Source organism: Pseudomonas inefficax (assembly GCF_900277125.1).
GTDB lineage: Bacteria > Pseudomonadota > Gammaproteobacteria > Pseudomonadales > Pseudomonadaceae > Aquipseudomonas > Aquipseudomonas inefficax.
In genome coordinates this window covers 1-57,443 of the sequence record NZ_OPYN01000175.1, presented here as the reverse complement: position 1 = coordinate 57,443, position 57,443 = coordinate 1, and the positions used below count along the sequence as shown (strand labels likewise).

General features: G+C 63.0%; 48 protein-coding genes (1 of these 48 running past the window's edge). 16 read left to right on the top strand and 32 right to left on the bottom strand.

What is annotated here, in order from left to right:
- A protein-coding gene (locus JV551A3_RS21410) for a sensor histidine kinase (protein WP_133974136.1) crosses the window boundary here: on the top strand, positions 1 to 1,516 show its 3' portion. The gene continues 1,139 nt to the left of window position 1, outside the view; the window shows 1,516 of its 2,655 coding nt (coding positions 1,140-2,655); the start codon falls outside the window, past its left edge; it ends in the stop codon at positions 1,514 to 1,516.
- Positions 1,513 to 2,208 carry a response regulator gene (locus JV551A3_RS21405; RefSeq protein ID WP_025339949.1) on the top strand — a complete coding sequence of 232 codons (696 nt, stop codon included), beginning with the start codon at positions 1,513 to 1,515 and terminating at the stop codon, positions 2,206 to 2,208. Before JV551A3_RS21410 ends, JV551A3_RS21405 begins: the two co-directional genes overlap by 4 nt.
- 179 nt (positions 2,209 to 2,387) lie before the next feature.
- On the opposite strand, the gene JV551A3_RS21395 is transcribed toward JV551A3_RS21405, so the two are convergent.
- The 12 genes from JV551A3_RS21395 to gloB form a co-directional block, all read right to left on the bottom strand.
- Positions 2,388 to 3,041: a DUF6708 domain-containing protein gene (locus JV551A3_RS21395; RefSeq protein ID WP_235874628.1), complete on the bottom strand. Its 654-nt coding sequence runs from the start codon at positions 3,039 to 3,041 to the stop codon at positions 2,388 to 2,390.
- 98 nt (positions 3,042 to 3,139) lie between these two features.
- Complete coding sequence (locus JV551A3_RS21390; protein WP_177421343.1) at positions 3,140 to 5,092, bottom strand: hypothetical protein; 1,953 nt, start codon at positions 5,090 to 5,092, stop codon at positions 3,140 to 3,142.
- On the bottom strand, positions 5,089 to 6,081 hold the full coding sequence (locus tag JV551A3_RS21385; protein ID WP_177421341.1) for a hypothetical protein: 993 nt from the start codon (positions 6,079 to 6,081) through the stop codon (positions 5,089 to 5,091). The genes JV551A3_RS21390 and JV551A3_RS21385 overlap by 4 nt, the downstream gene beginning before the upstream one ends.
- A gap of 122 nt (positions 6,082 to 6,203) precedes the next feature.
- Positions 6,204 to 7,109, bottom strand: a complete 906-nt coding sequence (locus JV551A3_RS21380) for a LysR family transcriptional regulator (RefSeq protein WP_112252951.1) — start codon at positions 7,107 to 7,109, stop codon at positions 6,204 to 6,206.
- A 401-nt stretch (positions 7,110 to 7,510) separates the two neighbouring features.
- Positions 7,511 to 10,441, bottom strand: a complete 2,931-nt coding sequence (locus tag JV551A3_RS21370) for an aminotransferase (protein WP_133974134.1) — start codon at positions 10,439 to 10,441, stop codon at positions 7,511 to 7,513.
- Between the two features lie 661 nt (positions 10,442 to 11,102).
- Positions 11,103 to 12,713: an ABC transporter ATP-binding protein gene (locus JV551A3_RS21365; RefSeq protein ID WP_133974132.1), complete on the bottom strand. Its 1,611-nt coding sequence runs from the start codon at positions 12,711 to 12,713 to the stop codon at positions 11,103 to 11,105.
- A gap of 1 nt (position 12,714) precedes the next feature.
- Positions 12,715 to 13,734, bottom strand: a complete 1,020-nt coding sequence (locus JV551A3_RS21360; RefSeq protein WP_085664605.1) for an ABC transporter permease — start codon at positions 13,732 to 13,734, stop codon at positions 12,715 to 12,717.
- Between the two features lies 1 nt (position 13,735).
- The gene (locus JV551A3_RS21355; protein ID WP_016488245.1) at positions 13,736 to 14,809 is read right to left on the bottom strand and encodes a microcin C ABC transporter permease YejB; all 1,074 of its coding nucleotides are present in this window, start codon (positions 14,807 to 14,809) and stop codon (positions 13,736 to 13,738) included.
- Position 14,810: 1 nt separating this feature from the next.
- Positions 14,811 to 16,646 (bottom strand): extracellular solute-binding protein, encoded by a 1,836-nt coding sequence (locus JV551A3_RS21350; RefSeq protein WP_133974130.1) that lies wholly within the window; start codon positions 16,644 to 16,646, stop codon positions 14,811 to 14,813.
- Complete coding sequence (locus JV551A3_RS21345) at positions 16,643 to 18,472, bottom strand: extracellular solute-binding protein (protein WP_205125966.1); 1,830 nt, start codon at positions 18,470 to 18,472, stop codon at positions 16,643 to 16,645. The genes JV551A3_RS21350 and JV551A3_RS21345 overlap by 4 nt, the downstream gene beginning before the upstream one ends.
- Positions 18,473 to 18,751: 279 nt before the next feature.
- Positions 18,752 to 20,182 carry a lytic transglycosylase domain-containing protein gene (locus JV551A3_RS21340; RefSeq protein ID WP_133974128.1) on the bottom strand — a complete coding sequence of 477 codons (1,431 nt, stop codon included), beginning with the start codon at positions 20,180 to 20,182 and terminating at the stop codon, positions 18,752 to 18,754.
- A 100-nt stretch (positions 20,183 to 20,282) separates the two neighbouring features.
- Positions 20,283 to 21,062: a hydroxyacylglutathione hydrolase gene (gene gloB, locus JV551A3_RS21335; protein WP_133974126.1), complete on the bottom strand. Its 780-nt coding sequence runs from the start codon at positions 21,060 to 21,062 to the stop codon at positions 20,283 to 20,285.
- An 85-nt stretch (positions 21,063 to 21,147) separates the two neighbouring features.
- On the opposite strand from gloB, the gene JV551A3_RS21330 reads away from it, so the two are divergent.
- The 4 genes from JV551A3_RS21330 (at position 21,148) to JV551A3_RS21310 (ending at position 25,618) form a co-directional block, all read left to right on the top strand.
- Positions 21,148 to 21,921 (top strand): class I SAM-dependent methyltransferase, encoded by a 774-nt coding sequence (locus tag JV551A3_RS21330; protein WP_112252944.1) that lies wholly within the window; start codon positions 21,148 to 21,150, stop codon positions 21,919 to 21,921.
- A gap of 15 nt (positions 21,922 to 21,936) precedes the next feature.
- Positions 21,937 to 22,383 carry a ribonuclease HI gene (gene rnhA, locus JV551A3_RS21325; protein WP_112252943.1) on the top strand — a complete coding sequence of 149 codons (447 nt, stop codon included), beginning with the start codon at positions 21,937 to 21,939 and terminating at the stop codon, positions 22,381 to 22,383.
- Positions 22,384 to 22,434: 51 nt separating this feature from the next.
- Entirely contained in the window at positions 22,435 to 23,193 is a 759-nt protein-coding gene (gene dnaQ, locus JV551A3_RS21320) for a DNA polymerase III subunit epsilon (protein WP_133974125.1), read from the top strand.
- A gap of 175 nt (positions 23,194 to 23,368) precedes the next feature.
- On the top strand, positions 23,369 to 25,618 hold the full coding sequence (locus JV551A3_RS21310; RefSeq protein ID WP_133974178.1) for an Orn/Lys/Arg family decarboxylase: 2,250 nt from the start codon (positions 23,369 to 23,371) through the stop codon (positions 25,616 to 25,618).
- Here JV551A3_RS21310 and JV551A3_RS21305 read toward each other — a convergent pair.
- Positions 25,602 to 25,820 (bottom strand): hypothetical protein, encoded by a 219-nt coding sequence (locus JV551A3_RS21305; RefSeq protein ID WP_003261019.1) that lies wholly within the window; start codon positions 25,818 to 25,820, stop codon positions 25,602 to 25,604. The two genes, JV551A3_RS21310 and JV551A3_RS21305, sit on opposite strands and share 17 nt — an antisense overlap.
- Before the next feature lie 156 nt (positions 25,821 to 25,976).
- On the opposite strand from JV551A3_RS21305, the gene chrR reads away from it, so the two are divergent.
- Positions 25,977 to 26,537, top strand: a complete 561-nt coding sequence (gene chrR / locus JV551A3_RS21300) for a class I chromate reductase ChrR (protein WP_112252939.1) — start codon at positions 25,977 to 25,979, stop codon at positions 26,535 to 26,537.
- Between the two features lie 172 nt (positions 26,538 to 26,709).
- On the opposite strand, the gene JV551A3_RS21295 is transcribed toward chrR, so the two are convergent.
- Complete coding sequence (locus JV551A3_RS21295; RefSeq protein ID WP_133979101.1) at positions 26,710 to 28,782, bottom strand: TonB-dependent receptor family protein; 2,073 nt, start codon at positions 28,780 to 28,782, stop codon at positions 26,710 to 26,712.
- A gap of 217 nt (positions 28,783 to 28,999) precedes the next feature.
- Here JV551A3_RS21295 and JV551A3_RS21290 point away from each other — a divergent pair, with 217 nt between their 5' ends.
- The 3 genes from JV551A3_RS21290 to JV551A3_RS21280 are packed head-to-tail and all read left to right on the top strand — an operon-like array spanning position 29,000 to position 29,961.
- Entirely contained in the window at positions 29,000 to 29,248 is a 249-nt protein-coding gene (locus JV551A3_RS21290) for a helix-turn-helix domain-containing protein (protein ID WP_133974121.1), read from the top strand.
- A 10-nt stretch (positions 29,249 to 29,258) separates the two neighbouring features.
- Positions 29,259 to 29,606: a head completion/stabilization protein gene (locus JV551A3_RS21285; protein WP_112252936.1), complete on the top strand. Its 348-nt coding sequence runs from the start codon at positions 29,259 to 29,261 to the stop codon at positions 29,604 to 29,606.
- The gene (locus JV551A3_RS21280; RefSeq protein WP_133974119.1) at positions 29,599 to 29,961 is read left to right on the top strand and encodes a hypothetical protein; all 363 of its coding nucleotides are present in this window, start codon (positions 29,599 to 29,601) and stop codon (positions 29,959 to 29,961) included. Before JV551A3_RS21285 ends, JV551A3_RS21280 begins: the two co-directional genes overlap by 8 nt.
- On the opposite strand, the gene JV551A3_RS21275 is transcribed toward JV551A3_RS21280, so the two are convergent.
- The gene (locus JV551A3_RS21275) at positions 29,958 to 30,338 is read right to left on the bottom strand and encodes a helix-turn-helix domain-containing protein (RefSeq protein ID WP_133974117.1); all 381 of its coding nucleotides are present in this window, start codon (positions 30,336 to 30,338) and stop codon (positions 29,958 to 29,960) included. The two genes, JV551A3_RS21280 and JV551A3_RS21275, sit on opposite strands and share 4 nt — an antisense overlap.
- A gap of 200 nt (positions 30,339 to 30,538) precedes the next feature.
- On the opposite strand from JV551A3_RS21275, the gene JV551A3_RS21270 reads away from it, so the two are divergent.
- On the top strand, positions 30,539 to 30,802 hold the full coding sequence (locus JV551A3_RS21270; RefSeq protein ID WP_133974115.1) for an Ogr/Delta-like zinc finger protein: 264 nt from the start codon (positions 30,539 to 30,541) through the stop codon (positions 30,800 to 30,802).
- Positions 30,803 to 30,881: 79 nt separating this feature from the next.
- Here the strand turns inward: JV551A3_RS21270 and nuoN are convergent, their stop codons facing one another.
- From nuoN to JV551A3_RS21200, 14 genes are all read right to left on the bottom strand, one after another.
- The gene (nuoN, locus tag JV551A3_RS21265) at positions 30,882 to 32,351 is read right to left on the bottom strand and encodes an NADH-quinone oxidoreductase subunit NuoN (RefSeq protein WP_085625354.1); all 1,470 of its coding nucleotides are present in this window, start codon (positions 32,349 to 32,351) and stop codon (positions 30,882 to 30,884) included.
- A 7-nt stretch (positions 32,352 to 32,358) separates the two neighbouring features.
- Positions 32,359 to 33,891 carry an NADH-quinone oxidoreductase subunit M gene (gene nuoM / locus JV551A3_RS21260; RefSeq protein WP_133974113.1) on the bottom strand — a complete coding sequence of 511 codons (1,533 nt, stop codon included), beginning with the start codon at positions 33,889 to 33,891 and terminating at the stop codon, positions 32,359 to 32,361.
- 40 nt (positions 33,892 to 33,931) lie between these two features.
- A complete protein-coding gene (gene nuoL / locus JV551A3_RS21255; RefSeq protein ID WP_114168202.1) occupies positions 33,932 to 35,785 on the bottom strand; it encodes an NADH-quinone oxidoreductase subunit L in 1,854 nt (617 codons plus the stop codon).
- Positions 35,782 to 36,090, bottom strand: a complete 309-nt coding sequence (gene nuoK, locus JV551A3_RS21250) for an NADH-quinone oxidoreductase subunit NuoK (RefSeq protein ID WP_003251446.1) — start codon at positions 36,088 to 36,090, stop codon at positions 35,782 to 35,784. Before nuoK ends, nuoL begins: the two co-directional genes overlap by 4 nt.
- Positions 36,091 to 36,093: 3 nt before the next feature.
- Positions 36,094 to 36,594 carry an NADH-quinone oxidoreductase subunit J gene (nuoJ, locus tag JV551A3_RS21245; RefSeq protein WP_003261007.1) on the bottom strand — a complete coding sequence of 167 codons (501 nt, stop codon included), beginning with the start codon at positions 36,592 to 36,594 and terminating at the stop codon, positions 36,094 to 36,096.
- Between the two features lie 10 nt (positions 36,595 to 36,604).
- The gene (gene nuoI / locus JV551A3_RS21240; protein WP_003251442.1) at positions 36,605 to 37,153 is read right to left on the bottom strand and encodes an NADH-quinone oxidoreductase subunit NuoI; all 549 of its coding nucleotides are present in this window, start codon (positions 37,151 to 37,153) and stop codon (positions 36,605 to 36,607) included.
- 11 nt (positions 37,154 to 37,164) lie between these two features.
- Positions 37,165 to 38,172 (bottom strand): NADH-quinone oxidoreductase subunit NuoH, encoded by a 1,008-nt coding sequence (nuoH, locus tag JV551A3_RS21235; RefSeq protein WP_003251440.1) that lies wholly within the window; start codon positions 38,170 to 38,172, stop codon positions 37,165 to 37,167.
- Entirely contained in the window at positions 38,169 to 40,883 is a 2,715-nt protein-coding gene (gene nuoG / locus JV551A3_RS21230; protein ID WP_133974111.1) for an NADH-quinone oxidoreductase subunit NuoG, read from the bottom strand. Before nuoG ends, nuoH begins: the two co-directional genes overlap by 4 nt.
- A gap of 133 nt (positions 40,884 to 41,016) precedes the next feature.
- The gene (gene nuoF, locus JV551A3_RS21225) at positions 41,017 to 42,381 is read right to left on the bottom strand and encodes an NADH-quinone oxidoreductase subunit NuoF (protein ID WP_025339923.1); all 1,365 of its coding nucleotides are present in this window, start codon (positions 42,379 to 42,381) and stop codon (positions 41,017 to 41,019) included.
- Entirely contained in the window at positions 42,378 to 42,875 is a 498-nt protein-coding gene (gene nuoE / locus JV551A3_RS21220) for an NADH-quinone oxidoreductase subunit NuoE (RefSeq protein ID WP_003251433.1), read from the bottom strand. Before nuoE ends, nuoF begins: the two co-directional genes overlap by 4 nt.
- Positions 42,876 to 42,877: 2 nt before the next feature.
- Positions 42,878 to 44,659 carry an NADH-quinone oxidoreductase subunit C/D gene (gene nuoC / locus JV551A3_RS21215; RefSeq protein WP_085625347.1) on the bottom strand — a complete coding sequence of 594 codons (1,782 nt, stop codon included), beginning with the start codon at positions 44,657 to 44,659 and terminating at the stop codon, positions 42,878 to 42,880.
- A 78-nt stretch (positions 44,660 to 44,737) separates the two neighbouring features.
- Complete coding sequence (locus JV551A3_RS21210) at positions 44,738 to 45,415, bottom strand: NuoB/complex I 20 kDa subunit family protein (RefSeq protein ID WP_003251429.1); 678 nt, start codon at positions 45,413 to 45,415, stop codon at positions 44,738 to 44,740.
- A gap of 9 nt (positions 45,416 to 45,424) precedes the next feature.
- A complete protein-coding gene (locus tag JV551A3_RS21205; protein WP_003251427.1) occupies positions 45,425 to 45,838 on the bottom strand; it encodes an NADH-quinone oxidoreductase subunit A in 414 nt (137 codons plus the stop codon).
- A 383-nt stretch (positions 45,839 to 46,221) separates the two neighbouring features.
- Positions 46,222 to 46,884, bottom strand: a complete 663-nt coding sequence (locus tag JV551A3_RS21200) for a lysoplasmalogenase (RefSeq protein ID WP_133974109.1) — start codon at positions 46,882 to 46,884, stop codon at positions 46,222 to 46,224.
- 493 nt (positions 46,885 to 47,377) lie between these two features.
- On the opposite strand from JV551A3_RS21200, the gene JV551A3_RS21190 reads away from it, so the two are divergent.
- Positions 47,378 to 47,620 (top strand): hypothetical protein, encoded by a 243-nt coding sequence (locus tag JV551A3_RS21190; RefSeq protein ID WP_133974105.1) that lies wholly within the window; start codon positions 47,378 to 47,380, stop codon positions 47,618 to 47,620.
- A 218-nt stretch (positions 47,621 to 47,838) separates the two neighbouring features.
- Entirely contained in the window at positions 47,839 to 47,961 is a 123-nt protein-coding gene (locus tag JV551A3_RS21185; protein ID WP_372239056.1) for a DUF3077 domain-containing protein, read from the top strand.
- Positions 47,962 to 48,198: 237 nt separating this feature from the next.
- Here the strand turns inward: JV551A3_RS21185 and aceA are convergent, their stop codons facing one another.
- Positions 48,199 to 49,524: an isocitrate lyase gene (gene aceA, locus JV551A3_RS21180; protein WP_112252927.1), complete on the bottom strand. Its 1,326-nt coding sequence runs from the start codon at positions 49,522 to 49,524 to the stop codon at positions 48,199 to 48,201.
- Positions 49,525 to 50,016: 492 nt separating this feature from the next.
- Positions 50,017 to 50,781 (bottom strand): secretin N-terminal domain-containing protein, encoded by a 765-nt coding sequence (locus JV551A3_RS21175; RefSeq protein ID WP_177421339.1) that lies wholly within the window; start codon positions 50,779 to 50,781, stop codon positions 50,017 to 50,019.
- Positions 50,782 to 50,907: 126 nt separating this feature from the next.
- On the opposite strand from JV551A3_RS21175, the gene JV551A3_RS21170 reads away from it, so the two are divergent.
- The 3 genes from JV551A3_RS21170 (at position 50,908) to JV551A3_RS21160 (ending at position 55,369) form a co-directional block, all read left to right on the top strand.
- A complete protein-coding gene (locus JV551A3_RS21170) occupies positions 50,908 to 52,080 on the top strand; it encodes an ATP-binding protein (RefSeq protein ID WP_133974101.1) in 1,173 nt (390 codons plus the stop codon).
- Positions 52,081 to 52,134: 54 nt separating this feature from the next.
- Complete coding sequence (locus tag JV551A3_RS21165) at positions 52,135 to 53,844, top strand: S8/S53 family peptidase (protein WP_133974099.1); 1,710 nt, start codon at positions 52,135 to 52,137, stop codon at positions 53,842 to 53,844.
- 82 nt (positions 53,845 to 53,926) lie between these two features.
- The gene (locus JV551A3_RS21160; protein WP_133974097.1) at positions 53,927 to 55,369 is read left to right on the top strand and encodes a SulP family inorganic anion transporter; all 1,443 of its coding nucleotides are present in this window, start codon (positions 53,927 to 53,929) and stop codon (positions 55,367 to 55,369) included.
- A 175-nt stretch (positions 55,370 to 55,544) separates the two neighbouring features.
- Here the strand turns inward: JV551A3_RS21160 and fusA are convergent.
- Positions 55,545 to 57,443 (bottom strand): elongation factor G (gene fusA, locus JV551A3_RS21155; protein ID WP_133979099.1); only part of this gene is annotated, 1,899 nt, incomplete at its 5' end.

Genomic DNA, 57,443 nt, shown 5'->3' with positions numbered 1-57,443 from the left:
GGTGCGGCGGGTGTGGGTCTGGCGCCATTACCTGCTGGCGCTGCTGGCCACGGTCATGGCCGCGGGCCTGGCCTGGGCGGTGTCGAGTGTGCTGGCCCTGCCCAATATCTCGCTGGTGTTCCTGGCCGCGGTGTTGCTGGTGGCGGTGCGCAGCAGCCTGGGGCCTGCGCTGGCCTGCGCGGTAATGTCGTTCCTGGCCTACGACTTCCTGTTCATCCCGCCCAACCTGTCGTTCAGGATCCAGCGCGAGGAAGACGTGCTGACCTTGGTGTTCTTTCTGTTGATGGCCGCGCTCACCGGCAACCTGGCCGCCCGCCAGCGTCGCCAGTTGCAGGCGCTGCGCGAGACCCAGGCGCAGACCAGCCAGCTGCTTGACCTGTCGCGCCGGTTGACAGTGGCCACCGACCGCCAGGCGGTGCTTAACGCTGCCGGCCAGCACCTGGACGGTTGGCAGGACATGCAGGTGTGCCTGCTGGAGCGCGATGTCGAAGGCCGATTGCAGGTGGCCAGCGGCGAAGCCCATGCCTTCAGCGATAACGAACGCGCCGCCGCAGAGTGGGCCTGGCAGCACGGCCAGGCCGCCGGTCATGGCAGCGACACCTTGCCCAATGGCCGTTGGTGGTGGTGGCCGTTGGCGGTAGATGAGCAGCCCCTGGCACTGCTCGGTGTGCGCCCGCGTTCGGGCCGGCCGCTTAGCGATCCGCGCCGACGCCTGCTCACCGCCCTTGGTCAACCACTGGCCCAGGCCCTGGCGCGCGCCCGTCTGGCCGAACAGCTGGAGGCCGCGCGCCTGCATGGCGAAACCGAGCAGCTGCGCAGCGCCTTGCTTGCATCCGTTTCCCATGACTTGCGTACCCCACTGACCGCCATGCGCGGCAGCATCGACAGCCTGCTGGCGCTGGGCGAGGCGATCCCCACCGCCGACCGCCGAGAACTGCTGGAGGGCACCCGCAACGAGGCCGAACGCCTCGACCGCTACATTCAGAACCTGCTCGACATGACCCGCCTGGGCCATGGCGGCTTGAAGCTGGCCCGCGACTGGGTGGCCCCGGCCGACATCGTAGGCAGCGCGCTCAACCGCCTGCGCGCTGTGTTGGCGCCGCTGCGGGTGCACACTGACGTGCCGGCCGAGCTGCCGTTGCTGTACGTCCACGCGGCACTGATCGAGCAGGCGTTGGTCAACGTGCTGGAAAATGCCGCGCGCTTCTCGCCAGCCAATGGCCGGTTGGAACTGCAGGTGGCGGTGCAGGACGCCCGGTTGTGTTTCGCCGTCAGCGACCAGGGCCCCGGCATTCCCGTGGCTGACCGCGAGAAGATCTTCGACATGTTCTACACCGCCGCTCGCGGCGACCGCGGCGGGCAGGGCACCGGCCTGGGCCTGGCGATCTGCCAGGGCATGATCGGCGCCCATGGCGGGCAGATTTTGGTCGGCGAAGGCATCGATGGCCAGGGCACCAGCATCACTTTATGCTTGCCGCTGCCTCCTCAACCTGAAACCGAAAGCGAAACCCCATGAGTCAGTCCGCCACCCTCCTGGTCATCGACGATGAACCGCAGATCCGCAAGTTTCTGCGCATCAGCCTGGCCTCGCAAGGCTACAAGGTGCTCGAGGCCGCCACCGGCACGGAAGGGCTGGCCCAGGCGGCCTTGGGCAAGCCGGACCTGGTGGTGCTTGATCTGGGTCTTCCGGACATGGACGGCCAGCAGGTACTGCGTGACCTGCGCGAATGGAGCGCGGTGCCGGTGCTGGTGTTGTCGGTGCGCGCCAGTGAAGTGCAGAAGGTCGATGCGCTGGATGGCGGTGCCAACGACTATGTGACCAAGCCGTTCGGCATCCAGGAGTTTCTGGCGCGGGTGCGCGCCTTGCTGCGTCAGGTGCCGCAGGCCGGTGGCTCGGAAGTGGCGGCCAGCTTTGGGCCGCTGATGGTTGACTTTGCCTTTCGCCGGGTGACCCTGGATGGCGTGGAAGTGGCGCTGACCCGCAAGGAGTATGCGCTGCTGGCGCAACTGGCCGGGCACCCGGGGCGGGTGATTACCCAGCAGCAACTGCTCAAGGATATCTGGGGGCCTACCCATGTGGATGACACCCATTACCTGCGGATTGTGGTTGGGCATTTGCGGCAGAAGCTGGGTGATGACCCTACGGCGCCGCGGTTCATCATCACCGAGCCAGGGGTGGGATACAGGTTGGTGGCGCCGACCATGTAACCCCCGTGGAGCGGGCGTGCCCGCGAAGAATCCAGCGCGATGCATGGCACCGGCTGCGCCGGTGTTCGCGGCTGAAGCCGCTCCCACAGAGTCCCCGCTAATTCAATGAGTTATGTGCAGTTCTATGAGAGCTGGCATGTTGGCGATGGGGCCAGCGCAAGCAGCGCAAGACGGTAAGCTCAGGGGGCGGTTCTCGACTCCAGATCCATTTCCGCTGGCCACTCTACTCGGGGTGCCAGGCGCAGCGCGAACTCACACCAGAGCACATCGTTGTGATCCTTGGGCTCCCCGGGCGGTGGCAGGGCTGAGGGACCTTCCTGCATGTAGGTACAGATGTAGGCCCAGGCATGCTGGTCGGCACCCATGGTGCTCAGGTGAAAACGGTCGATGACGTTGTTCGTGCCCGGCGCGACGATGGACAGCATGACACCCCATTTGAAAATGAGCCCGCCGTTTGGCAGGGCGCCGGTTTGTGACCAGCGCTCGGCGCGGACTTGGGACCAGTCGTAACTGACCGGCACGACCTTGCCTTTGTCGAAGGGGTTCCACCATTGGCGTTTGAAGTTGTAAGCGTAGATTTTCTGGCGCGTACGGTTGAACCTGATGGGTTCGTCGCGAGGTGGAGAAATATCCATGCGAAGTCCTATAGTAACCAGCCAGGTAACCAGGAAGATTTCAGATATTGAGAGCAGCAGCGATTCAAAATTTCGGGGGTCGAGCGTAAGTGTCATCATGTAAAGGCTAAAGGCGAAAAATATGCACAAGAGGAAGGCAAAGGCTGAAATCATCCCTCGTGATGATACGCTTTGTCGCGGAATTTCTAAGTAAGTCATGCACTGATGGTTAGGTATTTGATTGCCCATATATTTTTCTATTGAGTTGACTGTGTAAGGGGCGGGGAGGTCTTCCTTCCAGCCCGGGCAGGCAGGATTTAATATGGGTCGGGCCATTTTGTCAGGGGCTCCAAGCTGTGCATGTAGTTTTCTGTTATTGTTACATGGGCATGCCCAAGTTCGTCCTGCTTGTCTGGCCAGTAATGCAGGCTAAATTCAATGGCGTTGATGTGATGATCTACCAGCAAAGGCAGAGCTCCCTGTATGGTCAACGTACTGCTCTTGTTGTTGAAGCGCACCAAAGGCTTTGGGTTGTCAATGTGGCCGAAGACTCCTTTCCCCTTTGGTAGGCTGATCTGCAATTGGTTAGTGGGAGTGCTGTCACCCGATACGGTAATGATTTCTCTTTGAGCACCAGTACGGTGAATGCTTAAATGCCACTCATGGCGAGATGTGCCCTCGGCGTAATTAGGCAATAGGAAGTAATAGTTAAGCGTGTATTCTGCGGGTATTGCAGGGTCGTTGCCGATGATCATCCCTTTTGGTTCGGAAGTCTGCATGTTCGTATGGCTGGTGAATTGAGTTATTATAGAAATCTCAGCCTGAACGCCAATTGCTGCCGCATTCAAAGCACCAATTGCAATGTCAAGATGCTTCGCTTTGGTCCAGAGACGGTTGTCTTCAGATAATCCCCATCTGCTTTGACGAGCCCAAAGCTCTGTTGGAGAGGATTCGTTTTGTTTTGCCTCGGAAGCTATTGCATAGGCGGCCAATCCTAGAATGATTGCTATACCGATTGGGCCAAATAATGTGGCGGGGCCAAAAGCCCCAAGTACACCTGCAATGGCGGAAGCGCCAGCCATTATGCCCGCAGTCCTGTATCTATCTGCTGACGTTAAATCTCCGCTTTTATGAGTGCGCAGGCTGGCGAACAGGTACTGTGCCCCATCCATCATTCCAGCAATTGCCGCAATGCCGGCGCCGTATCGAGCCATACCGGTTCCCAAAGAAGTCGTTGTCACTGCTCGGGGCCACGGTATCTTCGGTCGTACAAGTGTGACAGCAAGCCCTGCCGCTTCGACACTCACCCCCAACAACCCAAGCGAAGAAGACCAGATCGCCGCAAGCGCCTCCGGATTATTCTGATGCGTCTCTTGCAACGCCCGATAGTTCTTGCCCAGACTATCCTGCTGGAACCATATACCCCCCAAGGCAAGCAGCAGCTTTACGCTTCCGCTACTCGCCGCCGCATCCCGCAGGCTGCGCATCGCATCGCTTGCCACGCTTTGCGCTGCTGTAGAACTGATCTTCAAACCACCCGTAACCTGCGCACGCAGCGTACCCGCACCAATCGCAACATTGCGTACCAGCGCCCCGACGCCGCCGGCTGCACCCTCACGCAACTGCACCAACCGCGCCTGCAAACTCTCGGCGCTTTCCAACGTCCAGAGCATCACCTCGATCATCTGGCTGCGGTTACCCGCTGCCGCAATATTGATCGCGCCACTCAGCACCATGGCCCGCACCTTGCGGCCCAGGGGATCACGGAACTGCTTGTCTACCTGCTGCAGAAACGCATCCGTCCGCGCCTCCAGGGCCTCGTTGAGCAGGCTCATGTACTCGCCCACTGTCAGCGACACTCGCAGCGGCATCACCTTCTGCCCGGCGAACAGGGCAAACGCCGAGCGATGCACATGGCCGATCAGGGTCTTGGTCCGTTCATTCAGGTGCTGGCTGAGCGCATTCCCTGCGCTGTTGGTCGCGGCCAGCAACTGGCCAACGGCATCCTGTATCGGCTTGATCATCAACAGCTGGCCGTCGGCGGTGCCGGCGATGCCCTTGATGATGTCGTACACCTTGCCGAAGTCGTCCCCGGCCAGCGCGCTGGTCACCTGCTGCATCAGCTTCTGATTCTTGGCCAGCAGCGCCTGGTAAAGCAGGCTGCGGTCGTCTTCCAGCAGCTGCTGCCAGATATGCTGGGTGATCCCGAGCGGCTGACCCTCCTGAGGCAGGGTTTCAGTGGGCCCGCCGGCCAGGCAGGCGGCCATCATCTGGATGAAGTACTCGCCCGAAACAGGGGAGGTCGCGTCAAAGTCGTGGTAGCCGATCTGCTGAAACGCCCGTTCGGCAGGCTGGCGACGATGTGCGACCAGGTGCAGTCGTCGTAGCTGGCGAAGCGGTACGCCAGGCGCTGCTCGCCGGCAGCTGCCTTTTCCACCGCGTGCTGGATGGTCGGGTGCTGAAGGAGCAGTGGGTGGACCATGAGCATGTGCAGGCTCATGCACTGGATATCGGCGCGGTCGCGCAGGCCCTGCTTGAACGCCTTGAGGATCAGGTTCATGGCATGGGTGGGGGCGTTTTCCGGCAGGCCTGCATGGGAATGCTGCACGGCACTCAGGCGATGCCAGGCACAGAGCAGCTGAATGATCTGTGGTGCAACATGCTGTGTCGCCCTTACGGCCTCGGGGACGGCCAGTTCGCCTGCCATGGGTTTTCGCTCGAATACCTCGCAACTGCCACAACCATCGGGATGTAGCCAGCTGCGAACAGGTCCGAGGACTTCGCCTGCGTTTTTCAGGGTCGCGCGCAGCAGCGCCAGCCGCACGGGTTCGAACCAGGCGGTGATACCGTGCGGTTTTGGTTGGTGCAGCACCTGGCACTGCTGGCTGATGTGCCGGGCGATGAGGTCGGCGGGTTGATCGCTGATCAGCCAGCCACACACGTAGTGCCAGGTAGCTGCCGATTCACGAGCGGCGCAGGTCGCACTCAATGATGCAAGGGCTGTGGGCGCATCACCGGGTTTGGCAAGCCGCACCAGAGCTGGCCAGCACTCAGGATCCTGCACCCGCCCGCTGCAGTCGACGCGCGTTACGGCATCACTACCCAGCGCTTCACCGAGGGCAGCGATGGCCAGCGGGTGCTCAGGCGGGCAGCCGGCGAATGGGTCCAGTAGAAGGTAGAGGGCCTCGTCTGGTTGGCGCTGCTGGTTGGCGAAGTGATCGACCGACTGCACGTATCCCTGCGCGGACTGGCTCGACATGAGAAGTTCCTTTTCTTCTTGATGGCGAGCAGAAACCTAACGGGGAATCAATGCTGCAGGTAGTTATTGGCTTCCTAACCAGTTGTAGGATTTTTCGCTTTAGGACGAGACAGTCGTATCGCTCAGGACCTCGGGGATTCTGTTTCAAAGCATTGGCGCACCACTTCAAGGTAGCGCCGGGCGCCCAACCCCAACGGGCGCGACTTGACCCAGATGATGTCCACCCACAAGCGCAACCGGCTGGCCATGTTGTCGAAACGCACCTCCGCCAGTGCGCCTGAAGCGATCAACGGTTCCACCAACGGCTGCGGCAGATAGGCCCAACCAAGGCCCGATTGCACCAGGTCCAGCGTGGCCAGGTAGCTGTCGGTCAGCCAGATGCGTCGCGACAGTACCATGCGCGGGTCCGACCCGGTGGCCTTGCCCGAGGCCACGATGATTTGCCGCTGTTCGGCGAAAGCCTCTTCAGGTAATGGCGTGCCGCTGTTCTGCCCGGCCGGATGGCGAGGGGAGGCAACGGCAACCAGCAACTGGCTGCCAGCTTCCAGGAATGACTCGCGCTCGTCGATGCCAGGCCGTTCGAAGACCAGTGCCAGCTGCACGCTGCCGTCATGCAGCAGGCGGATGGCTTCGGCCTGGGTGGCCGAGCGCACCTCGATTTCCAGGCTGGGAAATTCCTGGGCGAGGGTTTCCAGTGGCTGGCTCCAGCGGCCTGTCTGCAGCTCGGGCGCCATGGCGATGGTCAGGCGCTTTTCCAGACCCTTGTGCAGTTGCAGGGCCTGGGCGTCGAGCAGGTTGAGCTGGCAGATCACCTGCCTGGCCTGGGGCTCCAGAGCCAGGGCGGCGCTGGTGGGCAAGGCTTTGCGCGTGGCGCGGTCGAACAGCACCAGGTCCAGCTCCGCCTCCAGTTGGGCGATGGCCATGCTCACGGCCGACGGCACACGCCCCAGCTTGCGCGCGGCGGCAGAGAACGAGCCTGCCTCCAGCACCGCGAGGAAGATTGCCAGGGAGTCGCTGGTAAAGGCCATGTTCATTGAACCTGAGGTGGGGGGTTGTGAGCGAATAGTAATAGATGGGGCGAAGTTTTTAGGCCCCTGTGGGATCGAGCGCCGCTGGTGCGGCGCATTACAGGTCCAACGTGAACCTGAAGCCTGTGCGGTACCTGTGGGAGCGGGTTTACCCGCGAAGAAGCCTGCGCGGTGTAGGGCACCGGCTTCGCCGGTATTCGCGGCTAAAGCCGCTCCCACAGGTACAGCGTCAACTCCAAGCCAGCGCAGCACCTGTGGGAGCGGGCGCGCCCGCGAAACAGACGACGCGGTTGATGGCTCCGGCTTTGCCGGTGTTCGCGGGTGTGCCTGCTCCCACAGACCGCTGGGGCTCACGGGCGATGAATATCCAAAGGCCAACGCCGCCAGCCCCACCCAGTTCCTTACAGCCCTTCGCCCAACACCCGATCAATGCTGTCGACAAAGTAGTCCACGCTCGCCCGGCTGGTGCACATCGGCGGCTTGATCTTGAGGATGTTCAAGTAATCACCGGTCGGCTGCATGAAGATGCCCAGGTCACGCAGGCGATTGCATAGCGTCATGGTTTCCTCGGTAGCCGGTTCCAGGGTTGCGCGGTCGCGCACCAGTTCCAGCCCCAGGTAGAAGCCCGAACCATGCGCGGCGCCGGCCAGCGGGTGCTTGTCGACCAGCGCCTGCAGGCGCGCCTTGAAATAGCGCCCGGTGTCGCGGGCGTTGTCCCACAGGCCTTCCTCCTGCATCACGTCCAGCACGGCCATGCCGATGCGGCAACTGACCGGGCTGCCACCGGCCGAGGAGAAGAAATAGCCCTCGGCCTCCAGCGCTTCGGCGATTTCGCGGCGGGTGATGACTACGCCCAGTGGCTGGCCGTTGCCCATGCCCTTGGCCATGGTGATGATGTCGGGCACCACCCCCTGTTCCTCGAAGCCCCAGAAGTACTCGCCCAGCCGGCCATAACCGACCTGCACCTCGTCGGCAATGCACACGCCGCCGCGGGCACGTACTTTGGCATAGGCCTCGCGCAGGTAACCGGCCGGCAACGAAATACCACCGGCATTGCCGTAAACCGGTTCGCAGATGATGCCCGCCAACTGGCGGCCACGGGCGTCGAGGTCGGCCAATTTGGCGTCGACGTCACGCAGGTAGTCGGTGGCGCTGTCGGCGCCGCGGAAGCGGCCACGGAAGGTGTTCGGCGCCTCGACCGGGTGCACCCAGTCCGGGCGGGTCTCCAGGGCCTGCGGGTTGTCGGCGATGGAGGTGGAAATGGCATCGGTGGCCACCGACCAGCCGTGGTAAGCCTCCAGCACGCTGAGCAGGTCGCGCCCGCCGCTGTAGGCCCAGGCCAGGCGAATCGCCAGGTCGTTGGCTTCGGTGCCGCTGTTGACCATGAACACCCGGTCGAAGCCTGCGGGTGCCAACGCCAGCAGGCGTTCGGAGAACTCGGTGATGGCCGCGTAGTGGAAGCGCGAGTTGGTATTGAGCAGCGACCACTGCCGCGCAGACTCGGCGACCATGCGCGGGTGGCCGTGGCCCAGCACCGCGACATTGTTGAGCATGTCCAGGTACGAGCGGCCCTGCATGTCGATCAGGTAGTTGCGCCAGCCGCGTTCGATGTGAGGCGGCTGCGCGTAGTAGTGCTTCTGCGAACGGGCGAAGCTGGCGTCGCGGCGAGCCAGCAGGGCCTGCGGGTCGGGCAGCGGCTCGGCATTGCAGTCGAAGCCCAGCAGCGCAGCGGGTGACGGGCACAGGGCCAGCCAGCCAGGCGCCTGGGATGGGGTGGCGAAGAACGGCGGTTGGATGCTGCTGTCCAGGCACAGTTGCACACTGAGGAAGCCACAACTGCTGCCCAGCGACTGGCCTTTTTCCACGGCCTGGCCATCTGCAGGCGTGTCTTCCAGGCCTTGCAGCCACAATGCCCAGTGCGCGCTGCGCAGGCAGCCGCGGCCGTCACCATGGCGCTGCCAGGTGCTGGCATCTGGCGCTTGTACCAGGCTGCCGTTGGGTACATGCAACTCGACGCCCAAGGCGCAGGTGGCGGGCTCTTCGGGGCGGTCGATATGGGTTTGCGACAGGCGATACTGCCCGTGCAGGCTGCAGGCCGGGGCCGGTTGCGTGGTCAACAGGTGCTGGTCGAAGCCCGGTTGCTCCCAGTTGCCCGCCTCGCAATGCACGCTGAGCACGCCCAGGTCGACGCGCGCCACTGCCTGCCCATCCAGTTCCGGGAGCAGGGGAGCGCAGCCGCTCAGGTCCGGCGTGGCAGGCTGCAGGCTCGCAGCTTGCAGGATGGCCGCTTCCATCAACGCGAAGGGTACGGCGGTGGCAGTGTCGAAGATTTCCCATTCATGGGCGATGTTGTCGCGGGTGTACTGGTTGCCGGGGTCTACGGCGAGTTGCTGCTCGCTGCTCAGCACCAGCACGGCGGCGCGGTTGAGCACCAGTGGCCACAGTGCGCGCAGTTCGGCTTCGCTCAGTGGGTTGAGCGCCTGGTAGGCACGCACGGCCGGCAGGATGCGCAGCGGGTCGCCCTCGGCATGGTGCAGCAGCGCCGCGCAGGTCACAGACAGGTCGGCGATGCGCCAGGTGCGCAACAGGTCGCCGAAATCGATCACCCCTTGCAGTTGCCATTGGCGCTGGGCATCACGGGCCCACACCGTGTTGTCGTCGGTGATGTCGAGGTGCACGGCCTGGCTTGGCAGGTGAGCAACCAGCGGCGTCAGGCGCTCGCTGGCCTGGCGGGTGGCGTGTTCGATACGGGCGCGCTGCTCGCTGTCCTGCAGCACCGGCAGCAGGTGAGCGATCAGTGCCTGGGCATGCTGCGGGTCCCATTGCAGGGTGCGCGCAAGGCCTGGGTGATCGAAATTGGCAAGTGCCTTGTCCAGCTTCGCACAGAGCCCGCCCAGTTCAGCCATCAGGCGTGGTTCCATGTGCTTGAGGCGGGTCAACGGTTCGCCTTCGATGTAGTCGAGCAGGCGCAGGCGCAGCGGTTGCCCGTCTATTTCCAGCGCCAGCAGCATCTGGCCGTCGCTTGCCGGGCGCACGGAGGGCACTGGCAAGCCCTGTTCGCGCAGGTAGGCCAGGGCCGCGTGTTGGGCTTCCAGTTCGAGCTGGGCGTAGCTGCCGTGGCAGGCCTTGAGCACGAAGCTGCCTTGGGGGGCGTCTACGCGGAAGTTAAGGTCCTGTTGGCTGCCCAGTGGCGACAGGTTGCCGGCAATGCCGTAGTGCGTTTGCAGCACGGCATGTGCCTGGACTTCGCCGAGCGCAGGGCTGGGCAGGCCGGAACGCTGGATCAGCGTGGTCAGGGCAGGGGAGGCGGGCTGGTGTTGTGTGCTGGACATGGGCTCTACCGTTGCTGCTGGGGTTGACGGTGGAGAATTTATGCTCGATCTGGATGATGATGGAAGACGATTGTTGTCAGAAAATTTGATGATGACTTCAAGGTCGTCGACGAGGTACAGCACGCGATCACAACCGAGGACGGCCAACAGATGATGCTGGCGCGGTCTCCCGGAGGCATGCGACTTCTGTGGGAGCGGCCTTGTGTCGCGATAGGGTCGCAGAGCGGCCCCGGATTTCAGCTTAAAGCACAAATTGCCGGGGCTGCTTTGCAGCCCTTTCGCGACACAAGGCCGCTCCCACAAAAGCCCAGTTCGGCGTCATCCATATCGGCCTCTCGACAGTGAATTGGGTGTATTCCGTGGTCATTTTGAATCCCCTGAAATTCTCGACTGCCTGGACTGGCCTCTTCGCGGGCACGCCCGCTCCCACAGGTACTGCGCAAGTCTTGAAGCCTGTGGTGACCCTGTGGGAGCGGGCGTGCCCGCGAAAGGGCCGGCCCTGGCGACACATTAATCAGCCTGGGTGCAAGTCTTGGGTTCGGCGAGGATTGGGAAATGACCCACCGGGATAACGCATGGCTTGAAGGCGGCGCGGTCGGGGTGGGAACTGGCTTGTCGTGGCGACGAACCGCGGCGATGGGCTGCGCAGCAGCCCCAAAAGCTAACTGGCCGCATCCACCTCCAGAAACGCCGCCTCCAGCAACTGCCGGGTATACGGATGCTGTGGCGCGTGGAAGATCGCCTGCGCATCTCCTTGTTCCACCACATGCCCATGCTTGATCACCATCAACTGGTGGCTCAACGCCTTGACCACCGCCAGGTCATGGCTGATGAACAGGTAGGTCAGGTTGTATTTCTGCTGCAGATTGCGCAGCAACTCCACCACCTGCCGCTGCACCGTGCGGTCCAGCGCCGACGTAGGCTCATCCAGCAGGATCAGCGCCGGCTTCAATACCAACGCCCGGGCAATGGCAATACGCTGGCGCTGCCCACCGGAAAACTCATGCGGATAGCGATGCCGGGTGCGCGGGTCCAGCCCCACTTCCTCCAGGGCCGCAATAATTGCCGCTTCCTGTTCCTGCGCGTTGCCAATGCCGTGAATGCGCAACCCTTCACCGACGATATCCGCCACGCACATGCGCGGGCTCAGGCTGCCGAACGGGTCCTGGAACACTACCTGCATTTCCCGGCGCAACGGGCGCACGGCCTTCTGGTTCAGCCCTTCCAGGTTCTGCCCATGGAAGCGAATGCCGCCCTGGCTGGAGATCAGCCGCAAGATCGCCAGCCCCAACGTCGACTTGCCCGACCCGGACTCGCCGACAATCCCCAGCGTCTGCCCTTGCGGCAAGCTGAAGTTGACCCCGTCCACCGCCTTCACATGGTCGACCGTGCGCCGCAGCAGGCCCTTCTTGATCGGGAACCACACCTTGAGGTCTTCCACCTCCAGCAACGGCGCGCCCACCGGGTTGTGCGCCGGTAGCCCGCTGGGCTCGGCATTGATCAGCATCTGCGTATAGTGGTGCTGCGGTGCGCTGAACAGCGTGGCGCATTCGGCCTGTTCGACAATCTGCCCGTGCTGCATCACGCACACGCGGTGGGCGATGCGCCGCACCAGGTTCAGGTCATGGCTGATCAGCAGCAGGGCCATGCCCAAACGCGCCTGCAGTTTCTTCAGCAGGTCGAGAATCTTCAACTGCACGGTCACGTCCAGCGCCGTGGTCGGCTCATCCGCAATCAGCAGTTCCGGCTCGTTGGCCAGGGCCATGGCGATCATCACCCGCTGGCGTTGCCCGCCAGACAATTCGTGGGGCAGGGCCTTCAGGCGCTTGCGTGGTTCGGGAATGCCGACCATCTCCAGCAGCTCCAGGGTGCGCGCCGTGGCCTCCTTGCCGGTCAGGCCCTTGTGCAGCAGGAGGATTTCGTTGATCTGCTTCTCGATGCAGTGCAACGGGTTCAGCGAGGTCATCGGCTCCTGGAAGATCATCGCAATGCGGTTACCGCGAATGCGCTGCATGGTCTTCTCGTTCTGCTGCAGCAGGTCTTTGCCCTCGTAGCGGATGCTGCCGCTGGGGTGGCGGGCCAGGGGGTAGGGCAGCAGGCGCAGGAGCGAGTGCGCGGTGACCGATTTGCCCGAGCCACTCTCGCCCACCAGTGCCAACGTCTCACCCTTGCGGATGTCGAAGCTGATGCCGTTCACCACGCGGTGGGCCTGGTCACCGGTGATGAATTCCACCGCCAGGTCGCGCACTTCGATCAGGTTCTGTTCACTCATGTCACTTCCTCGGGTCGAAGGCATCGCGGGCGGATTCGCCGATGAATACCAGCAGGCTCAACATCAAGGCCAGCACGGCGAAGGCGCTGATGCCCAGCCAGGGTGCCTGCAGGTTGGACTTGCCCTGGGCCACCAGCTCGCCCAGCGACGGTGCGCCAGGCGGCAGGCCGAAACCGAGGAAGTCCAGGGCGGTGAGGGTACCGATCGCGCCGGTGAGGATGAACGGCATGAAGGTCATGGTCGAGATCATGGCGTTGGGCAGGATGTGCCGGTACATGATCGCGCCATTACGCATCCCCAACGCGCGGGCGGCGCGCACGTATTCCAGGTTGCGCCCGCGCAGGAACTCGGCGCGCACCACGTCCACCAGGCTCATCCACGAGAACAGCAGCATGATGCCCAGCAACCACCAGAAGTTGGGCTGCACGAAGCTGGCCAGGATGATCAGCAGGTACAGCACCGGCAGGCCCGACCAGACCTCCAGGAAGCGTTGCCCGGCGAGGTCGACCCAGCCGCCATAAAAGCCCTGCAGGGCACCGGCGATCACGCCGACGATGGAGCTGAGCACGGTCAGTGTCAGGGCGAACAGCACCGAAATGCGGAAGCCGTAGATCACCCGTGCCAGCACATCGCGGCCTTGGTCGTCGGTGCCCAGCCAGTTGTCCGCCGACGGTGGGGCCGGTGCGGGTACGCGCAGGTCGTAGTTGATGCTCTGGTAGCTGAACGGGATCGGTGCCCACAGCACGAAGCTGTCTTTCTTCTCCAGCAGTTCGCGGATGTACGGGCTCTTGTAGTTGGCTTCCAGCGGGAATTCGCCGCCGAAGGTGGTTTCCGGGTAGCGCTTGAACGCCGGGAAGTACCATTCGCCGTCGTAGCGCACGGCAATCGGCTTGTCGTTGGCGATCAGTTCGGCGCCCAGGCTCAGGCCGAACAGGATCAGGAACAGCCACAGCGACCACCAGCCACGGCGGTTGGCCTTGAAGCGCTCGAAGCGCCTGCGGTTAAGGGGGGACAAGGCCATGTCAGTGCTCCCGGCTGGCGAAGTCGATGCGTGGATCGACCAGGGTGTAGGTCAGGTCGCCGATCAGTTTCACCACCAGCCCCAGCAGGGTGAAGATGAACAGGGTGCCGAAGACCACCGGGTAGTCGCGGTTGATGGCCGCCTCGAAACTCATCAGGCCGAGGCCGTCGAGGCTGAAGATCACCTCGATCAGCAAGGAGCCGGTGAAGAAGATGCCGATGAACGCCGAAGGGAAACCGGCAATGACCAGCAGCATGGCGTTGCGGAACACATGGCCGTACAGCACCCGTGGCCGGCTCAGGCCCTTGGCCTTGGCAGTGACCACGTATTGCTTGTTGATCTCATCGAGGAAGCTGTTCTTGGTCAGCAAGGTCATGGTGGCGAAGTTGCCGATGACCAGCGCGGTGATCGGCAGTACCAGGTGCCAGAAGTAGTCCAGCACCTTGCCGGTGGTGCTCAGCTCGTCGAAGTTGTTGGAGGTGAGGCCACGCAGGGGGAACCAGTCGAAGTAGCTGCCGCCGGCGAACAGCACGATCAGCAGAATGGCGAACAGGAACGCCGGGATGGCGTAGCCGACGATGATCGCCGAACTGGTCCACACATCGAAGTGGCTGCCGTGGCGCACGGCCTTGGCTATGCCCAGCGGAATCGATACCAGGTACATGATCAGCGTGCTCCACAGCCCCAGCGAGATCGACACCGGCATCTTCTCGACGATCAGGTCGATGACCTTGGCATCGCGGAAGAAGCTGTCGCCAAAGTCCAGCCGGGCGTAGTTCTTGATCATGATCCACAGGCGCTCGGGCGGCGACTTGTCGAAGCCGTACATGCGCTCGATCTCGGCGATCAGTGCCGGGTCCAGGCCCTGGGCGCCACGGTAGTTGGAGCCAGCCACGGACACTTCGGCACCGCCACCGGCAATGCGGCTGGTGGCGCCTTCGAAACCTTCGAGCTTGGCGATCATCTGCTCGACCGGGCCGCCGGGGGCGGCCTGGACGATGATGAAGTTGATGATCAGGATGCCGAACAGGGTCGGGATGATCAGTAGCAGGCGGCGCAGGATGTAGGCCAGCATGTTATTCGGCCTCGTCCGCAGTGGCTGCGCTGGCGGCCGGGGTTACGCCAGGCTTGATCCACCAGGTGTCGATGCCGATGTCGTACTTGGGCGAGACGTCCGGGTGGCCGATGTGGTTCCAGTAGGCCACGCGCCAGGTCTTGATATGCCAGTTGGGAATCACGTAGTAGCCCCACAGCAGCACGCGGTCGAGGGCTCGGCAGTGGTCGATCAGGCTCTGGCGCGAATCGGCATTGATCAGCTGCTCCACCAGCTGGTCGATGGCCGGGTCGCGCAGGCCGATGAAGTTGCGGCTGCCAGGGTTGTCGGCGGCGGCACTGGACCAGAACTCGCGCTGCTCGTTGCCCGGCGAGTTGGACTGCGGGTAGCCACCGACGATCATGTCGTAGTCGCGCGAGCGCAGCCGAGTGATGTACTGGGAAACGTCGACTCGGCGGATGTTCAGGTCGATGCCGAGGTCGGCGAGGTTGCGCTTGAACGGCAGCAGGATGCGTTCGAACTCGGTCTGTGCCAGCAGGAACTCGATGCTCACCGGCTTGCCCTGGGCATCGACCATCTTGTCGTCGACGATTTTCCAGCCGGCTTCCTGCAGCAGCTTGTAGGCCTGACGCTGCTGTTCGCGGATCATGCCGCTGCCGTCGCTGACCGGGTTGTGGAAGGCTTGGCTGAATACCTGCTCGGGAACCTTGCCGCGCAGCGGTTCGAGGATTTTCAGCTCGTTGGGGCCGGGCAGGCCGCGGGCGGCCATTTCCGAGTTTTCGAAGTAGCTGCCGGTACGGGTGTAGGCGCCGTTGAACAACTGCTTGTTGGTCCACTCGTAGTCCAGCAGCAAGCTCAGCGCCTGGCGCACGCGCACATCCTGGAACACCGGGCGGCGGATATTGAAGATGAACCCCTGCATGCCGGTGGGGTTGCCGTTGGGCAACTCTTCCTTGATCAGCCGGCCATCGCGCACGGCGGGTACGTTGTAGGCAGTGGCCCAGTTCTTCGCGCTGACTTCCAGCGCATAGTCGAACGCCCCGGCCTTGAGCGCTTCCAGGGCGACAGTGGTGTCGCGGTAGGAGTCGAAGGTCATCACGTCGAAATTGTAGAAACCGCGGTTTATCGGCAGGTCCTTGGCCCAGTAGTCCTTGACCCGCTCGTAGCGCACCGAGCGCCCGGCCTTGACCTCGGCGACCTTGTACGGGCCGCTGCCCAGCGGGATTTCCAGGTTGCCGCGGTTGAACTCGCGGCTTTCGTACCAGTGCTTGGGCAACACCGGCAGTTGGCCGAGAATCAGCGGCAGCTCACGGTTGTTCTTGTGCTTGAAGGTGAACAGCACCGTCAGCGGGTCTTCGGCGACCACTTCGGCGACGTCGGCATAGTACTGGCGGTACAGCGGCGCGCCGTCCTTGATCAGGGCATTGAAGGTGAACACCACGTCTTCGGCGCGCATCGGGTGGCCGTCGTGGAAGCGTGCCTCGGGGCGCAGGTAGAAGCGCACCCAGCTGTTGTCCGGGGCCTTTTCGATCTTGCCGGCCACCAGGCCGTACTCGGTGAACGGCTCGTCCTGGCTCTGGCGCATCAGGGTGTCGTAGATGCTGCCGATATTCTCGGCTGGCACGCCCTTGTTGATGAACGGGTTGAGGCTGTCGAAACCGCCGAAGCTGGACTGGCGGAAGGTGCCGCCCTTGGGCGCGTCAGGGTTGACGTAGTCGAAGTGCTTGAAGTCGGCCGGGTACTTGGGCGGTTCGTCATACAGCGTGAGCGCGTGCTGCGGTGCGGCCAGGGCGGGAAGGCTCAGGCAGGCAAGCAACAGGCTGCCGGCCAGCCGGCGCAGTCGGTGCATTGGCGTCATTGGGCTTTCTCCGAAGTCTTGATCCACCAGCTGTTCAGCCCAAGGGTGTAGGGCGGCGTGGTGACGAAGGCGAACCGGTTGCGGTAGGCCAGGCGATGATTGTCGAGGTACCAGTTGGGGATCATGTAGTACTGCCATGAGAGCACCCGGTCCAGGGCGCGGGCGGCGGCGACCTGGTCATCACGGGTACGGGCGGCGAGCAGGGTGTCGAGCAGATGATCGACCACCGGGTCCTTGACCCCAGCATAGTTCTTGCTGCCCTTGGTCGTGGCCTGGCTGGAGTGGAAGTACAGCCACTGTTCGAGGCCGGGGCTCAGGGTCTGGTTCAGGGTCATCAGAATCATGTCGAAATCGAACTGGTCCAGGCGTTGTTTGTACTGGGCGCGGTCCACGGTACGCAAGCGCGCATCGATGCCGATGCTGGCCAGATTTTCGACATAAGGTTGCAGGATGCGTTCAAGGTTGGGGTTTACCAGCAGCAGCTCCATGCGCAGCTGCTGGCCCTTGCTGTCGACCAGGCGCTGCCCGTTCAGTTTCCAGCCGGCCTCGGCGAGCAGGCCGAGGGCCTGGCGCAGGGTGTGGCGGCTGATACCGCGGCCATCGGTCTGGCTGACCTTGTAGGGTTCGCTGAACAGGCTGGCCGGCAACTGGTCGCGGAACGGCGCCAGCAGCAACCACTCCTTGCCGGTGGGCAGGCCGGTGGCGGCGAATTCGCTGTTGGGGTAGTAGCTGGTCGAGCGGCGATAGGCGCCGCTGAACAGCGCGCGGTTGGTCCACTCGAAGTCGAGCATCAGCCCCAGCGCCTGGCGTACCCGTGGGTCGCTGAAGGTGGCCCTGCGGCTGTTCATGAACAGGCCCTGGGTTTGCGTGGGGATGCGGTGCGGGATCTGCGCCTTGATTACCTCGCCCCGGCGCACGGCCGGGAAGTTGTAGCCGTTGGCCCAGTTCTTCGCCTGGTGCTCGATATAGATGTCGAACTCACCGGCCTTGAACGCTTCGAAGGCGACTGTGGCGTCGCGGTAGAACTCGTACTCCACGCGGTTGAAGTTGTATTTGCCACGGTTCACCGCCAGGTCCTTGCCCCAGTAGTTCTTTACCCGTTCGAACACCAGCCGGCGCCCAGGCTGGACCTGGGTGATGCGGTAGGGGCCGCTGCCCAGCGGGGGCTCGAAGGTGGTGGCCTTGAAATCGCGCTTCTGCCAGTAGTGTTTGGGCAGCACCGGCATTTCGCCCAGGCGCAGGATCAGCAACGGGTTGCCGGCGCGCTTGAACACGAAGCGGATGCGCAGCGGGCCGAGGATGTCCACCCGCTGCACTTCCTGCAGGTTGGTGCGGTAGATCGGGTGGCCATCCTTGAGCAGCGTGCGGTAGGAGAAGGCCACGTCTGCCGAGGTGATCGGCTTGCCGTCATGCCAGTGGGCTTCCGGGCGCAGGTTGAACACCACCCAGCTGCGGTCCTCGCTGTACTCCACAGAGCGGGCGATCAGGCCGTAGCTGGAGGTTGGTTCGTCGCCGGACGGGTCGTACTGGCCGGTGCCGACCATCAGCGGCTCGTTCAGCTCGCTGACGCCGTATTGCTGGAAATTGGGCGTGGTAATCGGGCTCGACCCCTTGAAGGTATAGGGGTTGAGGGTGTCGAAGGTACCGAAAGCCATGGCCCGCAAGGTGCCGCCCTTGGGCGCTTGCGGGTTGACCCAGTCGAAATGGGTGAATGTGGCTGGGTACTTGAGCGTGCCGAACTGCGCGTATCCGTGGCTTTCGCTCACCATCGCGGCTGCGGGAAAGCTCAAGGCCAGGCTGAGTGACAGCAGGAGGGGACGTATCAAGTCGGCATCCGATCCAGAGGCGTTGGGCTTTGATCGGGGTACAGTAACAGCTTGGTGGGGTTGGAAAAAGAGAGGTTTTGAAGGTGGGGCGAGTGGTTCAGCCAGTTGCCGGTCGCTGCAGGTGACGCGGTACCTGTGGGAGCGGCCTTGCGTCGCGAAAGGGCTGCATGGCAGCCCCAGCAGTTTACGCGGCGAAGCTGAAATCCTGGGGCCGCTTCGCGCCCCTTTCGCGACACAAGGCCGCTCCCACAGGGCCGCGCAAAGGCCCCGGGCTTCGTATCAATGCGAGAGGTAGACGGTCAGGGTCTGGCCTGGCTTCAGGGCATGGCCGCTGCGTGGGTTCCAGCGCTTTAGGTGCTTCATTTCCACGTTGAAGCGCTTGGCCACGAGGTACAGCGAGTCGCCTTTGCGTACCTTGTACTGGGTGGAGCGCTTCCCGGAGGCGGCTACCCGATTGCCAGCAGCGCTCGGCGCGCTGCCACCGCGCAGGGCCAGCACCTGGCCAGCGCGCACGCTGTTGCCGGAGAGACGGTTCCAGCGCTTGATGTCCTTGACCGAAACGCGGTTGGCCTTGGCGATTGCGCCCAGATTATCGCCGCGCTTGACCCGGTAGCTGCGCGCCGCGACCGGAGCCTTGGCTTCGGCCACGGCGCGGGCGAACACGGCCTTGTTCGGCTGCAGGCTGACCAGTTGCTCGGGCTTGAGGTTGGACAGGCTGTCGCTCAGCAGTTGCGCCTTGGCGGTGGGTACCAGCAGCTGCTGCGGGCCGTCCACGGTCATGCGCTTCTTGAATGCCGGGTTGAGCTGGATCAGCTCGTCTTCGTCGATGTTGGCGAAGGCTGCTACCCGCGACAGGTCGAGGCGGTCGTTGATGGCCACCGCCTCGAAGTACGGTTCGTTGGCGATCGGGTTCAGGTTCACGCCATAGGCTTGCGGCGTGAGTACCACCTGCGACAGGGCAAGCAGCTTGGGCACGTAGTCGCGGGTCTCCTGCGGCAGCGGCAGGTTCCAGTAGTCGGTGGGCAGGCCGAGCCGCTCGTTGCGCTCGATGGCGCGGCTGACCGTGCCTTCGCCGGCGTTGTAGGCAGCCAGGGCCAGCAGCCAGTCGCCGTTGAACATGTCGTGCAGGCGGCTGAGGTAGTCGAGTGCGGCATTGGTCGAGGCGGTCACGTCGCGACGGCCATCGTAGAAGTTGGTCTGGCGCAGGTTGAAGTGGCGCCCGGTGGACGGAATGAACTGCCACATGCCTGCGGCGTGGGCGCGCGAGTAGGCCATCGGGTTGTAGGCGCTTTCGATGGCCGGCAGCAGGGCCAGCTCCAGCGGCATGTCGCGCTCTTCGAGGCGCTCGACGATGTAGTGCAGGTAGAGGCTGCCACGCTCGCCGGCGCTTTCGATGTAGCTTGGGTTGCTGGCGAACCACAGGCGCTGCTGCTCGATGCGCGGGTTGACGTCGATGTTGTCCTGCAGGGCAAAGCCCTGGCGCATGCGTTCCCACACATCCTGTGGTGCCTGCTCGGCCGGCTTGACCAGCAGCGGTGAAGGCTTGTGCTTGATCCGCGCCTGGTAGTTGTGCGCGCGAACGCTATCGGATTCGTCGAGCTGACGGGTGCTCTGGCAACCCACCAAAGTGGCGGCCAGGGCCAACGCACTGATTTGGGCCAGGCGCGTCAGGGCGACGGAATGAGAGGTTCTGCGGCTACGTGAAGACATCGGCTGACACAGGTTTCCGGGCGAAAAATTTCGGCGATTCTAGAAACCGCTCCGGGCCTGGTCAACCTTTGACCATCGCTTGCGATATATCTTGAGGTTATCAGAAGGTGTCCTTCCAAGACCTCAAGGCAGCAAAAACAGCGACATGCGAGGGGTTTGAATGTCCCTTCCATTCGTCTGCTTTTTGTTTAACTAATGTTTCAGAGGTGCGCAGGAAGGGGTTGGTCAGGCGCTCCAGACCGATCGTTGATGGCAATGTGATGCGATTTTCGCCACGCAAACGGGTAACGTCCTCGAACCGCTGCTGAACGTGCGGGTTGCCGGGTTCCACCGCCTTGGCGAAACGCAGGTTGCTCAGGGTGTATTCGTGGGCGCAGTACACTGCGGTCTGCTCTGGCAGGGCAGCCAGGCGGGCGAGGGCAGGCTGCATCTGTTCGGGGGTACCTTCGAACATGCGCCCGCAACCGGCGGCGAACAATGTGTCGCCACTGAACAGCACGGGTGTTGCCGGCTGGTCGCTGAACAAGGCGATATGCCCCAGGGTATGGCCGGGCACGGCCAGCACCTGGAAGGTCACGCCAAGCACGGTCACCTGGTCACCTTCGTCCAGCGCCAGGTCACGGCAGGGAATGTGCTCGCGGGCCGGGCCGCAGACCCGGGCGCCGGTCAGTTGCTTGAGCCGCTCCACGCCGCCAACGTGGTCATTGTGGTGGTGGGTGACCAGGATGTCGCTCAGTACCCAGCCGGGGTTGGCCGATAGCCAACGTTCCACTGGGCCGGCGTCACCCGGATCGACCACCGCGCAGCGGCGTTTGGCAGTATCCTGTAACAACCAGATGTAGTTGTCGGAGAAAGCGGGGAGAGCATCGATCTGTATCATGGTGCGGATCCGATTCGCCTAGCGTGGCACATGAAGGCATCTTAGCCGCGATGGCGCGGTGCGAGAACCTTCGAGGGAGAGCGCAATGACCGACCAAGCCTTTGCCCAGGCCGACCCGGAGTGGGTCAAGCTGATCAGCCTGGCCCGTGAGTGGTTCAACGGCCCACTCGGCCAACTGATGCTCAAGGAGGAGGAAAAACTGCTGGAAGAAGAACTCGGGCGCTTCTTCGGGGGTTACCTTGTGCACTACGGGCCCTGCGCCGAGCCGCCGCCCAGCGCGCCCCAGGTGCAGCGCAACGTGCGCCTCGGCGCGCCGCTGCCGGGGGTGGAGATTGTCTGCGAAGAGCAGGCCTGGCCACTGAGCGAGCACGCCGCCGATGTGGTGGTGCTGCAGCATGGCCTGGATTTCAGCCTGTCGCCCCACGGCCTGCTGCGCGAGGCGGCCAGCGCCGTGCGCCCTGGCGGGCACCTGCTGATCGTCGGGATCAACCCCTGGAGCAGTTGGGGCATGCGCCATTTCTTCAGCCACGGCGCCCTGCGCAAGGCCCGTTGCATCTCGCCGTCGCGGGTGGGCGACTGGCTCAACCTGCTGGGCTTCGCGCTGGAGAAACGCCGCTTCGGGTGCTATCGTCCGCCGCTTGCCTCGCCGGCCTGGCAGCACCGCCTGCAGGGCTGGGAACGGATGGCCGGCGGCTGGCAGGGCTCCGGAGGCGGGGTGTACCTGCTGGTGGCGCGCAAGATGGTGGTGGGCCTGCGGCCGTTGCGCCCGGAGCGCCGCGAGCCTATGGGCAAACTGCTGCCGCTGCCGCTGGCCAAGGTCAACCGCACGGCGGCCAACCCCGAAACTGACAAGCACTGACTTCAAGAGTGGTACATGAGCGATAGCGTCGAGATGTTTACTGATGGTGCCTGCAAGGGCAACCCGGGCCCTGGCGGCTGGGGCGTGCTGATGGTCTACAAGGGCGTCGAGAAGGAACTGTGGGGCGGCGAGCGTGAGACCACCAACAACCGCATGGAGCTGATGGCTGCGATCCAGGGCCTGATGTCGCTGAAGCGCGAATGCGAGGTGGTGCTGACCACCGACTCGCAGTACGTGATGAAGGGCATCAACGAATGGATGACCAACTGGAAGAAGCGCGGCTGGAAAACCGCGGCCAAGGAACCGGTGAAGAACGCCGACCTGTGGCAGCAGCTGGATGAGCAGGTCAATCGCCATAAGGTGACCTGGAAGTGGGTACGCGGGCACATCGGCCACCCCGGCAACGAACGCGCCGACCAGCTGGCCAACCGTGGGGTCGATGAGGTGCGCGCCAAGCGTTGAGCTGGGGTACAATTCCATCCTTTGTAACTGATGCAAGTTGGAGCGCCCCGCGTGGAGCAGCAGCAAGATAAACGGTTCGTCATTCTCGATACCGAAACCACGGGTATGCCGGTCAGCGAAGGCCACCGGATCATCGAGATCGGCTGTGTCGAGGTAATCGGCCGGCGCCTGACCGGGCGGCACTTCCACGTTTACCTGCAGCCGGACCGCGAAAGTGACGAGGGCGCCATCAACGTCCACGGCATCACCGATGCCTTCCTGGTCGGCAAGCCACGCTTTGGCGATGTGGCCGAGGAGTTCTTCGAGTTCATCCAGGGCGCCACGCTGGTCATCCACAACGCGGCGTTCGACGTTGGCTTCATCAACAACGAATTTGCCTTGCTGGGCCAGCAGGACCGCGCGGACATCTCGCAGCACTGCACCATCCTCGACACCCTGCTGCTGGCGCGCTCGCGCCACCCGGGTCAGCGCAACAGCCTGGATGCGCTGTGCAAACGCTACGACATCGACAACTCGGGCCGTGAACTGCACGGCGCATTGCTCGACTCGGAACTGCTGGCTGACGTCTACCTGGCGATGACCGGTGGCCAGACCAGCCTGTCGCTGGCCGGGCATGGGGCAGAAGCCGGGGATGAAGGGGGCGGTGCTGGCGGCAGCGAGATTCGCCGTATTACCGGGCGTGTGCCCGGGCGGGTGATCATGGCCAGTGCCGAGGAGCTGGAGGCGCATGCTGAGCGCCTGGCGGCCATTGCCAAGTCGGCGGGTGGGCCATCCATGTGGCAGGCTCTGACCGAGACACCTGCTGGCTGATCTTTCGCCTGCTCTGGCCCTTTCGCGGGTGAACCCGCTCCCACAGACAATCGACTGGTCTTGAATACAATCCAGTCCCTGTGGGAGCGGGTTCACCCGCGAAGAGGCCAGTACAGGCAGTACAAGGCTCAACTACCCTGAAATGGACGCCATGTCCTTCGGAGGTAGCCACCTGATGTACAAGGACCTCAAGTTCCCCATCCTCATTGTCCACCGTGCCATCAAGGCCGACAGCGTCGCTGGCGAGCGCGTGCGGGGCATCGCCGAGGAACTGCGCCAGGACGGCTTTGCCATCCTCGCCGCCGCCGACCATGCCGAGGCCTGCCTGGTCGCCGCCACCCACCATGGCTTGGCCTGCATGCTGATTGCCGCCGAGGGCGTCGGCGAAAATACCCACCTGCTGCAGAACATGGCCGAGCTGATCCGCCTGGCCCGCCTGCGCGCCCCCAACCTGCCGATTTTCGCCCTGGGCGAACAGGTTACCCTGGAAAACGCCCCTGCCGAAGCCATGAGCGAGCTCAACCAGCTGCGCGGCATCCTCTACCTGTTCGAAGACACCGTGCCGTTTCTTGCGCGCCAGGTGGCGCGTGCCGCACATATCTACCTCGACGGCTTGTTGCCGCCGTTCTTCAAGGCCCTGGTACAGCACACCGCGCAGTCCAACTATTCCTGGCACACCCCGGGCCACGGCGGTGGCGTGGCCTATCGCAAAAGCCCAGTAGGCCAGGCCTTTCACCAGTTCTTCGGGGAAAACACCCTGCGCTCGGACTTGTCCGTTTCCGTGCCGGAGCTGGGCTCGCTGCTCGATCACACCGGCCCCTTGGCCGAAGCCGAAGCCAGGGCCGCACGCAACTTTGGCGCCGACCATACCTTCTTCGTCATCAATGGCACCTCCACGGCCAACAAGATCGTCTGGCACGCCATGGTTGGCCGCGATGACCTGGTGCTGGTGGACCGCAACTGCCACAAGTCGGTGGTGCACGCGATCATCATGACCGGTGCCATTCCCCTCTATCTGTGCCCGGAGCGCAACGAACTGGGCATCATCGGCCCGATCCCGCTCAGCGAGTTCAGCGCCGAGGCGATCCAGGCGAAGATCCAGGCCAACCCTCTTGCCCGCGATCGCGGGCAGCGCATCAAGCTGGCGGTGGTGACCAACTCCACCTACGACGGCCTGTGCTACCACGCCGGGCTGATCAAGCAGAGCCTGGGCGCCAGTGTCGAGGTGCTGCACTTCGACGAAGCCTGGTTCGCCTATGCGGCGTTCCACGAGTTCTTCACCGGGCGCCATGCCATGGGCACGGCCTGCGCGGCAGACAGCCCGCTGGTGTTCAGCACCCATTCCACCCACAAGCTGCTGGCCGCGTTCAGCCAGGCCTCGATGATTCATGTGCAGGACGGGGCCAGGCGCCAGCTGGACCGTGACCGCTTCAACGAAGCGTTCATGATGCACATCTCGACCTCGCCGCAATACAGCATCCTCGCTTCGCTGGATGTGGCCTCGACCATGATGGAGGGGCCGGCCGGGCGTTCGCTGTTGCAGGAAATGTTCGACGAGGCGCTGAGCTTTCGCCGTGCCCTGGCCAACCTGCGCGAGCATATCGCTGCCGACGACTGGTGGTTCAGCATCTGGCAGCCGCCGAGTGCCGAAGGCATCCACCGCCTGGCCGCGCAGGACTGGCTGCTGCAGCCGGGGGCGGAGTGGCATGGCTTTGGCGAGGTGGCAGACGACTATGTGCTGCTCGACCCGTTGAAGGTGACCCTGGTAATGCCGGGCCTGAGCGCGGGCGGTGTGCTGGGCGAGCATGGCATCCCGGCGGCGGTGGTCAGCAAGTTCCTCTGGGAGCGGGGGCTGGTGGTGGAGAAAACCGGCCTGTACAGCTTTCTTGTGCTGTTCTCGATGGGCATCACCAAGGGCAAGTGGAGCACCTTGCTTACCGAGTTGCTGGAGTTCAAGCGCCACTATGACGGCAATACCGCCCTGAACATCTGCCTGCCGAGCGTGGTGGCTGCCGATGCCTCACGCTACCAGGGCATGGGCCTGCGCGACCTGTGCGACCAGTTGCATGGTTGCTACCGGGCAAATGCCACGGCCAAGCAGCTGAAGCGGCTGTTCACGCGCTTGCCGGAGGTGGCCGTGAGCCCGGCCCGGGCCTATGACCAGATGGTGCGCGGTGAGGTTGAAGCGGTGCCGATCGAGATGCTGCTGGGGCGGGTGGCGGCGGTGATGCTGGTGCCGTACCCGCCTGGTATTCCATTGATCATGCCGGGCGAGCGGTTCACCGAGGCGACCCGCTCGATACTCGATTACCTGGCATTCGCCCGGGCGTTCAACCAGGGCTTCCCAGGTTTCGTCGCCGACGTGCACGGCCTGCAGAACGAAAGCGGCCGCTACACGGTGGATTGCATCAAGGAATGCGAATGATCTCGACGCCGCTGCGCGCCAGTTCGAAGCGGTTTTCGCCCAGGTGGTTGACCTTGTCGCCGATGGCCAGGCGATAGGTGGTGATGGGGGCGCCCAGCGTGCTGCCGTCGGTTTGCAGGGTCGACTCCTGGAACTCGTGCACGGGGTAGATGCGGCCTTCGGCGTCACGGGCGTGGAATTGGCCGACCATTACTGCTGCCATTTGGGTGGAAACCTCTGAATTGCGTGGGAAATGTCTGCAGGCATAGACCGTGGAACAGCGTCGGAAGTTTTCGCCCCGCGGAAAAAAAACCAAGGCGCCGAGGAACGGTCATCTATAACTACAACGTCCCTTTACTCAGCAAAGGTTGGAATTGCCATGAGCCAGGTGTATTCGGTAGCGGTTGTCGTCGGTAGCTTGCGCAAGGATTCCTACAACCGCAAGGTCGCCCGCGCACTCTCGGAGCTGGCGCCGTCCAGCCTTGCCCTGAGGATCGTCGAGATCGGCGATCTGCCGTTGTACAACGAGGACGTCGAGGCCGACGCACCGCCTGAGGCCTGGAAGCGTTTTCGCGACGAAATCCGCCGCAGCGATGCGGTGCTGTTCGTTACCCCGGAATACAACCGTTCGGTGCCGGGCTGCCTGAAAAACGCCATCGATGTGGGGTCGCGGCCCTACGGGCAGAGCGCCTGGGGAGGCAAGCCAACGGCGGTGGTCAGTGTGTCGCCGGGGGCTATTGGTGGTTTCGGTGCCAACCATGCCGTGCGCCAGTCGCTGGTGTTTCTGGATATGCCGTGCATGCAGATGCCCGAGGCCTATATCGGCGGCGCAGCGAGCCTGTTCGATGACGCAGGCAAGCTCAATGACAAGACCCGGCCGTTCTTGCAGGCGTTTGTCGACAAGTTTGCTTCGTGGGTTAAGTTGAACCGGGCTGTTTGACCTGCCTTGAGCAATCATCGCTGAGCGCACGATCCCTGTAGGAGCGGCCTTGTGTCGCGAAAGGGCTGCGTAGCAGCCCCAGGATTTTAGCTTCGCAACATAAATTGCCGGGGCTGCTGCGCAGCCCTTTCGCGACACAAGGCCGCTCCTACAAAAAGCTGTGCGCAGCGGATTAGCGGAAGCTGTAGGAAACCCCGGCGTACACGCCAAAGCCTTCGCCCGGCGTCGAGCGGGCGTTGTCTTTGCCGGCATCGTCGTAGGTCGGTGTCACCGTCGCCGCATAACGCTTGTTGGTCAGGTTGCGCAGGTCCAGCCAGGTCTGCCAGTCCTGCTTCGGTGAATCCCAGCCCAGGCGCGCGCCGAGCAAGGCATATTCATCGGCGTGGTAGCTGTTGGCGTAGTCCACCTGCACCTTCGACGCCATCTGCGTGTTGACCCCGGCGTAGAAGCCGCTCGGCCAGTCATAGCGCAGCTCTGCCTGGTAGTAGTGCATGGGGATGCCCGGCAGGCGGTTGTCGTCGAACTGGTCGTCATCGCGGTAGTGGAAATCACTGAAGGTGTAGGCCTGGCGCAGGCTGAGCTTGCCAGTACCGGCGCGCTCCCACAGGGTGCTGTCGAGGCCGGCTTCCACGCCCTGGTGCACGGTGGGGCTGGCGTTGAACTCCGAGGTGAAGTTCGGCACCACCTCCACGGCCAGCAGTTCATGGCGCACCTGCGCGTAGTACCAGGCGATGTCCCAGCGGCCAAGCACCGAATCGCCGCGCGCGCCCAGCTCCAGGGTAGTGGCGGTCTGGTTCTGCATCTCGATCGGCTGGATCTGCTTGCCGCCTACTTTGGGCGAGCTCCAGATCAGCGACCACGGGTGTGGCGGCTCTACCGAGCGGCTCAGGTTGCCGTATACCTGCAAGTCCGGGCGGATGTCATAGCGCAGCCCCACGCGTGGCGCATAGTCCCAGTCATGCATGCTCACCTTGCCGCCCTCGGCAGGGTAGGTGACATCACTTTCACGGCGGGTATAGATCATCGCCAGGCCCGTGGTCAGCCACAGGTTCGGCACCAGCTCCAGGTCGTTGCCCACATGCAGCACCGTGTCCGAGCCCTGGTAGGTGAAGTCACGGGTGCGCTCACCGAACACATCGCCATTGCGGTTGAACTGCGAAGCACCACTGTTGGGCAGGTGCTTGGTGGTGCGCCAGCCGATGGTGGTCTTGCTCTCGTGGCCGAACAAGGTATCGCGACGGAAGTAGTTCAGCGTGCCGCTGACATCGGTGTAGGCCACCTTCAGGCGCATCGGGCCTTCGCGCAGGTCCATCGGGTAGTCGTGGTAGACCAGACCGGCTTCCAGGCGCGCATCGTCGTCGAGGTAGAAGGTGGTCTTGTTGCCCACCCAGGTGCTGCCCGGCTGCGGGCGGCTGTCGTCGCGGGCCAGGTAGGCCGGGTTGGCCGCACGTGGGTGGTGCTTGATCTGCTCCTTGGTCAGGCGCCCGGCCAGCTCGTTCTCGGTTTCCCGGTAGCGCAGGTAGAAGCGGGTTTCCAGGTTCGGGTTGAAGCGGTAGCCGACGTTGGCGGCAACGCCCTTGGCGCTGCCACTGCTGTGCGCCTGGTAGCCGTCATATTCCGAATCGGTCAGGGCCACGTAGTAGTCGAGATTGCCCAGCACCTGCCCCGAGCTGATATGCCGGTGCTGGTAGCCGCGGCTGCCGACTTCGTAGCGCACCTGCAGCGGCACGGCGTCGTAGCCGGTGTGGGTGACATAGTTGATCGCGCCGCCAAGGGCGAGGGAGCCCTGGTCGAAGCCGTTGGCGCCGCGCAGCACTTCGGCACGGCTCAGCCACAGCGGCTCGAACAGCTCGTAGGGCGTACCGCCCGGGCCGGTCAGGGGCAGGCCGTCAAACATCGTGTACACCCCGGAACCGTGGGCCCCCGGTGCGCGGTTGATGCCCGAACCGCGAATCGACAGCTTGATGCCATCGTTGCCCGCCGATTGGGCGAATACCCCGGGTTGGTAGGCCAGTACATCCTGATTGCTGGCGACCCGGCCTTGCCCCACTCGCTGCATGTTCACCAGGTTGCTGGCGCCCGGCACTTGGTGCAGGCGTTCGGCGGCTGCGCTCAGGTCGTTCTGCTCCTCATCGGTGATCAGCACTTGGCCCAACTCGACCGAAGGTGCCGCCAGGGCAGGCTGAGGGGCAGCGAAAGCAGCCAGCAGGCCGAGGCAGGATGGCAGGGGCAAAACGCAACGCATTGTACGACTCCAGGCGAAAGGCGAATGGACAACGGCGTTGAGACGAGCGAAATGCCGCTTGGAGCACGAGGAAAGACGACAAATATCGCGCAACCTTCGTCAGACGGTTTTGTACGAAAGTTCGTTACAAGCCGCAGCGATGGAGCAGGGCGGCCAGCGCTTCGTAAGGTGACTGCAGATCGGCAGCGATGCCTCTCATAACCCGTGGAGTTCAAGCATGACTGACAACGCGCGACACTCGCAGCAACCCTTGGCGGACGCCCCGGTTCGCCTGACACCACGTGAACAGCAAGTATTGTTGTGGTGTGCCTACGGCAAAAGCTCATGGGAAATCGGCCAGATCCTGGCGTGCAAGGAATCGACGGTGAACTTCCACGTGTCGAACATCCTGCGCAAGTTCGATGTGCCCACCCGGGTGGCGGCGGTGATCAAGGCCATTCGCTACGGCATGCTGGCCGAGCAGTGAGAGGTGACACATGGGCAACGACCCTCGGTTATCGCGCTTTGCCGATTGCCATGACCCATTCTGGCCACGGGTGGACCTGGCCACGCTGCGCGAGCGCCTGAACCTGCAGCGGCCAGTCAGTGAGGCCGCGCTGGAAGTGGCCGCACGCTGCGCCGCCATCGACGCGGCACGCGAATTCGCACGCTGGCGCGCGGTGCTGCGAGAACGGGGGTACAAGCGCCTCGAGGATGTGGCCGGGCATGATCAGGGGCGTGCATTGCGGGTGTGCTACATCCGCTTTGTCGAAGCCGCGGTCATGCATAAACTGGGCTCGACCGCCTATTTGTCGGCGACGCACCGAGGGGCTGCCCATGGCTGAAAAATCTGTTTTCGACAGCCTGGCCCCGCCGCTGATGGAGTTGCTGGGCATGGATGGCAATGTACTGTTCGCCGCGCTTCTGGGGGCTTTGCTGGTGAGTGCGGCGCGTGACCGGTTGATCACCAATACGACCAGGCGCCTGACGCTGGGCAAGAGACTCTTGCTGGTGTTCGTGACCGTAGGGGTTGGCCATCTGTTCGAGCCGCTGGTTTCGTCACTGGTGCCTTTGCTGACTCGTGGCATGGCGGCATTCGTGGCTGCCGTGGTGGTAATCCCCATCAGCCTCAAGGTCATGGTCTGGCTGGATACGCTGGACCTGCGCGAGCTTATCCAGCGCTGGCGGCACCGGGGTTAGTCATTGGCCGCCCCGCGAAGCGCATTCAGTTTCTGCTCCAGTTGCTGGATGCGCTGCTTGTCCTTGATGACCAGCAGGATGGCCTGGCGATCGCTTGGTGACAGCGTTCGCAGCCGCTCGAGCATGTCGCACTCCCAGTCTGCTTCATCCTGGGCCGCGGGGCTCTGCTCGGCTTCGCCCAGCAACAACCAATCCAGCGAACACGCATGCTGCCTGGCGATATCTACGCATAGCGAGTACGGAATACTGTCGCGCACCTTCCAGCTGCTCAGCGTCTGTGGGCTGATCGAGAGTTTGCGCGACAGTTCGGCATCCGACTGGGTACCGGTCAGAAGCTTGAGGCGTGTTAGCACTGCAGCAAGTACGTGAGTACTCATAACAAATATCCATGACTGGTTTAATGATATTCCATGGGCTTAAACTACTCGTTATGAATACAGCCCTGCGTTTTTAGGAGCATTTCTGAGATGAGAAACATCAAGCTGAACAATCGATACACATCTGCGGCTAATACTGACACAGCGAAACGATCATTCTTACAGAAGATTAAGCCAAACAATGCTTGCAGGTACTTGCCGTGAGTACCTACAAGCTGGTTTGCCCGCATTGCCATAGCCGGATGCGTATCCGTACCAGCGAAGGGCGTCATATTTTCCTGCGGATCGCTTATTTGCAATGCACCACCGAGGCCTGTGGCTGGTCAGTGCGCGCCGAGTTCGAGATGACCCATGAACTCTCGCCCAGCGGTATGCCCAACCCGGAAGTCTACCTGCCTTCGGCCAATGGTGATTTGCGCAAGGCAGCGCTGCCGGGAGCTGTGCAGGACAACCCCGGCGAATGAGCTTTCATGCCTACGGATACAAAACCTGCAGATAAAAAAACACCCCGCATAAGCGGGGTGTCTTGTGTTGCCGGGGCAATCAGCCGATCAGTTGCAGGCCGGCTTGCTGGACCATTTCCAGCAGCGGTTGCGGGTACACACCCAGCACGAAGGCAAGAATGGCGATGGCCAGCAGCATGACGCCGCCAGTGCGTTGTTCCCACTTCAGCGGGGCGTCGTGGCGACGCAGGTTCGGCTCGACCAGGTACAGGGTGACCATGACGCGCAGGTAGTAGTAGACACCGATGGCGCTACCGATCACCAGCGCACCGACCAGCCACCACAGGTGCGACTCGACGCCGGTGGCGATGATGTAGAACTTGCCGATGAAGCCGGCGGTCAGCGGGATACCCGCCAGCGACAGCATCATCACGGTCAGTACTGCGGTCAGGTACGGACGGCGCCAGAACAGGCCACGGTACTCGTACAGCGCATCGGCGTCACGGCCGCCGTAAGGCGAGGACATCAGGGTGATGACACCGAAGGCGCCCAGGCTGGTGATCACGTAGGTGACCAGGTACACGCCCATGGCTTCCAGGGCCAGGCCCTTGCTGGCGACCAGGGCGATGACCAGGTAGCCGAAGTGGGCGATGGACGAGTAACCGAGCAGGCGCTTGAGGTTGCTCTGGGTCAGTGCCAGCAGGTTACCGATCAGGATCGAGGCCACGGCAATCACTGCCAGTACGGTGCTCAGCACGCCGCTGCTGGCAGCAGGGGAGAGCATGAACAGGCGCACGACAACGGCGAACACAGCAACCTTGCTGGCGGTGGCCAGGAAGGCTGCGACCGGTGCCGGGGCGCCTTCGTACACGTCCGGGGTCCACAGGTGGAACGGTACCAGCGACAGCTTGAAGGCCAGGCCGACCAGCATCATGGCCAGGCCCAGCTGGGCCAGCAGGCTCGGCATGCTGGTAGCGGCCAGGGCCTTGCCGATCTGGTCGAAGGTGAGGCTGCCGGCGTCGGCGTACAGCAGGGCCATGCCGAACAGCAGGAAGGCCGAGCCTGCGGCCGACAGCACCATGTACTTGATGCCGGCTTCCAGCGAGCGCTTGTTGAAGAAGGCATACGCCACCAGGCCGTAGACCGGTACCGACAGCAGCTCCAGGCCGATGAACAGGCCGGCCAGGTGGTTGGCGCTGACCAGCACCAGGCCACCGAGGGCCGACATCAGCAGCAGCAGGTAAAGTTCTTCACGGTTGCCCGGGAAGCCCTTGGAGCCTTCGCCGAGGTAGGCGTGGGCGAGGGTGACGCAAGCCAGCGTCGCCACCAGCATGATCGCCATGTACAGGCAGGCGAACTTGTCGATGGTGACCAGCGAAGTGACCGCCAGCGGCGCGACCTTCAGCGCCGGCAGGATCGACAGCAGGGCCAGGTTGAGGCCCACGGTGGACAGCAGGAAGGTCTGCGAGTGGTTGCGCTTCCAGGCGATCGCCAGCATCACCACCACCGTGGTGATGGTGGTGATCAGCATCGGCGCCAATGCGATGAAGTGTTGAGTGGTGAATTCCATAGCGCTCTTACCGGGCCGAAGCGAGTTGAGTGAAAGCGGAACCGAGCCACTGCTGCACACCACTCATGGTGGCGGCAGAGGTGTCGAGGAACGGCTGCGGATACACGCCCAGCAGGATCAGCAGTACTGCCAGACCCAGGACCATGATCAGTTCGCGACCGTCCATGCCGGCCAGCACGCTGTCGCTCTTGGCCGGGCCGAAGTAGGCGCGGTGGATCATGATCAGCGAGTACACCGAACCGAACACCAGGCCAGTGGTGGCGATCACGGTGATCCACGGCACGCTGGCGAAGCTGCCGATCAGGATCAGGAACTCGCCGACGAAGTTGCCGGTACCTGGCAGACCCAGGGAGGCGGCGGCGAAGAACAGGCTGATGGCTGGCAGGTAGGCGATGCGGTGCCACAGGCCACCCATCTGGCGCATGTCACGGGTATGCAGGCGCTCGTACAGCTGGCCGGCCAGGATGAACAGCGCGGCAGCGGACAGGCCGTGGGCCAGCATCTGGATCACCGCGCCTTGCAGGGCCTGCTGGCTGCCGGAGTAGATACCGATCAGCACGAAGCCCATGTGCGAGACGCTGGAGAAGGCGACCAGGCGCTTGATGTCGGTTTGCGCAAAGGCCAGGAAGGCACCGTAGAAGATACCGATCAGGCCCAGGGTCATGGCGATTGGCGCGAACTCGGCCGAGGCGTTCGGGAACAGCGGCAGAGCGAAGCGCAGCAGGCCGTAGGCCGCAGTCTTCAGCAAGATACCGGCCAGGTCCACGGAACCTGCGGTCGGTGCCTGGGCGTGAGCGTCAGGCAGCCAGGAGTGGAACGGCACTACCGGCAGCTTCACCGCGAAGGCGATGAAGAAGCCCAGCATCAGCAGGTACTCGGTACCGGCTGGCAGCTCGGCCTTGAGCAGGTCGCTGTAGTTGAAGGTGATCACGCCGGTGTTGGTGTAGTTGACCAGCACCAGGCCGAGGATCGCCACCAGCATGATCAGGCCGCTGGCCTGGGTGAAGATGAAGAACTTGGTCGCCGCGTAGATCCGGGTCTTCTTGCCGTCTGCCGAGCTGTGACCCCAGAGCGCGATGAGGAAGTACATCGGCACCAGCATCATTTCCCAGAAGAAGAAGAACAGGAACAGGTCCAGGGCCAGGAACACACCGACCACGCCGCCGAGGATCCACATCAGGTTGAGGTGGAAGAAGCCGACGTGACGCTGGATCTCTTTCCAGGAGCACAGTACCGACAGCACACCGAGCAGGCCGGTGAGCAGGATCATCAGCAGCGACAGGCCGTCGAGGGCCAGGTGGATGCTGATGCCGAAGCGCTGGATCCACTGGACCTTGTATTCCAGGGCCCAGGCAGGCTCGGCGCCCGGGGCGGGGGCCAGGGTGTAGTCGCCGTTGCCCCACAGCCACAGGCCGATGCCGAGCAGCAGGGACATTGTCAGCAGCGCGATCCAGCGCGGCAGGGTGGCGCCGAAGCGCTCACCCAGCCAGCACAGGAAGCCGCCGATGAAGGGGATCAGGATCAGCCAAGGCAAAATCATGACGGGTTGGTTTCCTTTGGCAAAGTCGCAAGATTCATAGTCATACCGCAGCCACTACCACGGCACCGAGCACCAGCACGGCACCCACGGCGATAGAGGCGGTGTACCAGCGCAGCTGGCCAGTCTCGGTCTTGCTCATGGCAACGTGGCCGCCACGCGCCATCCGAGGAATCAGGCCAATGGTGCGGTCAACCGGGTCCTTGCGCAGGATGTGGCTGATCAGCAGGTACGGTTTGACGAAAAGCTTGTCGTAGATCCAGTCGAAGCCCCAGGCAGCGAACCACCAGGCCGACAGGACACGACCGATGCCGCTGTTGGCCACGGCGCTGACGAAGCGGCGCTTGCCCAGGAACAGCAGGGCCGACAACAGGATACCGGCGATGGCGATGGCACCCGAGGTGATCTCCAGCGCGTGCTTGGCTTCGCCACCGGCGTGGCCGGCGCTTTCAGGCAGCACGCCTGCCAGCGGCGGGGTGATCCACGCGCCGACGAAGGTCGACAGCACGATCAGCACGCCCAGCGGCAGCCAGTGGCTGATGCCGTGGCCAGCATGGGCTTCGGTCTTGGCTTCGCCGTGGAAGGCGATGAAGATCAGGCGGAAGGTGTACAGCGAGGTCATGAACGCGCCGACCAGGCCGGCGTACAGCAGGCCGGTGTTGCCGCTGGCGAAGGCTTCCCAGAGGATCTCGTCCTTGGAGTAGAAGCCCACGGTCACGATCGGCAAGGCAGCCAGGGCAGCGCCACCGACCACGAAGCTGGCGTAGGCCAGCGGCAGTTTCTTCCACAGGCCGCCCATCTTGAAGATGTTCTGCTCGTGGTGGCAGGCCACGATCACCGCACCGGAAGCCAGGAACAGCAGGGCCTTGAAGAAGGCGTGGGTCATCAGGTGGAAGATCGCCGCGTCCCAGGCGCCTACGCCCAGGGCCAGGAACATGTAGCCGATCTGGCTCATGGTCGAGTAGGCGAGGATACGCTTGATGTCGGTCTGCACCAGCGCGGCGAAGCCGGCCAGTACCAGGGTCACGCCACCGACCACGCCCACCAGGTGCAGGATGTCCGGTGCCAGCAGGAACAAGCCGTTGGTACGGGCGATCAGGTAAACGCCTGCGGTCACCATGGTTGCCGCGTGGATCAGCGCCGAAACCGGGGTCGGGCCGGCCATCGCGTCGGCCAGCCAGGTCTGCAGTGGCAGCTGGGCCGATTTACCGACCGCACCACCCAGCAGCATCAGGGTTGCCAGCACCATCCAGGTGTCGCCAGCCTGGAACTTCTGCGGGGCCAGCACCAGCAGTTCCTGCACGTTCAGGGTACCCAGCTGGGCGAACAGGATGAACAGGCCGATGGCCATGAACACGTCGCCGATGCGGGTGACGATGAATGCCTTGAGTGCCGCGTTACCGTTGTTGCGGTTGCTGTAGTAGAAACCGATCAACAGGTACGAGCACAGGCCCACGCCTTCCCAACCGAAGTAGATGAACAGCAGGTTATCGCCAAGGATCAGGAACAGCATGCTGGCGATGAACAGGTTGGTATACGAGAAGAAGCGCGAGTAGCCGGCTTCGCCACGCATGTACCAGGACGCGAACAGGTGGATCAGGAAGCCGACACCGGTGACCACGCCGAGCATGGTGACCGACAGGCCGTCCAGGTACAGGGTGAAGTTAGGCGCGAAGCCGTCCACCGACATCCACTGCCACAGCAGCTGGCTGTACGCGCCGCCTTCAGGTGGGGCGACGTTGAATTGCCAGATGACGTAGGCGGCCGTGGCCGCCGAAAGGCCTACCGAGCCGACGCCGATCAGGGCGGACAGGTTCTCCGAGAACCGCCCGCGCGAGAACGACAGCAGCAGGAAGCCGATGAGGGGGAAGACGAAAGTCAGGAAGAGAAGGTTCATCCGCGCATCTCACTGGCAGCATCGATGTCGAGAGTGTGGAAGCGGCGATACAGCTGCAGCAGGATGGCCAGGCCAATGCTGGCCTCGGCGGCTGCCAGGCTGATCACCAGAATGAACATCACCTGGCCGTCGGGCTGGACCCAACGGGCACCGGCGACGACGAACGCCAGGGCAGAGGCGTTCATCATGACTTCCAGGCTCATGAGCACGAAGAGGATGTTGCGGCGGACCATCAGGCCAACCAGACCTAAGCAGAACAGGATGCCGGCGACTGCCAGACCATGCTCGAGAGGGATAGCACCCATGATTTACTCCTTCGCCTCGTTGCGGCCCAGGTGGAAGGCGGTGACGGCCGCGGCCAGCAGCAGCATCGAAGCCAGTTCGACCACCAGCAGGTAGGGGCCGAACAGGCTGATGCCGACTTCTTTCGGGCCCACGGTGGTACCGCTGATGCCAGCGCCGCTCGGGGTGACGAACAGCACGTACAGCAGCTCCAGCAGCAGCAGGGCGGCGAGAATCACCGGCCCCGCCCAGATACCGGGCTTGAGCCAGCCCCGTTCCTGGGCGACCGAAGCCGGCCCGAGGTTGAGCATCATCACCACGAACACGAACAGCACCATGATGGCGCCAGCGTAGGCGATCACTTCCAGGGCGCCGGCGAACGGCGCACCCAGGGCGAAGAAGATCATGGCCACGGAAATCAGCGAAATGATCAGGTAAAGCAAGGCGTGCACGGGGTTGGTACCGGTCACCACCCGAAGGGTGGAGACCACGGCGATCCCGGATGCGAAGTAGAAAGCGAATTCCATCTTTCTGTCCTTATGGGAGCAAGCTCTTCACGTTGATCGGCTCGGCTTCGTTCTGTGCAGAGCCCTTCGGCTTGCCAGCGATTGCCATGCCGGCAACACGGTAGAAGTTGTAGTCAGGGTTCTTGCCGGGGCCGGAGATCAGCAGATCTTCTTTCTCGTACACCAGGTCCTGACGCTTGAACTCGGCCATTTCGAAATCCGGAGTCAGCTGGATCGCGGTGGTCGGGCACGCTTCTTCACACAGGCCGCAGAAGATGCAGCGCGAGAAGTTGATGCGGAAGAACTCCGGGTACCAGCGGCCGTCCTCGGTCTCGGCCTTCTGCAGCGAGATGCAGCCAACCGGGCAGGCCACCGCGCAGAGGTTGCACGCTACGCAGCGCTCCTCGCCATCGGGGTCGCGGGTGAGGACGATGCGGCCGCGGTAGCGCGGCGGCAGGTACACGGGTTCTTCGGGGTACTGCAGGGTGTCGCGCTTGCGGAACCCGTGGGAGAACACCATTGCCAGGCTGCGCAGCTGGGTGCCGGTGCCCTTAACGATGTCGCCGATATACTTGAACATGGGTCAAATCCTCACTGGGCCGCGACGGCTGGCGTGTTGTAGAGCACGATCGCAGCGGTCACCAGCAAATTGATCAGGGTCAGCGGCAGGCAGAACTTCCAGCTGAAGTCCATCACCTGGTCATAGCGTGGGCGCGGGATCGAGGCGCGCAGCAGGATGAACAGCATGATGAAGAACGCGGTCTTCAGTGCGAACCACAGGAACGACAGTTGCGGCAGGATGCCGAACGGGCCGTGCCAGCCGCCGAAGAACAGGGTTACCAGCAGCGCCGAGATGAGGATGATGCCGATGTACTCACCGACGAAGAACATGCCCCATTTCATGCCGGCATACTCGATGTGGTAGCCGTCGGCCAGTTCCTGTTCCGCTTCTGGCTGGTCGAACGGGTGACGGTGAGTCACGGCGACGCCAGCGATGAAGAAGGTGCAGAAGCCGAAGAACTGCGGAATGATGAACCACAGGTTCTGGGCCTGGTATTCAACGATGTCGCGCATGTTGAACGAACCCACCTGCACCACCACGCCCATCAGCGCCAGGCCCAGGAACACTTCGTACGACACGGTCTGCGCCGAGGCACGCAAGCTGCCCAGCAGGGCGTACTTGTTGTTCGACGACCAGCCGGCGAACAGCACCGCGTAGACCGACAGGCCGGCCATGGCGAAGAAGAACAGCAGGCCGATGTTCAGGTCGGCGACGCCCCAGGTCGGGGTGATCGGGATGACCACGAAGGCGATCAGCAGGGCGCTCATGGCCACTACCGGTGCCAGGGTGAAGATCACGCGGTCGACGAAGGGCGGGTTCCAGTCTTCCTTGAAGAACATCTTCAGCATGTCGGCAGCGATCTGGAACATGCCGAACGGGCCGACGCGGTTCGGACCGTAACGGTCCTGCCACCAGCCCAGCAGGCGGCGCTCGACGAAGCTGAGCAGCGCGCCGCAGACCACCACCGCCAGCAGGACCACGATGGCCCGCAGCACGGTGAGGATCACATCGATCACTTCGGGGGTGAACCAGCTCATTGTGCTGCCTCCTGCAGACCTTCGACGGATGCACCGAAGATGGCAGGCGGAATGCCAGCCAGGCCTTTCGGCAACGCGACCAGGCCAGCGCCCAGCTGTTCATTGATACGCAGCGGCAGACGCAGAGCCACACCGGCCACGGTCAGGCTCAGCAGGGCACCGTCGTTGACGCCCAGGCGGTCGGCTTCGGACTTGGCCAGGGCCACGTAGGCTGCCGGAATGCGCGTTTGTACCGGGGCGGCGCGCGAGGAGCTTTCTTCGCTGCCGAACAGGTGGAAGAACGGCACGGCAGTCCAGGTGCCACGGGCCGGGTTGAAGGCGCCCGGAATGGCGTTGAACCAGTGCAGGCGGTCGCCTTGCGATTCGATCAGGCGTACGCCCGGGTCACCGGCACGCAGGTGGCCACCGACCTCGTCCTGGAACTTGTTCCAGGCCTGCGGCGAGTTCCAGCCCGGCGACCAGGCGAACGGCACCTGCTGGCGCGGTTCGGCCGAACCCGAGTAGCCTTCCATGGAGAAGGCGAACGCGGTGTCCTTGTCTTGCGGGGTACGCGGCTCGTGCACGCTGATATTGGCGCGCATGGCGGTACGGCCGGAGTAGCGCAGCGGCTCGCGGGCCAGTTTCATGCCCTTGATGCGGAACGCGGCGCTTGGCGCAGCGTTGACGATGCCGGCCAGTTGCGGCGCGGCTTCGGCGCAGGCGCTGGTGACGTGGTCCAGTTGGGTCCAGTCGACCGGCTTGTTCAGCAGGGTGGCACGCAGGGCGTGCATCCAGCGCCAGCCTTCGTGGATCTGGATGCTGCTGTCCAGGTACTGCGGGTCGAACACCTGGAAGAAGCGCTGGGCACGGCCTTCCTGGCTGACCAGGGTGCCGTCGCCTTCGGCGAACGAGGCGGCCGGCAGCACCAGGTGGGCGCGGTCGACAGTCGGGGTTTTCGAGTGGTCGGCAACGATCACTACCTTGGCTGCGGCCAGGGCTGCATCGACCTTGGCGGCCGGTACGCGGGCGTACAGGTCGTTTTCCAGCACGACGATGGCGTCGGCCTTGCCGCTGATGACTGCGTCCAGCGCGGCATCGACCGACTCGCCACCGAGCATGGCCAGGCCGAGGCTGTTGGCTTCAGGCACCACCAGGCTCAGCGAGCCGTTCTTCTCGCGCAGCTTCAACGCCTTGGCGATGTTGGCGGCGGCTTCGATCAGCGCCGGGTCGGCCAGCGAGGTACCGGCTACGACCAGCGGGCGTTTGGCCGCGACCAGGGCGTCGGCGATACGCTGGGCCAGAGCTTTCGCTTCGGCGTCCAGGCCTTCGACGGCAGGGGCGCTGGCGTCGATGGCGTGGGCCACGGCGAAACCGATACGGGCCAGGTCGGCGGGGGCGGCGTGCACGCACTCTTCGGCGACGTCGTCCAGCTTGGTTTCAGCCAGCGAAGCGATGAACAGCGGGTACAGTGCGTGCTGGCCGATGTTCTTCACGGCGGCGTCGAGCCACGGCTGCACCTTCATGGCTTCGGCCATGGCCTCGGCCTTGCCCTTGGTGGCCTGGCGCACCGCCAGTGCGACACGGGCAGCGGTCTGGGTCAGGTCTTCACCGAGCACGAACACGGCGTCGTGGTCTTCGATATCGCGCAGGGTCGGCACCGGCAGCGGGCTGTTGTTCAGCACGTTCAGGGCCAGGCGTACGCGGGCCAGTTCGCCGGCTTCCATGCCCGAGTAGAAGTACTCGGCACCCACCAGTTCACGCAGGCCGTAGTTGCTCTCGAGGCTGGCGCGTGGCGAGCCGATACCGACGATGGTACGCCCGCGCAGCAGGTCGGCGGCCTTGTCCAGGGCGGCGTCCAGGCCCAGCTTGGTGCCGTCGGCCAGCTGTGGCTGGCGTGGGCGATCCTTGCGGTTGACGTAGCCATAGCCGAAGCGGCCACGGTCGCACAGGAAGTACTGGTTGACCGAACCGTTGAAGCGGTTTTCGATGCGACGCAGTTCGCCGTAGCGCTCGCCCGGGCTGATGTTGCAGCCGCTGGAGCAGCCATGGCAGATGCTCGGGGCGAACTGCATGTCCCACTTGCGGTTGTAGCGCTCGGAGTGGGTCTTGTCGGTGAATACGCCGGTCGGGCAGACCTCGGTCAGGTTGCCGGAGAACTCGCTTTCCAGCACGCCGTCTTCGACGCGGCCGAAGTACACGTTGTCGTGGGCGCCGTACACGCCCAGGTCGGTACCACCGGCATAGTCCTTGTAGTAGCGCACGCAGCGGTAGCAGGCGATGCAGCGGTTCATCTCATGGGCGATGAACGGGCCGAGGTCCTGGTTCTGGTGGGTACGCTTGGTGAAACGGTAGCGGCGCTCGTTGTGGCCGGTCATTACCGTCATGTCCTGCAGGTGGCAGTGACCGCCTTCCTCGCACACTGGGCAGTCGTGCGGGTGGTTGGTCATCAGCCATTCGACGACGCTGGCGCGGAACGCCTTGGACTCTTCATCGTCGATGGAGATCCAGGTGCCGTCGGAGGCAGGGGTCATGCAGGACATGACGATACGACCACGGGTGTCGTTCTCGTCGGTGTACTGCTTGACCGCGCACTGCCGGCAGGCGCCAACGCTACCGAGCGCCGGGTGCCAGCAGAAATAAGGGATGTCGAGGCCGAGCGACAGACAGGCCTGTAACAGGTTGTCTGCACCGTTGACTTCGAGCGCTTTGCCGTCTACGTGGATAGTGGCCATTGTTCAAAGTTCTTCGTTGGCCCGCGTGAGCGGGCGTGGCTAATGGAAATCGGTGAGCTTGCGACACGCCGCGATTTCTCGGGCCGGCCGGCAAGCTGGCGAGTGGCACGGACCACCCGCCTCAATCATCTTGTTATGCGCCGACCACGATCGGCTTTGCCAGGTTCGGACGCAGCGCATCGCCAGCACCAGCTGGAGCGACACCGGCCTCGAATTCCGAGCGGAAGTATTTGATGGCACTGCCCAATGGCTCGACGGCACCCGGTGCGTGAGCACAGAAGGTACGGCCTGGGCCGAGGAAGTTGACCAGCCCCAGCAGCGTCTCGATGTCTTCGGCGCGGCCCTGGCCTTTTTCCAGTGCGCGCAACATCTTCACGCTCCACGGCAGGCCGTCACGGCATGGGGTGCACCAGCCGCACGACTCGCGGGCGAAGAACTCTTCCATGTTGCGCAGCAGCGAAACCATGTTGATGCTGTCGTCCACCGCCATGGCCAGACCGGTACCCATACGGGTGCCGACCTTGGCGATGCCGCCGGCGTACATCTGCGCGTCGAGGTGCTCGGGCAGCAGGAAGCCGGTACCGGCGCCGCCTGGCTGCCAGCACTTGAGCTTGAAGCCGTCGCGCATGCCACCGGCGTAGTCTTCGAACAGCTCGCGGGCGGTGACGCCGAACGGCAGTTCCCACAGGCCCGGGTTCTTCACCTTGCCGGAGAAGCCCATCAGCTTGGTGCCGTGGTCTTCGCTGCCTTCGCGGGCCAGCGACTTGTACCAGTCGTTGCCGTTGGCGACGATGGCCGGAACGTTGCACAGGGTTTCGACGTTGTTCACGCAAGTCGGCTTGCCCCACACGCCCACGGCGGCAGGGAAGGGCGGCTTGGAGCGCGGGTTGGCGCGGCGGCCTTCCAGCGAGTTGATCAGTGCGGTTTCTTCACCACAGATGTAGCGGCCGGCACCGGTGTGCACGAACAGCTCGAAATCGAAACCGCTGCCGAGGATATTCTTGCCCAGCAGGCCGGCGGCCTTGGCTTCCTCGATGGCGCGGTTAAGGTTTTTTGCTGCGGTGGTGTATTCGCCACGCAGGAAGATGTAGCCCCGGTAGGCCTTCAGGGCGCGGGCGCTGATCAGCATGCCCTCGACCAGCAGATGGGGCTGTTGCTCCATCAGCATGCGGTCCTTCCAGGTGTTCGGCTCCATTTCGTCCGCGTTGCACAGCAGGTAGCGGATGTTCATGGATTCGTCTTTGGGCATCAGGCCCCACTTCACGCCAGTGGGGAAGCCCGCGCCACCACGGCCCTTGAGGCCGGAGTCCTTGACGCTTTGCACGATGTCGTCGGCGGACATCTGCGCCAGCGCCTTGCGCGCGGCAGCATAGCCGTTCTTCGACTCGTACTCGGCCAGCCAGACCGGCTCGCCGTCATCACGCAGGCGCCAGGTCAGCGGATGGGTTTCGGCGGTACGCGCAATGCGGTTGGCCGGGCCGAAGGAAGTAATGGTCATACGTAACCCTCCAGCAGTTTGGAAACGCCAGCCGGCTGCACGTCACCGAAGGTGTCGTCGTCGATCATCAGTGCCGGGGCCTTGTCGCAGTTGCCCAGGCAGCACACCGGCAGCAGGGTGAAACGGCCGTCGGCGGTGGTCTGGCCGAGGCCGATGCCCAGTTCGCTCTGGATCTGGCTGACTACCGACTCGTGGCCGCCGATGTAGCAGACCATGCTGTCGCACACGCGGATGATGTGGCGGCCGACCGGCTGACGGAAGATCTGGCTGTAGAAGGTGGCCACGCCTTCGACGTCGCTGGCCGGGATGCCCAGCACTTCGCCGATGGCATGGATGGCGCCATCCGGCACCCAGCCACGTTCCTTCTGGACGATCTTCAGGGCTTCGATGGACGCCGCGCGCGGGTCCTCGTAGTGATGCATTTCGTGCTCGATGGCCGAGCGCTCGGTTTCGCTCAGGGCGAAACGGTCTGTCTGGATAAGCGTGCTGTTCATGCTTAGCGGTCCACGTCAGCCATAACGAAGTCGATACTGCCCAGGTACGCAATGAGGTCGGCGACCATGCTGCCTTTGATCACCGAAGGGATCTGCTGCAGGTGCGGGTAGCTCGGGGTACGGATCCGGGTGCGGTAGCTCATGGTGCCGCCATCGCTCGTCAGGTAGTAACTGTTGATGCCCTTGGTCGCCTCGATCATCTGGAACGACTCGTTGGCCGGCATGACCGGGCCCCACGAGACTTGCAGGAAGTGCGTGATCAGGGTTTCGATGTGCTGCAGGGTGCGCTCTTTCGGCGGCGGCGTGGTCAGCGGGTGGTCCGCCTTGTACGGGCCTTCCGGCATGTTGCGCAGGCACTGGTCGATGATGCGGATACTCTGGCGCATTTCCTCGACACGGACCATGCAGCGATCGTAGGCATCGCCGTTGTGGGCCAGCGGCACTTCGAACTCGAAGTTCTCGTAGCCGGAGTAGGGGCGGGCTTTACGCAGGTCGAAGTCGCAACCGGTGGCACGCAGACCGGCACCGGTGGTACCCCAGGCCAGCGCTTCCTTGGTGTTGTACGCGGCAACGCCGATGGTACGGCCCTTGAGGATGCTGTTCTGCAGGGCAGCCTTTTCGTACTCGTCGAGGCGCTTGGGCAGCCATTCGACGAAGTCCTTGACCAGCTTGTCCCAGCCGCGCGGCAGGTCGTGGGCAACGCCACCGATGCGGTACCAGGCCGGGTGCAGGCGGAAGCCGGTGATCGCTTCGATCACGGTGTAGGCGCGCTGGCGGTCGGTGAAGGTGAAGAACACCGGAGTCATGGCGCCGACGTCCTGGATGTAGGTACCCAGGAACAGCAGGTGGCTGGTGATACGGAAGAACTCGGCCAGCATCACGCGGATGGTGTCGACCTTCTGTGGCACCTTGATGCCGGCCAGCTTCTCGACGGCGAGCACGTACGGCAGGTTGTTCATTACCCCGCCGAGGTAGTCGATACGGTCGGTGTAGGGGATGAAGCTGTGCCAGGACTGGCGCTCGGCCATTTTCTCGGCGCCACGGTGGTGGTAGCCGATGTCCGGCACGCAGTCGACGATCTCTTCACCGTCCAGCTGCAGGACGATACGGAAGGCGCCGTGCGCGGAAGGGTGGTTGGGGCCGAGGTTGAGGAACATGTAGTCCTCGTTGGCGCCCTGGCGCTTCATGCCCCAGGCTTCCGGGTTGAAGCGTGCCGATTCCTCTTCAAGCTGCTGCTTGGCCAGGGTCAGGCTGTACGGATCGAACTCGGTGGCGCGGGCCGGGTAGTCCTTGCGCAGCGGGTGGCCTTCCCAGGTGGGCGGCATCATGATGCGGCTGAGGTGCGGGTGGCCGGCAAAGTCGATGCCGAACATGTCCCAGACTTCGCGCTCGTACCAGTTGGCGTTCGGCCAGATACCGGTCACGCTCGGCAGGTTCAGGTCGCCTTCGCTGAGCGACACCTTGATCATCACGTCGCTGTTACGCTCGATCGACAGCAGGTGGTAGAACACGCTGAAGTCGGCGGCTGGCAGGCCGCGGCGCTGGGTGCGCAGGCGCTCGTCGACGCCGTGCAGGTCGTACAGCATGCTGTACGGTTTGGCTACGCCGCGCAGGAAGCTGAGCACTTCCTTGAGTTGCTCGCGCTTGACCCACAGCACGGGCATGCCGGTGCGGGTTTCCTGGGCGACAAATGCTTCGGCGCCAAAACGGTTGTGCAGTTCGACGACCACATCCTGGTCGTCAGCCTTGTAAGGCGGAATGAAAATAGCGTTGTCCGCTGTCATGGTCTCGGTCGCTTTGGGTCAACGTTAAGAATGAAGCCAGGCCGCCGGCTCCAGGGGAGCGGGCGGCAGGTCGCTGGATCAGACTTCGTCGGGGCTGCGCAGGTTGGTTACTGCAATGCGCTGCTCACGACGCAGGTCTTTCTGGGCTGGCATCTCGGCACGGTAAATACCTTGATCACCAACAACCCAGGAAAGCGGGCGTCGTTCTTGGCCGATCGACTCCTGCAGCAGCATCAAGCCTTGCAGGAAAGCCTCAGGGCGTGGCGGGCAGCCGGGCACATAGACGTCCACGGGGAGGAACTTGTCGACCCCCTGAACGACCGAGTAGATGTCGTACATGCCGCCGGAGTTGGCGCACGAACCCATGGAGATGACCCATTTGGGCTCGAGCATCTGCTCGTACAGGCGCTGGATGATCGGCGCCATCTTCACGAAGCAGGTACCGGCGATGACCATGAAGTCGGCCTGACGCGGCGAGGCCCGGATGACTTCGGCGCCGAAGCGGGCGATGTCGTGGGGTGCCGTGAAGGCCGTGGTCATTTCCACGTAGCAGCAGGACAGGCCGAAGTTGTACGGCCAGAGGGAGTTCTTGCGACCCCAGTTGACCGCGCCACGCAGCACATCTTCGAGCTTGCCCATGAAGATGTTCTTGTGGACCTGGTCCTCCAGCAGTTGATCGGTGACGGTTTCCCGTTCACCGACCGGGTACTGCTCGTTGGGCGCATCCGGATCGATTCTGGTGAGATTGTATTGCATGCCAAAGCCTCATTGTTTCAGCTTCGCTTGCCGCTTGCGGCGACCTTCGGGAGCCCAATCAAGTGCCCCGACGCGCCATAGGTAGACAAGACCAGCCAACAGAATTGCTATGAAAACGAGTGCTTCGACGAATCCGGTCCAGCCGCTTTCGCGGACGGACACAGACCATGCAAAGAGAAAGAGGGCTTCGATATCGAAGATCACGAACAGCATCGCGACCAGATAGAATTTGGCGGACAGGCGCAGGCGGGCGCTGCCGACGGGCAGCATGCCGGATTCGAAGGGTTCGTTCTTGGCACGGCCCCATGCCTTGCTACCGAGCAGGCTGGACAGGCCGAGCATGAAGGCGCACAGGCCGACGACACCCAGGAGGAAGATGGCAAAGCCCCAGTTGTGGGCGATGAGTCCTGCCGAATCGGACATGCTAGAGATCCTTATACAGAGACCCAGCTCTGCAGTCTGAAATAAGTGTAGAGCGGCGACCTGGTGTCGCACATGCAGTGACCAAATGTCGCAGCTGAATCAATCGCGCTGATTTTATGGGTAAACCCGGTGCAAGTAAAATTTCTGTCGCAAATTTATTCGTAGGATTAAGTACAAAACCTGCTCGTAACTGGCTGAAAGCCTTGAGATTCGGGCATTGCGTGCGGTTTTGTTAATTATGTTTCTTGCAGGGGGTAACGAATTGCAAGTTTCGTAATGATAATTAATATCATTTGACCCGATGCCTGATATTTCTCCTGTTCTGCGTCTTGTAAAGTTCATCTGGCGATTCCCCCTACTTGCAAATGCCAAAAACGCCTGTTCTAGCAGCTTCCGACACCGTTCGCCCCGCTCTGGGTCAATATTTTATCGATCGAGCGATGGCTGGCTGATGAAGCGATCGCCCACTGGCCGAGCCAGTAGGTGAGGATGATCAGGTACGGCGCGATGGTGAACGGGCTGACGAAGCGGTCGATGCCGATCAGGCTGTCGGACATTACGAACAGGCAGGCGCCAAGTGCGGCCAGCCCGCCGCAGGCCAGGGCGCGCCAAAGCATGGCGCTGATGGCCAGGGCATACAGCGCCACCGGGATCAGTAGTGGGCCGAGGCCGTGGCTGGCGAGTACGCTGAACAGGGTGATGCCGGTGATGACACTGAACAGGAGTGCGGGTAGGGCGTAGCGCAAGGTTGTACCGCAGTACGCGCGCAGATAGGCCAGGTGGGCAAAGAGGAATGCGACCAGGCCGAACACGAAGAGGTCGGCGGGGATAGCCAGCAGGATGTCGCCGAGTACCGAGAGTGCCAGACCGAGGGTGATCCAGCGGCGATAAGGTGTGGCGGGAACGCTGCGCAGCCAGGCGATCAGGGCCAGTACCGGGATCGGTTTGGCCAGCAGGGCGAGCAGGGTGTTGTCGCTGGCCAGTGCATATAGATAGAGGGCAGCGGCGGCCAGGGCGAAAATCATCAAGTGGCGTGGACGAAGCATGGGCGGTCCTTGCGGCTGTGCTGCCTCAAGCATAGACCTGATCCCGGGTTTTGCTTCCTCCTGTACCGGCCCCTTCGCGGGCATGCCCGCTCCCACAGGATCACCACAGCCTTCAAGACCTGCACAGAACCTGTGGGAGCGGGCGCGCCCGCGAAGAGGCCGGCGCAGGCGCTGCCGAATTTCGCCATAAAACAGATTTGTCCCCTTCCATGTAGGCCATTTCCCAAACATACTCTTGCCGCCTTTTTTCCGTTGCGGCTGCTCTGGCGGCGCTCTAGTCTCGGCGTGTCGTTGCACATCAACGACACGGCTTTGACAGGCCGGAATTGAAAGAAGGTGCACTCGCTTTGCCTCAATGGCGGCTGTGCGTGTGGGCACGCTCGCGTGCGCCGGTCTTTCTTTCTTTCCACCGGTCTGTCAACCCACGCATAGCTGCCACCCAACCGTTTGACAGCGGGCGGATGTAGCCAAACAGGAAAGAAAGGAGCGAGTCATGCTGAAAGTTGTCCCCGATCCACCCCATATCTCCCATTCCCTCGAAGACACCCTGATCCAGGCCACCGACTACGCACTGTGCGCGGCGACCGTGGTGCATCAGGCCTTGCTGCTGCAGCCCAAATCCCCGGCGTCGATCCTGATGATGACCTCGATGCATGAGCTTGAGGCGCTGCGGGCTTTGCTTGAGTCGGCATTGATCCAGGTGCAGATGCCAGCTGAGCCTCGGACTTTGCACTGAGGCTTGAGCGATGTGTTGTCTGGGCGGGCCTCTTCGCGGGTAAACCCGCTCCCACAGGTTCACCACAGTCTTCAAGACTTGCACAGTCCCTGTGGGAGCGGGTTTACCCGCGAAAGGGCCCGTCCAGGCAGTCGAGAATTTTCAGGGGATTCAACAATGACCACAGAAGACACCCAATTCATCGTCGGCAAGACCACCTTCTAAAATTGATGGGTTATGTGCGCGAACTGACCATCACCGGCCTGATGGATGAAAAGCCAATGATGATCTGGGCCGCCCATTACCTGAGCGCGATGGCCAAGGCGCTGATGGATGATGCAGAGCTGGGCATGAAGCACTGAGGTACCGCAGGACTGCACGATCACCCCTGTAGGAGCGGCCTTGTGTCGCGAGAGGGCTGCGCAGCAGCCCCAGCGATATGTGCGTCTGCGCCGAAATCCTGGGGCCGCTGCGCAGCCCTATCGCGACACAAGGCCGCTCCTACAGGTTCCGTGTATTCCTGGTAGGTGTGGTGCGGACAAAAAGAAAGGCCCGGGGCTTTCACAAGCCCCGGGCCTTCTTTCAGCAGCAACCCACTATCAGTGGAACTGCTCTTCCTCGGTCGAACCGGTCAGTGCAGTCACCGACGAAGCGCCACCCTGGATCACGGTGGTCATGTCGTCGAAGTAGCCAGTGCCCACTTCCTGCTGGTGCGCCACGAAGGTGTAGCCTTTGCTGGCGTCGGCGAATTCCTGTTCCTGCAGTTTCACGTAGGCGGTCATGTCGTTGCGGGCGTAGTCGTGCGCCAGGTTGAACATGCCGTGCCACATGTTGTGGATGCCGGCCAGGGTGATGAACTGGTGCTTGTAGCCCATTGCCGACAGCTCGCGCTGGAACTTGGCGATGGTCGCGTCGTCCAGGTTCTTCTTCCAGTTGAAGGAAGGCGAGCAGTTGTACGACAGGATCTGGTCCGGGTATTCCTTCTTGATCGCTTCGGCGAAGCGGCGGGCTTCGTCCAGGTCCGGCTTGGCGGTTTCACACCAGATCAGGTCGGCGTACGGCGCGTAGGCCAGGCCGCGGGCGATGGCCTGGTCGAGGCCGGCGCGTACCTTGTAGAAGCCTTCACGGGTGCGCTCGCCAATCACGAACGGCTGGTCGTACGGGTCGCAGTCGCTGGTCAGCAGGTCGGCGGCGTTGGCGTCGGTACGGGCCAGGATGATGGTCGGCACGCCCGATACGTCAGCTGCCAGGCGCGCGGCCACCAGCTTCTGCACGGCTTCCTGGGTCGGTACCAGTACCTTGCCACCCATGTGGCCGCATTTTTTCACCGAGGCCAGCTGGTCTTCGAAGTGCACGCCGGCGGCGCCTGCTTCGATCATGTTCTTCATCAGCTCGTAGGCGTTCAATACGCCGCCGAAACCGGCTTCGGCGTCAGCCACGATCGGCGCGAAGTAGTCGATGTAGCCTTCGTCGCCCGGGTTCTTGCCGGCTTTCCACTGGATCTGGTCGGCGCGGCGGAACGAGTTGTTGATGCGCTTGACCACGGTCGGTACCGAGTCGACCGGGTACAGCGACTGGTCAGGGTACATGGACTCGGCCGAGTTGTTGTCGGCGGCAACCTGCCAGCCGGACAGGTAGATGGCCTGGATGCCGGCCTTGACCTGCTGCACTGCCTGGCCGCCGGTCAGGGCGCCCATGCAGTTGACGAAATCTTTTTCTGGGCGGAAGGACGGGTGGGCACCTTCGGTGACCAGCTTCCACAGTTTTTCTGCACCCAGGCGGGCCAGGGTGTGCTCCGGCTGCAGGGAGCCACGCAGGCGAACGACATCAGCGGCGGTGTAGGTACGGGTCACGCCTTTCCAGCGCGGGTTCTCGGCCCAGTCTTTCTCGAGGGCTGCAATTTGCTGTTCGCGTGTCAGTGCCATGGAAATAAACCTCGTCGCATCGATCTTGGGGTAATTGTGCTGATGCTCGGAGCAGATCAGGAGCTGGCGGCTGTCCTGTTCGCAGGATTGCGGCGGCGGCGAACGCGAAGGCTCGAAGGGGAAGGGTGTGCAGGCCAGGCGAAAGGGTGCTCCGGCAGGTCGGCTCGTGGTTGCCTTGCTGCGGTGCTACGCGATTGCCAGTACTGCGGTGATGCGCTTCCGTCCCTCGGGACAACTTCTTCGTTGCAGTCGCAATCCCGTCGAACCGCCTTGTGGGCCGTATAGACACGAGACGCCTCCAAGGGTGGGAGGAGTGCGCCTCGAAGGCCCTTGCCAGGGCCCCTGATTAGCGGGAGCGAGGCCATCATGCCCTTGGGAAAAAGACCCTGTCAAATGTTTTGTAGTGGTTTTTTTCAATTACTACATCTTTGGTCTAATGCGACTTGGCAGTCAGTTTCAAGGCCTTTGGTCGAAGCCTTGAATTGCCTGGGATCAGTCAAGAAGGTCGACTTTGACACGCAAAGTCATGTTTTCACCCCGTTGGGTACTGTAACTGTGGCTTGACGCGCTACGGTCGGCTTGGCTCTGCTGGTTGTAACCCGCCAGGGTGATCCACTCGCCGAGCTTGCCGGTGATTGTCGTGTCGGTGCTTTGCACTTTCACTACATCTGCACGTTCATGGCTGATGCGGTCATTATTGGTGCTTATTTGTAGACGAACCGTGTCGCCACTCAAGCTGGGGGTGACATAGAAACCCTGGGTCACGTTGCGGTATTCGGTGTCGCTCTGAATACGCCCGTAACCGTCGGTGCTGGTGCTGGTGATCGGGATGCTCTGGCCGACCTGAATCAGCGCCGGTTGGCCTTCGCTGGCCTGAATCTGCTGCATGCCGCCGTCACGGTTGCTGGTGCCGTAGTGGATGACACGTGCATTGCCACGGTTGTCCTGAAAGTTGCTGTCGTTGTTGTCGACGCTGATCAGCAGGCGCTTGGGTGCGGTGTCCAGCTGTTGCAGCAGGGTGCGCAGGTCGTCGATGCGCTCGGGGCTGGCGTTGACGATCAGCTTGTTCTCGAACGCCGTGACGCTGCCGTCCTTGCCGATGAACGCCTGGGCGGCGGGCAGCAGTTCGGCGCTGCTGCGGTGTTGTAGTGGTACGACATCGGTGGCGGCCTGGGCGCTGAGGCTGGCGACCAGCAGCAGGGAAGCGAAAAGGGGGCGTAGCGGCATGTCCATGATCTCCGCAGGTGGAATCAACATGATGGCAAATTTAGCGGCTGGCTGCCGGATCTGGATCACGTTGGTGATGTGGCTGAGTGGGTGATTTATCGGGTTTTATCTTGTAGGCTATAAATTATAGTCATCAAGATAATTGAGGGTAATTACATGTCACCCATCCGCCCGCTTCTACGTCGTGATCAGTTGGCCAAGGCTCTGGGCCAAGACCTGGCCGGCGAGTCGCTGGTCGATTACAGCTCGGGCATGTTCCTCGCCGCGCCCCGACGTACGGGCAAGAGCACCTTCCTCAACAACGACTTCATTCCGGAATGCGTACAGCGCGGCTGGCTTCCGGTTTATGTCGACCTGTGGTCGGATCGCGACGCCGCGCCGGCAGAACTCATCAGTGGCGCCATCGGTGCTGCGCTGGGCAGCTTCGAAGGTGCGCTGGCCAAGGCTGCGAAAAAGGCCGGTATCGACAAGATAAACCTGCTGCGTACCCTCAGCTGGGATTTTACTCGCCCGCAACTGCCTGAGGGGACTACCTTGGCTCAGGCACTTGCCGTATTGCATCAAGTGTCGGGGCAGATGGTGGTACTGATCATCGACGAGGCCCAGCATGCCCTCAACAGCGAAGATGGCCTGAATGCGATGTTCGCGCTGAAAGCCGCGCGTGACCATCTCAACCGTGGTGACCGCCCGGACGGCTTGCGTCTGGTGTTCACTGGCTCCAGCCGCGACAAGCTGGCCAACCTGGTGCTCAAGAGCAAGCAACCCTTCTTTGGGGCCAGCATCACGCCATTCCCCTTGCTGGGGCGTGAGTATGTCGAGTTCATCACCGATTTGTGGAACCGGCGCCTGGCCGCCAGCAACCAGTTCAAGGTCGAGGACCTTGCGTACGCGTTCGAGTTGGTCGGGCGCCGCCCTGAAATGCTCAACAAGCTGTTGGCCGAAGTGAGCGTGGGCCTGGGTGAGGCGGGCAACCTGGGTGAATTACTGCGCACAGGGGCGCTCAATCATCAGGCGGGCGTTTGGAGTGACTACGAAAGCGCCTGGAACGACCTGTCAGCCTTGCAACAGGCGGTGCTTGAGGTAATGGCCGAGCGGACGTTGGGCCGGCAGCCGTTTTCGCCATTTACCGAGCAAACCTTGGGGGATGTGAACCGTAAGCTGGAGCAGGCCCGGGCGGAAATCAAAGCCAGCACGACCAGCGTCCAGAAGGCCCTCGATGCCCTGCGTGACAAGGAGCTGGTATGGAAGGCCAATCGCGGAGAGTACGCACTTGAGGATGCTTCCATGGCTGAATGGCTTGCACGGGACAAGGCGGCGGGCCGCAGCTGAACCTTTGATCTACCTCACCAGTCGCACGCACAGGGATTGATTGGGGCTGAGTGCATGAAGCGTGTTCTGATCTTGTTGTTGTGCCTGTGCAGCCTTTGTGCCGAGGCTGCAGCTGATTCGTTGCGCATCAAGCAGTTGCAGCGTTGTGGCGACCTGCTTGGCGATGGCCAGCAGCAATGGTGCCTGCGCGCCGAGGGGCTCGGGGCGCAGCTGCCGACGGTCTGGCTCGGTGGTGCGCGGCTGCCGACAGCCGATTTCGAGCGGCAAGGTGACCGGCTTACGCTGAAGTTGGCCAAACAAGCCCTGCGCAGTGCTCCGCTGTGGCTGGAGGACGGCGAGCGCACCAGCAACCCGGTTTGGCTGACACGCCAGCGCAGCCATGTTGTGGCCGCCGGGCCTGATGAAGTGGCGAAGAACATGGATGGCCTCACCACCTATGTGGACTTGGTAAGCCTTTTGATCGAGGAAAAACATGATGGCCTCGGCGAAGCCCGACGGATCGCCGGGAAGTACGGCGCCCAGGTCGTGGGTGCCATACCACCGCTGAATGTCTACCAGTTACGCTTGCCGGTGGGCGACCTGGTGCAGCGCGACGCGATGATCCTGCGCATGGGCAGTGAAGTTAGCGTCGATGCAGTGATTGTCGAGGAGTCTGCCCCGGAGCGTGGCGAGGAAGGTGGCGGGCGCGAGCAGGCGGCCATCGTCCAGGCGGATGAATGGGCCGCCAACCGCTTCATGGACGCCCTGTACTTCTACCAGCGGCGTATCGCTGCCTCCGCTGTGCCGGTACAGCCGGTGCGGGTGGGTGTGATCGAGCGCGATCTCGACTTCGACGCGCCGGCGTTCGAAAGCTACCGCGGCCGCTGCGATACGGGCCGGACCTGCCTGTACGGCCGCGACGGCGAACGCCCGACCAGCCACGGCAGCCATGTGGCCGGCATCCTGGCAGCGCAGGGCGACGGCTTTCTGCCTGGGCTGGGCAAGCAGAACCCTGGCTTTGATGTCATCGTCGAGCGCAACTCCGATGCCGGCATCACGGCGAACATCGCTGCCTCGGTGAACCTGGTCGAAGACGGCGTGCGGGTTTTGAACTGGAGCTGGGGGATTCACCGGGTCGGGGCGAAGAACGTAAAGGGCGATGAGGTCGATTCGCTGGTACGTTCCGGGCTGGCGATGAGCGGCTATGAAGAGCTGCTCGAAGAGTTCTTCCTCTGGTTGCGGGCCAAGCATCCTGACGTGGTAGTGGTGAACTCGGCCGGTAATGGCGCGTCCTGGTCGGGGACCGATGAGTATCGGCTGCCGTCCTCGTTCATCACCGAGCAACTGCTGGTGGTGGGCGGCCACCAGCGCAGTGACAGGCCGTTGCCAGTCGAAGACCCGCGCCATGTGCGCAAACGCCACAGTTCCAACATCGACATGCGTGTGGACATCAGTGCGGCTGCCTGCATCCGCCCGGCGCCGGCCGCCGAGCCGCATTGCGGCACGTCGTATGCCACCCCGCTGGTGACCGCCACCGTGGCGACCATGCTGGCGATCAACCCGGCCCTGACCCCGCAGCAGGTGCGCATGCTGTTGCGGCGCAGCGCCTTGACCCTGGGCACCGAGCAGGATTTCGAAGCCATGGATGCCGAGGACCTGACCGCGCCGATTCTGCCATCGGAGCGCAACGGGCAATTGCATCACCCCGACCTTGGCCGCTCTGCGCGGCTGGACATGCAGCGGGCGCTGGACCTGGCCGTGCAGAGTCGCGACCGGGTGCGTTGAACGGTGGCTGTTGACGGGCAAATTCCGTAACATCGCGACCCTTGTTTTTGTCCCGTCCGCCCGGACCGACCCCAGGATGCTCATGAAACCCGCCCGACTCCGCGCCGACCTGCTCGCCGGCCTGACCACCTCGTTCGCCCTGGTGCCCGAGTGTATCGCTTTCGCCCTGGTGGCCCACCTGAACCCGCTGATGGGCCTGTATGGCGCCTTCATCATCTGCACCCTTACGGCGCTGTTCGGCGGCCGGCCGGGTATGATTTCCGGGGCTGCCGGTTCGATGGCGGTGGTGATCGTCGCGCTGGTGGTGCAGCACGGCGCCCAGTACCTGCTGGCCACGGTTTTGCTGGGCGGCGTGGTGATGATGCTGTTCGGCCTGTTGCGCCTGGGCAAGCTGGTGCGGTTGGTGCCTTACCCGGTCATGCTCGGCTTCGTCAACGGCCTGGCGATCGTGATCGCGCTGGCCCAGCTCGAGCATTTCAAGCAGGGTGAACACTGGCTCACTGGAATGCCGTTGTACCTGATGATCGGCCTGGTGGCGCTGACCATGCTGGTGGTCTACGTACTGCCGAAGCTGACCCGCGCGGTGCCGCCGGCGCTGGTGGCGATCCTCGGTGTCGGCCTGCTGGTGTACGTGCTCGACCTGCCTACGCGCACCCTCGGCGACATGGCGAGCATCGCTGGTGGCCTGCCGCACCTGGCACTGCCGGATGTGCCGTGGAACCTCGAGACCCTGAAGATCATCGCCCCCTACGCCGTGCTGATGGCCATGGTCGGCCTGCTGGAAACCTTGCTCACCCTCAACCTTACCGATGAAATCACCGAGAGCCGTGGCTACCCGGACCGCGAGTGCGTTGCGCTGGGTGCGGCCAACATGGTTTCCGGCCTGTGCGGCGGCATGGGCGGTTGCGCAATGATCGGCCAGACGGTGATCAACCTCAGCTCAAATGGCCGTGACCGGCTGTCGGGTGTGGTAGCCGGGGTGATGGTCCTGCTGTTCGTGTTGTTCCTGTCGCCGCTGATCGAGCGTATTCCGCTGGCGGCGCTGGTCGGGGTGATGTTCGTGGTGGCGCAGCAGACTTTTGCCTGGGCGTCGTTGCGGGTGCTGCACAAGGTACCGGCCAGCGATGTGCTGGCGATCATTGCCGTCACCGTGGTAACGGTGTTCACCGACCTGGCGGTTGCGGTGCTGTTCGGTGTCGTGATCGCGGCGGTGAACTTTGCCTGGCAGCATGCGCGGGAGCTGTATGCCGACAGCCATGACGATGGGGAAGGGGGCAAGCGTTACCAGGTGCACGGCACGCTGTTCTTTGCCTCGACAACGGTGTTCCTGAACCAGTTCGACCCGGCCAAGGATCCGGCCAGGGTGACCCTGGACTGCCAGCATTTGAGCTTTGTCGATTATTCGGCGGTTGCCGCGTTGAAGACCTTGCGCGAGCGGTATGCCAAGGCTGGCAAGCAATTGCGGGTGGTGCATCTGTCCGAGCGTTGCAAGAAGCTGCTGAAACGGGCCGGGGAGCAGCACTGAGAAGGGTTGTTGCCTGTGCCGGCCTCTTCGCGGCTAAAGCCGCTCCCACAGGGATCGCGCCAGCCTTTAGAAATTGAGTAAGACAGTTGCTCCCACAGGGACAACAGCCAGTGACTACTGTGCATTCCCTGTGGGAGCGGCTTTAGCCGCGAAGAGGCCAGCACAGGAGAACGAATTACTCCCCGCGGTTCTTCTTGACGATGGCATCGGCAATGCTCGCAGGTGCCTCTGCATAACGGGTGAACTCCATCGAGAAGCTGGCCCGGCCCTGGGTCATGGAGCGCATCGAGGTGGCGTAGCCGAACATCTCGCCCAGCGGCACCTCTGCACGGATCACCTTGCCAGCCGGCGTTTCGTCACCATCCTGGATCATCCCGCGGCGCCGGCTAAGGTCGCCGAGGATATCGCCCTGATACTCCTCGGGTGTCACCACCTCCACCTTCATCACCGGCTCCAGCAACACCGCGCCGCCTTTCTGCGACAACTGCTTGGTGGCCATCGAGGCGGCAATCTTGTAGGCCATTTCGTTGGAGTCGACGTCGTGGTACGAGCCGTCGTACACCGCCGCCTTGAGGTTGATCAGCGGGTAGCCGGCCAGCACGCCGTTCTTCATCTGCTCTTCGATACCCTTCTGGATCGCCGGGATGTACTCGCGCGGTACCACGCCGCCAACGATCTCGTTGATGAACTCCAGGCCTTCCTTGCCCTCGTCGCCGGGGGCGAAGCGGATCCAGCAGTGGCCATACTGGCCCCGGCCGCCGGACTGGCGGACGAAGCGGCCCTCGATCTCGCAGGTGTTGCGGATTTTCTCGCGGTAGGCCACCTGCGGCTTGCCGATGTTAGCCTCGACATTGAACTCGCGGCGCATGCGGTCGACGATGATGTCCAGGTGCAGCTCGCCCATCCCCGAGATAATGGTCTGGCCGGTCTCTTCGTCGGTGCGCACGCGGAATGACGGGTCTTCCTGGGCCAGCTTGCCCAGGGCGATGCCCATCTTTTCCTGGTCGGCCTTGGTCTTCGGCTCCACCGCCACGGAAATCACCGGGTCGGGGAAGTCCATGCGTTCGAGGATGATCGGTTTGTCCATGTCGCACAGGGTGTCGCCGGTGGTCACATCCTTCATGCCGATCAGTGCGGCGATGTCGCCGGCGCACACATCCTTGATTTCAGCGCGCTGGTTGGCATGCATCTGCACCATGCGGCCGATGCGTTCCTTCTTGCCCTTTACCGAGTTGAGCACCGCGTTACCGGAGCTGAGCACGCCAGAATAGACCCGGGCGAAGGTCAGGGTGCCGACGAACGGGTCGGTGGCGATCTTGAAGGCCAGGGCCGAGAACGGCTCGCTGTCATCGGCGTGTCGCTCCAGGTGCTTTTCTTCGTCATCCGGGTCGGTGCCCTTGATCGCCGGGATTTCAGAGGGCGCAGGCAGGTAGTCGATGACTGCGTCGAGCATCAGCGGCACGCCCTTGTTCTTGAATGACGAGCCGAGGATGGTCGGCACGATCTCGTTGGCTAATGTACGTTGCCGCAGACCTGCCTTGATTTCGTCGATGCTGAGATCAGGGTACTTGTTCAATAGTTCTTCATTGGCCTCGGCGGCAGCTTCTACCATCTTTTCGCGCCATTCGTCAGCCAGCGCCTGCAGCTCGGCAGGGATATCTTCTTCGCGGTAACTGGTGCCGTTGTCGGCATCATTCCAGTAGATGGCCTTCATCTTCACCAGGTCGATCTGGCCCTGGAAGTTTTCTTCGCTGCCAATGGCCAGCTGGATCGGCACCGGGTGGTGACCCAGGCGCTGGTCGATCTGCCGGACCACGCGCAGGAAATCGGCGCCCTGGCGGTCCATCTTGTTGATGTAGGCCAGGCGCGGCACGTGGTACTTGTTGGCCTGGCGCCATACTGTCTCGGACTGCGGTTCGACCCCGTCCGCGCCGCTGAATACCACCACCGCGCCATCGAGCACGCGCAGCGAGCGTTCCACCTCGATGGTGAAGTCGACGTGGCCGGGAGTGTCGATGATATTGAAGCGGTACTTGTGGGCGAACTGCTTGGTCGAGCCTTGCCAGAAGGCAGT

Bases quoted from the DNA above. Each gene is read 5' to 3' on its own strand.
- nuoK (WP_003251446.1), bottom strand. From the start codon at position 36,090: ATGGGTGCTATCCCTCTCGAGCATGGTCTGGCAGTCGCCGGCATCCTG.
- nuoG (WP_133974111.1), bottom strand. From the start codon at position 40,883: ATGGCCACTATCCACGTAGACGGCAAAGCGCTCGAAGTCAACGGTGCA.
- JV551A3_RS21295 (WP_133979101.1), bottom strand. From the start codon at position 28,782: ATGCGTTGCGTTTTGCCCCTGCCATCCTGCCTCGGCCTGCTGGCTGCT.
- JV551A3_RS21380 (WP_112252951.1), bottom strand. From the start codon at position 7,109: ATGGCCTTTACCAGCGACTCCCTGGCAATCTTCCTCGCGGTGCTGGAG.
- nuoF (WP_025339923.1), bottom strand. From the start codon at position 42,381: ATGACCATTACTTCCTTCGGCCCGGCCAACCGCATTGCGCGTACCGCC.
- JV551A3_RS21365 (WP_133974132.1), bottom strand. From the start codon at position 12,713: ATGAGTGAACAGAACCTGATCGAAGTGCGCGACCTGGCGGTGGAATTC.
- nuoM (WP_133974113.1), bottom strand. From the start codon at position 33,891: ATGATTTTGCCTTGGCTGATCCTGATCCCCTTCATCGGCGGCTTCCTG.
- JV551A3_RS21200 (WP_133974109.1), bottom strand. From the start codon at position 46,884: ATGCTTCGTCCACGCCACTTGATGATTTTCGCCCTGGCCGCCGCTGCC.
- JV551A3_RS21275 (WP_133974117.1), bottom strand. From the start codon at position 30,338: ATGAGTACTCACGTACTTGCTGCAGTGCTAACACGCCTCAAGCTTCTG.
- nuoC (WP_085625347.1), bottom strand. From the start codon at position 44,659: ATGACAGCGGACAACGCTATTTTCATTCCGCCTTACAAGGCTGACGAC.
- nuoN (WP_085625354.1), bottom strand. From the start codon at position 32,351: ATGGAATTCACCACTCAACACTTCATCGCATTGGCGCCGATGCTGATC.
- JV551A3_RS21170 (WP_133974101.1), top strand. From the start codon at position 50,908: ATGTCACCCATCCGCCCGCTTCTACGTCGTGATCAGTTGGCCAAGGCT.
- JV551A3_RS21190 (WP_133974105.1), top strand. From the start codon at position 47,378: ATGCTGAAAGTTGTCCCCGATCCACCCCATATCTCCCATTCCCTCGAA.
- JV551A3_RS21330 (WP_112252944.1), top strand. From the start codon at position 21,148: ATGACCGACCAAGCCTTTGCCCAGGCCGACCCGGAGTGGGTCAAGCTG.
- nuoE (WP_003251433.1), bottom strand. From the start codon at position 42,875: ATGAACAGCACGCTTATCCAGACAGACCGTTTCGCCCTGAGCGAAACC.
- JV551A3_RS21205 (WP_003251427.1), bottom strand. From the start codon at position 45,838: ATGTCCGATTCGGCAGGACTCATCGCCCACAACTGGGGCTTTGCCATC.
- JV551A3_RS21370 (WP_133974134.1), bottom strand. From the start codon at position 10,441: ATGTCCAGCACACAACACCAGCCCGCCTCCCCTGCCCTGACCACGCTG.
- gloB (WP_133974126.1), bottom strand. From the start codon at position 21,062: ATGATACAGATCGATGCTCTCCCCGCTTTCTCCGACAACTACATCTGG.
- JV551A3_RS21390 (WP_177421343.1), bottom strand. From the start codon at position 5,092: ATGATGGCCGCCTGCCTGGCCGGCGGGCCCACTGAAACCCTGCCTCAG.
- JV551A3_RS21310 (WP_133974178.1), top strand. From the start codon at position 23,369: ATGTACAAGGACCTCAAGTTCCCCATCCTCATTGTCCACCGTGCCATC.
- aceA (WP_112252927.1), bottom strand. From the start codon at position 49,524: ATGGCACTGACACGCGAACAGCAAATTGCAGCCCTCGAGAAAGACTGG.
- JV551A3_RS21350 (WP_133974130.1), bottom strand. From the start codon at position 16,646: ATGACGCCAATGCACCGACTGCGCCGGCTGGCCGGCAGCCTGTTGCTT.
- JV551A3_RS21355 (WP_016488245.1), bottom strand. From the start codon at position 14,809: ATGCTGGCCTACATCCTGCGCCGCCTGCTACTGATCATCCCGACCCTG.
- JV551A3_RS21285 (WP_112252936.1), top strand. From the start codon at position 29,259: ATGGGCAACGACCCTCGGTTATCGCGCTTTGCCGATTGCCATGACCCA.
- JV551A3_RS21305 (WP_003261019.1), bottom strand. From the start codon at position 25,820: ATGGCAGCAGTAATGGTCGGCCAATTCCACGCCCGTGACGCCGAAGGC.
- JV551A3_RS21280 (WP_133974119.1), top strand. From the start codon at position 29,599: ATGGCTGAAAAATCTGTTTTCGACAGCCTGGCCCCGCCGCTGATGGAG.
- JV551A3_RS21210 (WP_003251429.1), bottom strand. From the start codon at position 45,415: ATGCAATACAATCTCACCAGAATCGATCCGGATGCGCCCAACGAGCAG.
- JV551A3_RS21385 (WP_177421341.1), bottom strand. From the start codon at position 6,081: ATGTCGAGCCAGTCCGCGCAGGGATACGTGCAGTCGGTCGATCACTTC.
- JV551A3_RS21160 (WP_133974097.1), top strand. From the start codon at position 53,927: ATGAAACCCGCCCGACTCCGCGCCGACCTGCTCGCCGGCCTGACCACC.
- JV551A3_RS21290 (WP_133974121.1), top strand. From the start codon at position 29,000: ATGACTGACAACGCGCGACACTCGCAGCAACCCTTGGCGGACGCCCCG.
- nuoJ (WP_003261007.1), bottom strand. From the start codon at position 36,594: ATGGAATTCGCTTTCTACTTCGCATCCGGGATCGCCGTGGTCTCCACC.
- JV551A3_RS21395 (WP_235874628.1), bottom strand. From the start codon at position 3,041: ATGACTTACTTAGAAATTCCGCGACAAAGCGTATCATCACGAGGGATG.
- nuoI (WP_003251442.1), bottom strand. From the start codon at position 37,153: ATGTTCAAGTATATCGGCGACATCGTTAAGGGCACCGGCACCCAGCTG.
- JV551A3_RS21360 (WP_085664605.1), bottom strand. From the start codon at position 13,734: ATGGCCTTGTCCCCCCTTAACCGCAGGCGCTTCGAGCGCTTCAAGGCC.
- nuoL (WP_114168202.1), bottom strand. From the start codon at position 35,785: ATGAACCTTCTCTTCCTGACTTTCGTCTTCCCCCTCATCGGCTTCCTG.
- JV551A3_RS21405 (WP_025339949.1), top strand. From the start codon at position 1,513: ATGAGTCAGTCCGCCACCCTCCTGGTCATCGACGATGAACCGCAGATC.
- JV551A3_RS21340 (WP_133974128.1), bottom strand. From the start codon at position 20,182: ATGTCTTCACGTAGCCGCAGAACCTCTCATTCCGTCGCCCTGACGCGC.
- nuoH (WP_003251440.1), bottom strand. From the start codon at position 38,172: ATGAGCTGGTTCACCCCCGAAGTGATCGATGTGATCCTCACCGTGCTG.
- rnhA (WP_112252943.1), top strand. From the start codon at position 21,937: ATGAGCGATAGCGTCGAGATGTTTACTGATGGTGCCTGCAAGGGCAAC.
- JV551A3_RS21175 (WP_177421339.1), bottom strand. From the start codon at position 50,781: ATGTTGATTCCACCTGCGGAGATCATGGACATGCCGCTACGCCCCCTT.
- chrR (WP_112252939.1), top strand. From the start codon at position 25,977: ATGAGCCAGGTGTATTCGGTAGCGGTTGTCGTCGGTAGCTTGCGCAAG.
- JV551A3_RS21165 (WP_133974099.1), top strand. From the start codon at position 52,135: ATGAAGCGTGTTCTGATCTTGTTGTTGTGCCTGTGCAGCCTTTGTGCC.